Genomic DNA, 57,671 nt, shown 5'->3' on the forward strand with positions numbered 1-57,671 from the left:
AGGTGTACAGCCGAACACAGGACGGGAAAAAATATTTGAAGTAAGAGAGGTTGAGTCAGATATTTCCTTTATTCGTAATTATTTATCAAAAGACTTAGCGAAGCGTGAGGATTTATATTTATTTCAAAAGAAAGGAAATGAATATCGGATTACTGACAAAGATCATGAGATAGTTCGAGACCAGCTTGTTTCAATGCGGGTTAACGGTGGATTCCCATATATTTTAGTAAAAAATGGTGATTATTTACGGAATGGGGAGCTCTATTTAATGCATGGCTATGAAGGCATGGAGCTAGATCCTCACTATTTAGAAAATGTACTACCGTATATATATCAGTTGTGGGGTCGTCCCGTGCATTTAGAGACATATGTGGATAGTAAACCGATGTTGTATTCCTATGATGGTACTAAAAACTATAAACGAAATGTTTAACAAAAAACTTCTATCTGTTGAGTGTGACAATGAACAGATAGAAGTTTTATTTCTATTTTTCCGTTAATAAATCATTGTCCTCTTCATGGCTTTCACTATGATTAGAGGAGGAATGAATATCGCTATCAGTGACTAAGCTGTCTCGTACCTTTATACCTTGCTGTTCACCAGCCTCGTTGTTATCACTCCCAGCTATACCGCTACGGCGATTCCCATCTGCAAACTGAGAATTTACATTACGTGTGTGACTGCCATGACTAGCATTTTGCCCACCTTGATTGGCATTTGTCCCCACATCCTCATTGATTTGTCCTCCGCCTTCAGCATGTTGCTCAAAATGGAAGTCTGTATTTCCTATATTGAATGTAAAATTGAATGTAATATGGTTTCTAGCATGTTTTTCAGTAGAATCGTTTTCAGGTTCCTCAGGTTCATTAAATTTTCTAGAATTGAAATTTTGCATCGTTTGTCCTCCTTTCGACTATTCATACTCATACTAATAAGATATTACAGTTTTTAAAGTCCATTTGTATGTGTAACCATATTCACTAGAGAGAAGCACTCGTTTTTTGCTATCTATCCTATAAATTTGTTAAAATGAATGGGATTTGAATACAAGGGAACTGGAACGGTGAAGGAAAGTTGAAAACATTTAAAAAGGTTTATATAGAAATAACGAGTGTTTGTAATTTAGCATGTAGTTTTTGTCCGCCTACTGAACGTGCAAAGGGACTCATAAAAGTAGAGCAATTTAATAAAATATTGGACGAAATCCGACCACATACAAAATATATTTATTTGCATGTAAAGGGAGAACCTCTTTTACATCCACGGATTGATCAGCTGTTGGATGCGGCTCATGCGAAAGGATTTAAGGTTAATATTACAACGAATGGTACGTTAATTAAGAAAAACCGTGAAAAAATATTAGGGAAACCAGCATTACGTCAAATAAACTTTTCTCTACATAGCTTTGATGGACATGAAGGTTCGGAAAACAGAGAAAAATATTTAGGCGATATTTTAGACTTTGTACGGGAGTCTAGAGAATACAAAACGATTATTTCCTACCGCTTATGGAATTTACAACAAGATCACGTTTCGGATGTTGCAGCACGTCGCAACCGCGAAACATTAGAAATACTAGAAAATGAGTATAATCTTGATTATCGCATCGAGGAAAAAGTAGAGCCTGGTAAGGGTGTGAAAATCGGCTCGAATATTTATTTGAATCAGGATCATGAATTTAGATGGCCAAGCTTGCTGGAGCCAGAAGATGAAGGCAAAGGCTTTTGTCACGCTCTTCGTAGTCAGGCTGCGATTCTTGTAGATGGTACCGTTGTACCTTGCTGCTTAGATGGCGAAGGGATTATTAATTTAGTTAATGTTCATGAAAAATCGTTCTCAGAAATAGTGGATGGGGAACGTGCCAATAATATAATCGATGGCTTTTCAAGAAGAGAGGCTGTTGAAGAGCTTTGTAGAAAATGTGGCTATCGTCAAAAGTTTGGTATGTAATCATTTATATAGGTGAAGAAACAGCTCCAATGTCATTGACCATTGGGGCTGTTTTTCTTTGACTGTGAATCAATCGTATTTAAAAAATCCTTTGTAATACGAACTACATATTTAACCTCGTCTAAATTGCGTTCTCTTAATAATGATCGATGAATGTCTAGCATGAGGTTCTTTTCCTCAATATCAGTAACGCCAGATAATTTTTGAAAATTAAAAAGCTCCTCAGGAGGGATATCTAGTGCCTTCATAAGTATTTCTAATGTACTTAAGGTTATATTAGATTGTCCGTGTTCAATATTGGAGACTCTTCCTTTACTGAAACCCAATTTCCCTGTTCTTTCGGCCACTTCTTCCTGGCTTAGCCCCTTCGATAATCTAATAATACGGAGTTGTTCACCTACTAGCTTTAAAAAATCTGACATATGATTCACCTCTATGTTAAAAGCTAGTGAAAAATAGTGGAAATGACTATACTATTATAGTGGTATAATAGAGAAAAGTTACATTAAAATGGTACAATTTTAGAGTAGCCACTTTCCTTAGTCAAATGGCCTAATTGAAGCTTTTAGAAGTAGATCGAAAGTGAATGTTTATAGAGTAGTTTACAAAGTAGAACATAAGATTGGAGGATGAAAGCAAGGTGAAGTATTTGTTAGAAGAGGTAGCAAAAATTAAAATGGGTAAAATGTTCACGAGTGAAAAACGCTTTACTAGGGAAGGTATTCCTTATATAACCGAAGAAGCGCTAAAGAAATTATCGCTTGAAGATGATACTAGTCGTTTGCCAAAGGTTGATAGTACATTGAAAGAACAATACTCTTTTTCATTGGTACCAGCTCAAAGTATCCTTCTAAATAAAACGAATTTAAAGGACACGAGTATATATCAATGTAAAACAGATGTATGTATTAGCCATGAAATCATTGCAATCATACCGAATGAATCGATACTAAGCAGTGACTATTTATTTCATTTTATTAAATGGTATCAACATAATAATAAAAAATGTGATGACTATCGTTTAATGATTGAGTTACCTTCTATAGTCATTCAGCATCAAGTAGTTCAAGTATTAAATGCTGTTCAACAATTATTAACGAATAAGGATTATTTAGTTACTGCAGTTAAGAATCTACCAAAGCATTTTGATAATACTTCTAGACAAGCGAACCATCATTCTAACAGCTTATATCAAGGATTTGAGCAGTTGCATTATCTTTATATAGCTATGCTAAATCATATTTTTAATGGTGATTATTTGCATGATTTTCCAGAATATCATGCGTGTCAGAGGTTATGTAGCCATTAATATAAAGCAGTCGGTGCGTAGTGGATTTATTAATCCTTGCACCGACTAATTATATTTCAATAATGATGGGTAAAATCATAGGTTTTCGTTTTGTTTGTGTAAATAAATACTGACCCACAGCTTTTTTTATTTCTCGTCTTAAGACATGTATTTGTCTACTTTCTTGCTGCAACTCGTTGATTATTTCTTTGGTCAGCACATTCACTTTATTCAATAGCTCTTCGAAATCCTTTGCAAACACAAAGCCACGAGAAATAGTATCAGGCTCTGAAATAATAGCACCGTCTGCTTTGCTAAGGGTTAAAACAATAACCAACATTCCATCCTCAGAAAGCTGCTTGCGATCACGCAGGACAATACCTTCTACTTCACCTATGCCGATTCCATCCACATACGTATCCCCAGATGGAACTTTGCGTGTTTGTCTCGCTGTCGCATTTTCAATATCCACAACATCTCCGTTTTTCATAATAAACGTATGGCCCTTTTGAACGCCAACAGACTCAGCTAATAAACGGTGCTGATGCAACATACGGAATTCGCCATGAATAGGAATAAAAAATTGTGGTTTCATAAACGTCAGCATAAGTTTTAAATCTTCTTGATAGCCATGTCCTGAAACATGCATTCCCGTATGATTGGAAGAACCATATATGACTTTTGCGCCAAGCTGAAACAAATGATCAACAATCCGAGAAACTCCTTTTTCATTGCCTGGAATAGGAGACGCTGCGAGAATAACCATATCATCAGGTAAAACCTTTACTTCCCGATGGTTACCATTTGCTAAACGTGCGAGTGCTGCTAATGGCTCTCCTTGACTGCCAGTACATAGAACGACTACCTCCTCTGGGGGAAGGTATTTAACTTCACGCGCATCTATTAACAGATCATCTGGAACAAATAAATAACCTCTTTCAATAGCGACATCTACAACATTTACCATACTACGACCTAATAAAGCTAGCTTTCGATTAGCGGCAATGGTTGCATGCACAATTTGTTGAATACGATTAACATTTGAGGCAAAGGTTGAGATGATAATTTTACGCTCGGCATGGAAAAAGGCCTCCTCAATATGATGACCAACAAGTTGCTCAGAGGGCGTTAAGCCTGGTCGTTCGGCATTTGTACTTTCTGATATTAGAACGAGCACTCCTTTTGATCCAATTTCTGCCATTTTATGAATGTCTGCGAATTGGTTATTCACAGGTGTTAAGTCGAATTTGAAATCGCCAGTATGCACTACATTTCCTTCAGGAGTGGCAAGGACGATTCCTAAGCAATCGGGTATGCTATGGTTAGTTCTAAAGAAGCTTACATCAATTTCTCCCAAATGGAGTGCTGAGTCAGCCTGAATTTCAATTAAGTCAGTTTCTCTGAGCAGCTTATGTTCTTTTAATTTTAATTCGATCAGCCCTAAAGTGAAGCGGGTAGCATAAACAGGAACGTTTAATTTTTTTAAGAGATATGGAATACCACCAATGTGATCTTCATGTCCATGCGTCACAATTAAAGCTTTAACTTTTTCTTTATTTTCAAGCAAATAGGTGATATCAGGGATGATCAAATCAATACCGAGCAAGGTTTCATCTGGAAATTTTGCTCCGCAATCAATAAGAATCATATCATCTGCATATTGAACTACATACATATTCTTGCCAATTTCATTAATACCACCTAAGGCAAAAATGGATAATAACTGTTTCTTTGTGGACAAAGTACTCCCTCCTAAAGTTGTAACTCCATCTAATAATTACTTTAGCCATTGGTAGTATAGCTTTTAGTGTTTCATCCTATACGAAATGGATCATGATGATCTGAAGACTACTATTTGTATTTCATGAGGAATAAAATAGAGGGGACTAAAAAAATTGGCACGATAGCGTCAAGCTTCTTTCATAGTGAAGAAAAACAAAGGAGGTTTAACTCTGTCTAATTTTGTGCAACATGCAATTTTCGAGCATAGGTTTTGGCTAGAAATCATGCAAAATCATGCGCAATTTATTCATGGCGCATTATATCCATCTGAACAGGATGACATTCAAAGGGCAAATAGTTTTATCCAACAATTCTCTCAGCTGCTTACCTATTTGTCATCTATTGATGGTACAAATGCAGTCTCTTTCTCCATAACCGTGGATGACAATGTCGAGCAGTTTAAACAATTTAAACTACATCTACTGAGACATCAATTGTCAGGAGATATTGGGATTCATTTAACACCAACATTTGTCAATCATATGGTTAATGAACTAGAAGAATATCAAAATGTGCTCAATTATTTAAAAAAAGGCGAAGTACCACCAATATTTCATGAGCTTCACCATCATTTAATTTGGCTATTAGATGCTTCAGGACATGCAGGTATTATTCAGGATGATTTAGATGGTGTCGAAAAAAGATTGAAGCAAAAGAGTAATGAGTTTGCCAAACACTTTGAACAATTTTATTTAAAGGCAGTAGAATTAACAGGTTATTTACGAACGAATATGCATTCCTTTCCTGCTTTAAGCCGGTTTAATAAGGATGTTGAGTTGAACATTTTTAAAAGAGTTAGAAGAGATGGAATTGAGTGCAGAGGTTTTAGGTACATTTACAGCGCCTATGGCGGATCATATGTGGCGTGAAGAGCAATACTATTTAATGAAGCTTGCACAGTCAAGAGGAGAAAAATAGAAGAAGGCGAGGAGGCTATCACATTGGATAGCCTTATTATTATGGATGAATCACTACTTCAGTCCCAATAGGAACAATACTAGCTAATTCTTCAACATCTTGATTTTGCATTCGGATACAGCCATGAGAAACAGCATGCCCAATGGAGCTAGGATCATTCGTGCCATGAATCCCGTAGTGTTCCTTCGATAAACTCATCCACATAGTTCCAAATGGGCCGCCAGGATTTGGATCTTTGTTAATAATAATAAAACTACCAACAGGTGTTTCGTGTAGCATACGTCCAACTGCTATTGGGTATTGTTTTTGAAGGATATTATTTCTGTAGAGGCGTAGCCAACGATTTTCTGTAGAAATTTCAATACGGTATGGGATTGTCTCAGGATCAGGAAAGCCAGGTATTATAATTTGTTGACCGACGTAAAGAGTGTCTGGTTGAATGCCTGGATTGGCCTCAATAATGGAAGACAATGAGGTACGATAATCGCGGGAAATTTGAGTTAACGTTTCGCCGGGTTTAACGGTATGAATCAACGTCCATCCTCCTTTATACAGGTTATGATTATACTATATGCTACTTATGAATGATGTTATGGATTGTTCAGGACTTTGGATAGAATAAGCAGTAACACCGTATTGTTAAGGAGCATATATCATGAGGGAATTTAAAATTACGTATTTTTTTGATGAAATACATTATGTCAGAAGGTTTATCTTTATCGAGTCACAGCAAGAAGCAGAGAATTTGGTAAAGAGTGAACGGGATCAATATATCTCCTTTACAGATAGCAGAGGTATTTATCATGAATTGCATACCGGGCATGTACGTGTCATTCAAATTTCTGAGTACCATCGCATCGATAAAAGTGCTAAAAGGAAAGACACATAATCTGTTCATCATTACACACATTAAAGAAGAAAGGAGTGTGGCATGATGGACAAAGAACAAATACCACATGAAAAGAAAATATTTATGAATTTAAGTAGTAAAGACAAACCTGACATGGTTGAATCAGATACAATTAGTCTTTTCGATTTGCATGAGGATATGCAAACTGTTGATGCCATCCCTATTGAGGAACTCAATAAGAGAGTGGGAAGAGAAGGCGATGAATTGATTGAATTACAGCCGGATGAATTATAGGGGGTAGCAAACAATGAATAGAGAAAGTGGAGAAGCTCCATTCACAGTTTCGGGCACAGATATTCATGAAGTGAAGCAGAAAAATGCCGAGGCAGGATTATCCTACAATGAGGTAAAAGCATTATTGGCTAAACAGGGTGGACATGGGACGGCTATATATAGTGACACCAATATAGATGAAGTGAAACAAGAAATTCACAAGCATCAATAGTGACTGGGGAGGAGTAAGGTCTTGAGTGCTCTTCCTTTTTTCCTTTACAATGATGGAAAAAGAATGGGGGGCCAAGACTATGTCGGAAAAGAGATGCCCAAGATGTGGGAAAGAAAATCATTGTGGAGTCGCCAAAGGGGAAAAAGAATGTTGGTGTATGACACAGAACTTTCCAGAACAATTGTTAAATATGACCATAACGAATACATGTATTTGTCAAGCATGCCTAGATACATATAAAGAAGAGTCCGTAGAACTTATAACTATCATGACGTTCCTGTAAAAATTGCGCAATTGGTACAATTGTCTATCGCACAACAACCTAGCGGGCATACATTACTCTGAAAGGAGTGTGTCTAATGGCTAGACCTATTGAACTTAGTAATGTCACACAGATATATTTAGAGGAATATCAACGCATCCTTAAAAAGATGATGCAGGGCATGACCTATGTAACCATTACTTGTAGTATTTCAGAAAATTTTATAAAGCAAATCATCCCATATCAAATAGCAGCAATTCAAATGTCAGAAAATGTTTTACGCTTCACGACAAATATTCCTGTACAAAATCTTGCATTAGAAATCATCCGAACACATACAGAAATGCTTGAAAGTCTTGAAGCACTACAAAATAGATGCTGTGTTGTACAAAATTCAGAGTATGAATTATACGAGTATATGTGTGCTTATAAAGAAATTACAGAAGCTATGTTTAATGCAATGTGTGCACCACCAGTTTCCAATAGCATTAACATCAACTACTTAAGGGAAATGATTGTCCATCATCAGGGCGGAATACGATTAGCGCAAAATGTGCTAAGATTTTGTATTTGCCAAGAATTAATCCCAATTCTAAAATGCATGATTCAAACGCTTTGTGAGCAACTAGAGGCTATGGAAAAGTTACTGGATAGTTTACAAAATTGCGATTGCGAGTGCTAGTAGTAACTAAATGTTTATATAGGAAGAAGGCGCTAAGATCAATCATGGTTTTAGCGCTTTTTCTGCGTGGAAATAGTGTTTATCAAAGAAAAATGTCAATAAAGTGGACAAGTAAATAAGATAGTGTAAAGATTTTTTTGAGAATCTATTTTTGACTTTCTGTTGTTGGTAAAATATAAATGTTTTATTAGATGAAGGTAATGAAGGAAATTCAATTATTCGTTTATAAATAGTAGTTTCTACATGCATGTACTTTAGACAAACGGGAGTGGTTATTGTGTTCAAAAGGAAGAAGATTAATCAAAATTATGATTATTTCTCAGCCGCTAAAAATTCTGACATTGAGGCGAATGAGCGCTTTAAAGAAAAATTGGATTTTCTAGCTCTATCAAGAATTAGGAGAGAATCTGTTGGGTTCTTACGTAAAATTTATGAAAACAATCGACAGCATATACTCGACAACTTTTATGATCGTTTGTTGGAAATATCAGAATTTAACCAAGTAATTCATACACATTCAACAGTCGAACGTTTAAAAGGGTTATTCGATTCACACTTTATAAGTCTGTTTGACGATGAATTAGATTTAGATTATGTATTTAAGCGACGTAAAATAGCATATATACATGCACGAATAGGCGTATTACCGAACTGGATGATTTCTGCCTATACATTAATTAATCAGTTAATTATTCCACTAATTGTAAAAGAATTATCACGTGATCAAGAGAAGATGCTGGATGTCCTATTGTCGTATGATAGCCTAGTAACAATCGATCAGCAAATTATTTTAGAAACCTATATAGAAATACAAGCCGGTTCCGTAGTGAATGGATTAGGTGAAATCATTACTTATAACACACAGTTGGATACAGTGAAGGAACTCATTGAATTTCAAGAAATACAGCAACAGGAAATCATTGCAGCAGATCAATCGATGCATGAACTAGATGAAAGCATTGAAGATATTGCTACATCTGTAGGCGATATTTCAGAGCAAACAAAGCTTGCTTTAAAAAAATTAAACCAGGATTTAGATTCGTTACACCAAGTATCAACGATCTTACAAACAACAGATGAAGGACATAAATCCATGCAGGAGGATATTAAACGTCTCGTTGAACGTGTAAATAGTGTAGCGAAGCTGATGGAATTGATTCAAAGAATTGCAGATCAAACGAACTTATTAGCTTTAAATGCATCGATTGAAGCAGCCCGCGCGGGGGAAGCAGGAAAGGGCTTTGCTGTCGTCGCAGAAGAGGTTCGGAAGCTTGCCGATGATACAAGTACATCTGTCAAATCCATACATACAGATATACAGGAGCTACTGCATATTACTAACAATATTAGCTCTTTAACGACTCAATTTTCACAAGACTTACATCAAGGTGTTACAGATACACTACATATCACTCAAACACTTGCAGAGTTAAATAAAAATTTACAGCAGCAAGGGGCTCGCTTTGAGGAAATAGCTACAACAACAAAGGTACAAGCTCAATCCGCTACAACGATATCTGAACGCAACCATACAATTACAGAAAGTATGCAAAAAAGTAAAGTCATCGTTTTTGATATGGGCTCTGCTATTTATAAATTAAGTAAAATGATCGATGGATACCGTTCATCAACGATTTCTAAAAACTTTATTATTAGCCAAGAGGACATCATTGAATTAGCCATTACCGATCATTTATTATGGCGCTGGAAAATTTATAATTTACTGCTAGGCTTTGAAACGATGACAGAGCAAGATGTAGGCTCGCCAAAAGAATCGCGTCTTGGTGAATGGTATTATGGCACTGGCAAAAAGCTATTAGGTGATGAACGTGTGTATGTAGAATTAGAACAGCCATTTATTCATGTCCATGAAATTGCTAAAAAAGCAGTGCGTGAATATAATGTAGGACATAAAAATGAGGCAGAAAAATACTTGAAGGAAATTTCGGAAGAATCCTTTGTAGTCATTGACAAACTCAAAGCGTTAAAGGAAATTCTATTGGACGGAAAAAAACAATACATTCATTAAAAACGGGGAGCAAGCTAAGAGCAGATTAGCTTGCTCTTTTTATGTTTAAGACACTGTTCCTTCATCAACAGAAGGTACACACATAAAGGTTATGGTCCGCTTTTCACTATCATACAGACACCATTCACGGTGATCTACAACGGAGCCAACATTTACACCGTATTGTTTATTTTGTAATACAATAGGTTGTCCGTAGCGAATACGAATCGGTAATTTTTTCTGCTGGTGATAAAGACCTGATTCATGACTATGACCAAAGAAGAACAATGGCTTTTGAAAGGGTGGGAATGTTGGCTGCCAGCTTACACTCCATTTAAATTGATGCCCATGCATAAGTGTGGCGCCATCAATCTCCATTGTTTCAGGTAACGCCCTAAAGCGCTCAATGCCCGTCACCTGTGTAATACGTTCTTCTTGATTGCCTCGTATAGAGGGGAAGGTTAACAGTTCCTCAAATTTATTTTCAACGATCGCTGCTCTTTGTAAAGATAACCCAGACATCGTTTGGGCTTTTTTCTTACTAATCGTGCATTCATATAAATCACCTAATCCAATGATTTTTGCTTCCTTTGCTGTCTGCTGAATATGAGTGAGAACAGCTTTCGTATCTTCTATATTAGAATGTAAATCTCCTAAAAGTGCATATAGCATGCAAACCCGGCCTTTCCTATAAATAATCGTATAATTATCATACACCTAATAGAAATTGCTAGAAAAGTAAAACGTCTAAGAATATTTCGTTAGTTTACCTACATATTTTGAATGTATGGAAAAATTGCCAAGGAATTCAATGCTTGATAAAATAAAATCATAATTTTCTGAAATTTTAGCAGTCTAGTAATTTGCCATTGATGTTGACTCTATCTAGCAATAAAAAAACAAATTTTTGGAGGGCTTATAATGACGATGTACATGACGGATATTCTTGAAAAGTATGCTGTGCAACAGCCTAGTGAAATTGCGACCTTATATGATGGGAAAAAGCTAAGTTATCGTGAATTTTACAAATGTGTCGAAAGATTTGCAGCTTATTTACAGGAGCAAAATTATAAAAAAGACGATGTCATTGCTCTATATACCCTCAATTCAGATTTATTTTTAATTGCTTATTTAGGTGTGCAATTAGCTGGCTACGTAGCTATGCCAATTAATACTAAATTAGCAGCTCCAGAGGTTGAATTTATTTTTAATCATTCACAAGCAAAGGGACTCATTTATGATGAAAGATTAGCTGAAGCGCTAGAGGATGTATCCTATTCATTCCAACATGTTATTGGATTTCAAACGATGAATAATATCTTTAAAAATACTAATTTAGTAAGAGCTGTAGTACAGTTGGAGGCCAATGATACTGCGGTTGTTATGTACACTTCAGGTACAACTGGTAAACCAAAAGGCGTGATGCTAACTCATGAAAATATTGTAGCTACAGCTGATATTTGGTCATCTTCCATGAAAATGTCTAACAAGGACAGGATGTTTATTTGTACACCATTATTTCACTGTGCAGGACTTCATGTCTTTGCTATGCCCATGTTTTATCAAGGCGGGACAGTCGTGATAGAAGAAGCCTTTTCACCAACTAAAACATTAGCGCAGATTGCAATAACAGAGGCAACCATCTTCTTTGGTGTTCCATCTATGTATACGATCATATTAAATACGCCAGGTTTTAAGGAACATAGCTTTAGCCATTTGCGTTTATTATGTTACGGGGCTGCCCCAATGCCCTATGAGCTTGTTAAACAAGTGAAAGAGGCATTTTCAAATGTGAATGTACAAAATTTATATGGTCAAACAGAAAATACACCTGCAGCCACATCTTTATTAGATACAGATGCCTTAACGAAAATAGGCTCCGTTGGGAAGCCATTAGGGCAGACAGAGGTTCGAGTAGTTGATAGTGAAGGTAAGGAGGTTCCCGCTGGTGAAGTAGGCGAGATATGTGTAAGGGGACCACAGGTGATGAAGGGCTATTTACGTAATCCTGAAGAAACAGCTAGAACGATTATAGATGGTTGGCTATATTCAGGAGATTTAGGGCGTTTTGATGAGGAAGGCTATTTATATATTGTTGATCGAAAAAAAGATATGATCATCCGAGGTGGTGAAAATATTTACCCTATTGAAGTGGAGGAAGTATTGTATCAATTGCCTGAAATTTTAGAGGCAGCAGTAGTTGGATTACCGCATGAAGTGTATGGAGAGGTGCCCAAAGCCTTTGTCGTATTTAAGGAAGGTAAGTCACTCGATGAGGAAAATATTCTATCCTATTGTCAATCACAGCTTGCCAAATATAAAATACCGTATGAAATAGAATGTTTAACTGAACTGCCACGCAATGCTTCTGGTAAAGTTCTAAAGCATACATTACGACCTAAAGTAAGTACGATTTGAGAAAAAAAGTTTTGACTGTTAATTTTCCTTAAAGTTTCGTTTTCGATGCAAAAAAAATTCTCTGAAACAAGATAAAATAGGAACCTCTTTCAAAGTATCGTATAATAAAGTCTACGACAAATTAAATTAAAAGAATGGAGAAGGGGTGACCCTTCGATTTAGAATAGGAGCGGAATTTGTCTTGTGGACGGGGTATAAACGCCTTTTACTTATCGGCATGTTGATCATAATGTTACTTTCTAGCTGTCAGCCATTTTCACAGCAAGATGCGGAAAATAAAAATCAATTAACAGTATTAACGGTAGAATTTAATAGTGGTGCACCAATTGCTAATCTTTATATCACGGTCACAGATGTACAGACAGGTAATGTTGTAGAAGAAGCTATTGGTTCTGAAGAGGGAGAAGCTATATTTTCGAAGCTAAAAGAGGGACGAGAATATGCTGTTGCGGCAACGACCCTTGAAAATAGTGCGGCAAATGATGGCTATACAACCATCGAAAATTTTACGTATGATACGACAAAACCATATTTTAGATTGCAGACCCATTTTACAAGAGACGAACAAGAGCTAGATGTTCCTGTGGTGATGCAAAACCCTGAGCTTCCACATGGCTGTGAAATAACTTCACTCACAGCCGTGTTAAATTACTTTGGAATAAATGTGTCAAAGCTTGAAATGGCTGATAACTATTTACCAAAGCAAGAAATACGTATTGTAGGCAATCAACGGTTTGGACCAAATCCAAATGAGGCTTTTGCAGGTAATCCTCGTGATAAAGCTCATGGTATGTATGTATTTGCTGCTCCAATTGTTAAGGCAGCGGAGGCAGCTATTGCAGATAAACAAGCTGATTTACGTGTGACAGATATGAGAAATGCCTCACAGGAAGATATTTTGCAGCTTGTTCGTGAGGGAATTCCTGTCGTGACATGGGTGACGCTGGATTTATCGAAGCCTAAAAAAAGGGCAGATAGAGGTTGGATTTATAAAGGAGCGACTACTTCGCAGGACGCTTTTATGAATTTACACGCTGTTGTGTTAACTGGACATTTAGGTGATAAGGTAGTAGTAATGGACCCGTTAAAGGGCTATGTCACTTATAATGTGGACCAGTTCTTTAAAAGCTATCATGAATTAGGTGAACAGGCAGTAGCTGTACATAAATAAACTAGCTATTAGGAAGTATGTTACACTAATAAAAACGTAAAAAGTGAGTTGAGTAGAATGGCCATTGAGCACGCTTTTTTACCGGTTTTACTAGGCGATGAAATGAATGCTTATGGCATGGCCAGAGCATTTTACGAAGCCTATGGTGTGAAGCCACTTGCATTAAATCATACGAATATGGAAAAAATTCAACAAAGTGATTTACTGACCTTCCGTGAAGTGCCGAGACTTCATATAGAAGAACGATTTGTGACAGCACTAAAGGCAATAGCGCAGGAGTTCCCTGAAAAAAAATTACTGCTATTAGCCTGTGATGAATTTTATGTCAAAAAAATCGTAGAACATAAAGATGAATTGATAGAGGATTTTTTAGTTCCTTATGTGGATACTACTCTTGCACATCAGCTGCTAACTCGTGAAAGTATGTATGAGCTGTGTGCACAATTTGGTTTTCAATACCCAGCTATGCATGTATGCACAGTTAATGATTATGAAGAGTACGAAATGACATTTGACTACCCAATTGTCATTAAACCGATGAATATGACAAAGTATGCCACATGTATTTTTCCTGGAAAGAAAAAAGTATATATTGCACATGATAAAGTAGAAAAGGATAGCATATTCCATGCTATTTATAAGGAATCAGCCTATCGAGATGATCTTATGATTCAGCAATATATTCCTGGAGAAGATGCGAATATGTGTGTTGTGAATGCTTATGTAGGACAAGATGGGAAAGCGAAGCTTCTTGCTGTAGGAAATCCGATTCTAGAAGAGCATTCACCAGAGGGGATTGGTCGTTATGTGGCTATTATGACAGCCTATAATCCGACTTTAATGGAAAATGTGAAGACATTTCTAGAAGCCATTCAATTCCATGGATTTGCTACATTTGATATGAAATATGATGAGCGTGATGGACACTATAAATTGTTAAGTATCGAATTACATAATGAGCTTTCCAATTATTATGTGACAGCTAGTGGCTATAACCTTATGCAATATGTTGCAGACGATTATGTTCGAGGAAGTAAACAGCCACTAACATACGTGCAAAATAAACATCTTTGGACAATCGTACCAAATGGTGTCCTTTTCAAATATGTACAAAATGAACAACTTATTATTGAAGCAAAAAGTCTAATTCGACAAGGAATGGCGACAGATTCTATTTTTAATTATAAGGATATGAATGCCAAACGTTGGTTGAATGTAACTGTTGATAATTTAAATTTTTATCGCAAATATAAGAAATATTTTAATAACAAAGGTCTGTCTAACTCATGAAAAAACAAACTTTAGGTATAATAGGTGGAGTTGGTCCACTAGCAACGATGTTTATTGGTGAAATGATTGTAAGACGAACAAAGGCGCAAAAAGATCAGGAGCATTTACATACCATTATTGATAATGATACAAATATTCCTGACCGTACGGCTTTTATTTTAGATAATACGAAAGAAAACCCAGTGCCTGTTATAATTGAGGATGCAAAAAAGTTGGCTTCTGTTGGAGCTGATATGATTGCCATTCCGTGTAATACGGCTCATACTTTTTATGACGAGATCCAGGAAGGCTCCCCGATTCCTGTTTTGCATATGATTCGTGAAACGGCGAAGCGTGCATCCGAATTGGGAGCAGAGCGTGTGGGTATTTTAGCGACAACTGGTACATTGACTTCACGCATGTACCAAGATGCGTTAGAAGAATATGGAATTACACCGGTTGTACCAGATAATGAGATGAGAGCCCATGTGATGACCATTATTTACGATTATGTTAAAGCGGGTAAGAATGTCACACAGGATGATTGGCAACCAATTGAAGATGCCATGCTAGCTCTAAACTGTGATCGTCTCGTATTGGGTTGTACCGAGCTATCTATTGTCAATCGAGATTTAAAATTAAGTAATATATATATCGATTCATTAATCGTTTTAGCGGAGTGTGCTATTTTAGCATGTGGTTATGAGCTAATCGATTAGGAATGTATAGAAAGAATCTGCTTGCTTTACATGGGTAGGCTGTAAGTCTTCAAAAAATTGTGGACGGGCTTACATTTCCATGTGTGGAGTTAGGCAGATTTTTTATGGATGAGAGTTTCATTTGGTGAAACGATTAGACAAAGGTTTGCGTACATATAAAGTAGGAAGCTACCGAGTGTGTTAAACTAGTGTCAAGCAGATAGAAGGTGGGAAATAACATGTCAGTAATCAATTTATTAAAAGAAGAATTACAAGCAAAATGGAACTTTGAAGCAACTATGAAAATTCAAGAGGAAATGATACCAGCGATGCTTGAAGGAAAAGATATCGTAGCAGAATCACCTACTGGTTCTGGTAAAACGTTGGCGTATGTTTTACCATTGCTGAATAAAGTAAACGGGGCGAAAAAGCAAACACAAGGTCTGATCGTAGCTCCATCACAAGAGCTAGCCATGCAAATTGTAGAAGTTATCCGTGAGTGGACGGCAGGTATGGATATTACGGTTCAGCAGCTTATTGGTGGGGCCAATTCCGCTCGTCAAATTGAAAAATTAAAGAAAAAGCCAACGATTGTTGTTGGAACACCTGGTCGTTTAAATGAATTAGCACGTGCAGGTAAATTAAAGCTTAAGGAAATTGAAACAGTTATTTTAGATGAATGTGATCAATTACTAAGTCGTGAATACCGTGTTGTCATTAAATCCTTTATTGAAGGTTCTGCCTTCGGACGACAAGTTGTAGTTGTTTCAGCTACTATTACAGAGGAAATTGAATTAGTGGCAAGTCGCATGATGTTTGAGCCAGTTCGTTTTAAAATTAAGCCAGAGGATATGCTAAAGGTTGGCAAAGTAATCCACTCGTTTGTGAAGGTGGAAGAACGTGATAAAACAGAGTTCCTTCGCCGTTTATCGCATACAGAAGGTCTGAGAGCATTAGCTTTCGTCAATAATATTGATCAATTATTAATGAAAGAAACGAAGCTACAGTATCGCTCTGCACCAATCGTTACACTTCATTCTGACATGAAAAAGGAAGAACGTAAAAAGGCTTTAGATGCTTTCCGCAAAGGGGACGCACGTATTTTAATCGCGACAGATATTGCTGCACGTGGTTTAGATATTGCCGGTTTAACACATGTTATTCATGTTGACGTTCCACGAACAATTGAGCAGTATTTACACCGTTCGGGTCGTACAGGTCGTGCAGGTGCAGATGGTGAAGTATTAACATTACTATCTTATCAAGACGAAAAAGCCTATAAAAAATGGACAAGAGAAGTTCCTGGTAAGCCAGTGCAGAAAATATGGCATGATGGTAAGCTAATGGAAGGTAATTCTAAAACGATTGGACAAAAGCGAGGGAAATAATATGGCATTTGAAGAAAAATTACAGGCATACGCAGAACTTGCAGTAAAAGTTGGAGTAAACATTCAACCAGGTCAATATTTGTTAGTCAACACATCAGTTGATGCTTTAGATTTTGCTCGTTTGGTCGTTAAAGAGGCGTATAAGGCTGGCGCTGGACGTGTCCATGTTAATTTTTCAGATGATGAAATGGATCGTGCCTATTTTGAACATGCCTCTGATGAAGAATTTAACCGTTTCCCTGAATGGGTCGTACGGATGCGTGATGAACTCATTGAACGTAAAGGGGCATTACTATGGATTGAAGCCGCAGATCCTGATAAATTAACAGGAATTTCGGCTGATCGATTAGCTACTCATCAAAAGGTATCAGGAGCGGCATTGAAAAACTATCGAAATGCGGTTATGAAGGATTTAATTGCGTGGTCAATTATTGCAGTTCCTTCGTCAAAGTGGGCGGCAAAGGTATTCCCTCAATTGACAGCAGATGAGCAAGTGCCTGCTTTATGGGACGCTATCTTTAAAACAGTTCATATCGGAGAAGGAAATGCAGTTAACAATTGGCATCAGCATGTAACGAATTTAGAATCTCGTGCAGAACTATTAAATAATAAAAAGTATGCGAAGCTACACTATACTGCACCAGGAACAGATTTAACAATTGCTTTAGCTCCACAGCATAAATGGCTAACTGGTGGCAGTAAAACGCCTGAAGGCAATGTTTTTATTGCTAATATGCCAACAGAAGAAGTGTATACACTTCCAATGAAGCAAGGTGTAGAAGGTTATGTTAGTAATTCAAAGCCTTTAGTATATCAAGGCAATATCATTGATGGCTTTAAATTAACATTTAAAGAAGGAAAAATTATCAAGGCGGAAGCTGAAGTAGGTCAAGATTTATTACAAGAGCTTATTCAAGTAGATGAAGGTTCTAGTTATTTAGGTGAAGTAGCACTTGTTCCGCATGAATCACCCATTTCAGCATCAGAGATTTTATACTTTAATACATTATTCGATGAAAATGCTTCAAACCATTTAGCAATTGGAGAAGCATACCCGACTTGCTTAGAGGGCGGTAGAGACTTAGAAAACGGTCAACTAGAAGCATTAGGTGCAAATATTTCTGTCACACATGAAGACTTTATGATTGGTAATGGTGAAATGGACATTGATGGTATTTTACCAGATGGAACAGTAGAGCCGATATTCCGTAAAGGTAGCTGGGCTTTCTAACTTTAGTTCCAATCGAGAATGGGGGAGAGCAGATGAAGCATTTAGGTAGTTTAATCGGGATGATTATTTTATTAATGACATGCTGGGGCCCATCTGCTTTTGCTCAAACCGAAAGCTATGTAGCAATTGGGGATTCCCTAGCTGCTGGTCAAACCCCTTTTCAACAAATTGATGTTGGATATAGTGATTTAATTGCTATGAGATTACAGGCAATGGATCAATTAAAATTCTATACAAAGGAACTAGCTTTTCCAGGTTTTACAACAGCTAATGTATTAGAAAGAATTAAAACTGAGGAAGCAAGAGATTTATTAGCCAATGCCACTTTAGTTACTGTTTCGGCAGGTGCCAATGATTTATTAAGCCTTGTCCGGCTAAATCCAACGGCTGGAACATTAACTTTTTCTCAACTTCAAGCAGATTACGCCTTAAATATAGTGAGAAAAAATATGGAAGCTATCTTAAATGAATTGGGAGAGCTTGCGCCAAAGGCTCAGGTATATGTTATAGGTTATTATTTTGCCTATCCAGGTGTTCATCTCACTCAAAAAGAAGGAACAAATGCACAGCTTGTGAAATTAAATACGATTTTACAGCAACAGGCAGAGCTAGCCGGAGCTGTTTATGTAAATGTGTATGACAGCTTTGGATTAAATGCTACTAACTACTTACCAAACTATGCAGATGTTCATCCAAATATGGAAGGTTATCGCGAAATGGCCAATGCATTTTTAAAGGCATATAGTGGTAGTGATGCCTTAAATATTGCTTCATCACAATTACCGCAACCGAATCCTCTGTCATTTGAGGAAATTTTAAAAGAGCGAGCTTCCACACAGCCTAAACAACAAAAGGTGACATCCTCCCAGTCTGTTCAAAACGTACGTTCCATTCAGGGATTTCACGGCTATACAGCTTTTATGGGGAAGTTGGAAAAGAGATAAATAATGTTGAGTAAAGGCATCTTAGAGGATGCTTTTTTTTGCGTGTACTAAATTCCCCAAACAAAGGAAAAAACAATCCATTACAAGCCATGATAAAATAGTAAAAGGACAGGAGGTACAGGAATGAAAATATTTCATACAGCAGATTGGCATTTAGGAAAGCTCGTTCAAGGCGTCTATATGACAGAGGATCAACAATATATCTTACAACAATTTATACAAGCTATCGATGAAGAAAAGCCAGATGTAATTATTATAGCAGGTGATCTATACGATCGTTCCATGCCGCCTATTGAGGCAGTGAATTTACTAAATGATATATTAGCAAAAATAGTTTTAGAGAAGAAGATTCCTGTTTTAGCTGTTGCAGGGAATCATGACAGTGCAGGCAGATTAAACTTTGGTAGTCGTTTGATGCGTGATAGTGGTTTATATATTAAGGGGCAGTTTACGAAAGATCATGCACCCATTATTATCAATGATTCACATGGAGAGGTGCATTTTCATCTTGTACCATTTGCAGAGCCTACCACTATTCGCAGTATTTTTGAAGAGGAGGCCATTCGTTCTCACCATGATGCGATGCAGAAAATTATTGAACATATAACAGCAGGTATGGATACAAATAAACGCAATATATTTGTTGGACATGCCTTTGTGACCAAATACGGTGAGGAAGAAGCTAATACTAGTGACTCAGAGCGTCCGCTTTCTATTGGGGGTTCAGATTGCGTGAATGCTGCTTTATTTAAACCATTTCATTATACAGCACTCGGACATTTACATAAGGCACATTTTGTCTTAAATGAAACAATTCGCTATGCTGGTTCACCATTAAAATACTCATTGTCTGAGCATCTACATGAAAAAGGCTTTTTAATCGTCGATCTAGATGAGCAAGGAAATAGTACTGTAACTAAAAGAAAGTTCATGCCAAGACGAGATTTACGTGTTGTGGAAGGACAGTTGGAGGATTTATTAATGCTTCCACCAAGTGATGATTATGTATTTGTTCGATTGACGGATGCTACGTCCGTGTCTTCGCCAATGGAACGTATTCGTACCGTTTTTCCACATGCCATGCATGTTGAACGTAAGATTTTACGACAAGAGAAACCAAGCGAGCTTCAAGTAGTAGAAGCAGAAAAGCTTGAAGATATCGATCTATTCCGCTCTTTCTTTACAGATATAATTGGGATACAACCAGATGAAGATACCGAGCGTCTGTTTACGGAAATGCTACAGGAATTATTAGATAAGGAGCGAGAAATAGTAAAATGAAGCCATTAAAGTTAACGATTACGGCATTCGGTCCTTATAAAAATACGGAAATAATTGATTTTGAACAGTTAGGGGAACATCGTTTGTTCGCTATCTCTGGCAAAACCGGTGCAGGGAAAACGACGATTTTTGATGCGATTTGTTATGCACTTTATGGGTCAGGCAGTGGTGAGGATCGTCAGGATACGGCTTTACTGCGAAGTGGCTTTGCTGATGATGATGTATATACAGCAGTAGAACTTATTTTTGAAATGCATGGAAGGGTCTATCAGATTTTACGTCAGCCTGGACATATAAAGGAAAAAAATAAAACAGCTACTGGTAAAAAGGTGGAGTTAGCGGAAGTAAAAGAGGGAAAGCTCGATTATAACATTGTTGAAAAGCAGCAAACACTTGAAGTCGATAAAAAGATTCAGGATATTATTGGTCTGACAAAGGATCAATTTAGCCAAATTGTGATGCTACCTCAAGGTGAATTCCGCAAATTATTAACGTCGGATTCTACAAACAAAGAGGTCATATTACGAAAAATCTTCAAAACAGATCGCTTTGGTGTTATGACAAAACTGCTTGATGCGAAACGAAAAGAGGCAGAAAGTGATCTTGAACGTGCCAAGCAATTAAAAGAACATCTACTTGGTCAAATTGTTGGTGCACTTCCACATCGTTCCTCTCCTTTGTTCACACAAATTGCTGATAATACGGAAAATATGTTTCAGCTAAAGCAAGCACTGGAAGAGGAGCTTACCTATTATAGAAAATGTTTTGAAGATGAACAGCGCCAGTATGAGGAAGCCTATAATCATCATCAAAAAGAACAGGAGTTTTACCGTTTAGCTAAAACGCTTAATGAACAATTTGAGGAGCAGTTCAAACGTCAAAAAAGACTAGAACTGCTATTAAATGAGCAAGACAACTTCCTTGCAAAGGAACGGGAGATAGCCTTAGCAGAACAAGCGGAGCGTTTACTACTACTGGAGCAACAATGTTTGGATTTACGAGCCGAACAAAATTTAAAAGAACAAGCCTATCAGCAAGCTAACAGTAGTCAACTACAAACCAAGGAGCTGTTACAAAGAGCTCAAGAAAAATATGAAGCGGAAGAGGCAAAAGAGTCAGAACGTCAACAGCTTTTGCAGCAGGAAATGCAGCTCCAAGCATTGCTTCCTAAGTTCGAGGCTTATGACAGCAATGTACAGCAACTTCAAATTGCTAAGCAATATGTAGAAACGGCTAAACAAGGGGCAGCGGATAACCTAGTGCTAATCGATAAAGAAAGCGCGCAATTAGAGGAGCTTTCACAATCAATTGAGCACTATGAAAAACAATTGGAACCGTATGAAGGTTACTTAGAACAACTACCAAAACTGCGGGAGCAAGTAGCTTTGCTCATGAAGGTGGAGAAATATACAAAAACGGTAGAGATAGCGAAACAAGATGTTATCGCTACTCAAACTCATTATCAGGACAGTAGACTGGAGCTTCAACAATTAGAGCAACGCTGGCTGACAAGCCAAGCAAGCATTTTAGCTCAGCAGCTTAAAGAAGGGCAACCTTGTCCGGTTTGTGGGAGTACGACTCATCAACAAACACATAATGAGCAATTGGAAATTGTTGAGCTTGCTCAGGTGGAAACGTTAAGGAGAAAAGCTTCTTCAGACGAGCGTTTGTATTTGGAAAAAGAGGCATTTTTAACATCCGCACAACAGCTTCAGCAAGAGGCACTGACACAAATAGAAGCATACGCGATGAAGCAACAGGATCAAGCACAAATAATAGCTTCCTTAGAAAAAATGGAACAAGAGATTACTAGCTTAAAGATTATCAATCAACAGTTAGCTCAAACAAGGATTAACCAGAAGGAACAGCGTTTAGCAATAGAGCATTTGCAACATAAACAAGTCAAACTTGAGGAATATTTAACTGAGCAGATGAAGGGCTGGACAAGACTGCAGGCAATTGTAGAAGAACAGCATAAGCAAATGCCAACAACTATGCCAACCTTAAAGCAATTAAAACAAACACTTACCGATGTTAGTAAACAGAAAATGGATTTACAAAAATTATGGCAGGAAAGCCAGCATGATTTACATGCCGCGAAGGAAGCTGCCAGTAATGCTAAACTAGCTGTGGAAATCGCCAAACAGAATTTTGAAGAATTAAAGCTCAAAATGAATGACAAGCGTGAGCAGTTTTCAATAAGCATGCAGGAAGCAGGCTTTGTGTACTATGAAGACTATGCAACTGCGAAAAGAAGTGCCACTCAATTAGAGGAACTTCGAAAGGCATGCAATGACTACAGGTTACATGTTCATACGTTACAAATTCAAATTTCAGAAGGAGAAAAACATCTACAAGGGAAAGAGGAGCAAGATTTAGCCCTGATGGAGGCAACTGTGGAAAATCTCAGAATCGCCTATGAGGATGCCTTTAAACAACTTCAACAAATAGATGGATTTGCGAAATCATGTCTAAGCTTCATCAACAAAGTAGAAGAAACAGAGAGAGAGCTTCGTTTACTTGAGAGTGAGGCAGGTCGAGTGAAGGAGCTGTATGGCTTATTAAATGGGCAAAATTCGAAAAAACTGTCCTTTGAACGATATATTCAAATTAATTATTTAGATCAAATTACAGAGGCAGCCAATATTCGTCTTTATCATTTATCTAACGGTCAATTTGAACTTAGACGTTCAGACAGGCTTGAAAAGCATGCCAAGCAAAGTGGACTTGGGCTTGATGTATATGATGCTTACACAGATCAATTACGAGATGTTAAAACGTTATCTGGTGGTGAAAAGTTCAATGCATCATTAAGCCTTGCTCTAGGAATGGCAGATGTTATTCAAAGCTTCCAAGGCAATATTCATATTGAAACCATGTTTATTGATGAGGGCTTTGGCTCGCTCGATGAAGAATCATTAAATAAAGCAATAGACACATTAATCGATTTACAAGATTCTGGACGAATGATTGGTGTCATCTCTCATGTGCCTGAATTAAAATCAGCGATGCCAGCCGTTTTACATGTCGAAAAAACATTGAATGGACATAGTCAAACACATTTTGAAATAAAATAAAGGAAGGTGTATTTCCGGTTTAAGGAAATACGCCCTCCTTTTATTTTTTTCGAGAACTGACTGTAGAAGTTGTCCCTTTTTTTGCTGCCATCACTTTTTTTACGATTGGTATAACAATAGGCGCTAATTTAACAGCGGTTTTCACTACTTTTGATACTTTCATCAAAAACACAGCTCCTTTTTAATTACTTCTACCTGTTTATTTTAAAAATGAAACATTAGCGGATAACTCGAACGGCTTGAATAATATTCCATATAACAATTCCGAGCGAGACAATTCCGTAAATGGCGAACGAAATGAACCAAATGATTATGACTGTACTATTACTTGAAGTGGGGTCTAAACTAAATGTAGAAAAGACAAAGACAATGAAAAATAAGATCCCAAATACGAAAGGAATTAGATGGGACACTAATGCGCGAATAGAATGTCTTTTGATGTCAGCATCTTTCGTAACGAAGTAAACAATTAATGGTACGATGAAAGGAGCAAAGAAAATACTGAGATAACTAAAGGCAGATAATATTTTTTGGTTCTCCATAGTTGTACCTCCTTTTTTAATATTTACGCATGGAAAACAGTAAAGTTTCAAAAATTAAGTATGGAAGAGGTTGTAATCATTCCGTGCTTTGCGTACAATGAAAGTGTTCAAATTAAATTCAGATGTAACGACCACAAGGGGAGCTAATGATGTCAGCTGAGACTGGGCACGTAATGCCTTGACTCTTTGAACCTGTAAGCTAACACTTGCGTAGGGATGTGGATAGAAACCGACACTTGTACGATGTGAGGCTCTGTCCTGACATCGTTTTTTCATTCTTAAGAATAAAAAGGTGTCAGAGCGAATCAAATCAGCGCATTTCTATTCCTGCTCTTGTATCCTACATCGGAACAAAGGAGAGAATATGTATGGACAAAAAAAGACTATTAATGCTAGTGGAGATTGCAATATTTGCAGCGATTGGCCTCGTGCTCGATCAGGTCTCCTTTAAAGTATGGGCACAAGGTGGCTCTGTTAGTCTTGTTATGGTACCAATTATGTTAATTGCATTTCGCTGGGGTCTAGTAGCTGGCCTAACAACAGGCTTGCTTGTAGGTGTTATGCAAACCATGTTTGGAGCTTATATTGTACACTGGCTTCAAGGTTTATTAGATTACGGTGTTGCTTTCACAGTTGTAGGGTTAGCGGCCATTGTACGCAGACCTTTACTGGAAGCAGCAAATCAACTAAACAAAACAAAAATGGCGCTTTATATTATTGTAGGTACTGTATTTGCAGGCTTCTTGAGATATGCAGCGCACACTACTGCTGGCGCGGTATTTTTTGCAGAGTATGCCGGCGATCAAAATGCGTGGATCTACTCGATTATTTATAATGGTACCTATATGCTGCCCGCAACAGTATTAACAGCTATTGTGGGAGCGTTATTATTCACAGCGGCTCCACAACTAATGCAACGTAAAGCATAATGCCAACCCCTTCATATTGGTGAAGGGGTTTTTTATGTAGTCGTAAGAGAATAGAGCTCTTAGCACTTTGCCAAGAAGGCAGGCATACAATATTTAAAGCGTTTAGCGTTATACGCGTAAAAAGTTATGTTATATTAAAGAGTAGATATTAGATGAAAGGGACGTTATACATGATTGTAAAAACGCAAGAAGAAATTGAAGCTTTTAAAAAAATTGGACGCATTTGTGCAGAGATTCGTGAAGCGATGAAGGCTGCTACAAAACCAGGTGTCACAACACTTGAACTAGATGAAATTGCTGGTCGAATGTTTGCTGAGGCAGGTGCCATTTCAGGACCAAAAGGAGAATATGACTTCCCAGGATATACTTGTATAAGTGTCAACGAGGAAGTAGCGCATGGTATCCCAGGTAAACGTGTTATTCAGGAGGGAGATATCGTCAATATCGATGTTTCAGGCTCTTTAGATGGCTACTTTGCCGACACGGGTATTTCATTTGTAGTTGGTGAAGGCTATGAAGACAAAGAAAAACTATGTCGTGTTGCCAAAGATGCTTTTGATCGTGCTATGACAAAGGTAAAGGCTGGCTCTAAATTAAATCAAATCGGTAAAGCTGTAGAGCGCGAAGCGAATGCTAATGGCTTAACAGTTATTATGAATTTAACAGGCCATGGTTTAGGTCGTTCTTTACATGATGAACCAAATCACATTTTAAATTATTACGATGCATGGGACTCTACGATTATGAAAGAAGGCATGGTTCTTGCAGTTGAGCCATTTATCTCAGCAAAAGCAGAGCATATTGTAGAAGCTGGTGATGGTTGGACATTCATTACACCTGATAAGTCTCTTGTTGCTCAAATTGAACATTCAGTAATTGTTACAAAAGATAAACCAATTATCCTTACTTCATTAGACGAAGAATAGGATTACAAAAAAATCCTGCACACCAAATTATTTTTGGTAGGCAGGATTTTTTTTAATGAATAAAATACCAACTAAGAGTACACCACATAAAAATAATGCAGCTGTTGTTACGAGTAGCTCATCAAAACCATTATGTAAAGCGATTCCTATATAAGCCCATATAAAAACACTTGGATACATGATATCAAAGTGATGAAAGCGGATATGTAGCGCAATGGCTCCACCTAATGTCAGTAAAATAACTGCCCAAAGAGGAGTGCTTAGACCAAAACCGTTCCAACCATAAGCTGTTAACGTAAAGCTAATATTTGTGATAAAAATAAATGTCATCCATGCAAAATAAATGGCGAAAGGAATACGACCCGACAGTGATTTGTCATGAAGTGGATACGTATTGTACAGCATAAATAAATACAAGACTAAGAGTAAGGTAATGCCGAGAGAAACAATAAATAATTCATGATGCCATACATATATCGTTAATGCTTGTAAAATATTTATGCAACTAAAGAGCGCAGACTGTTTCATAGATGTCTTTTTGATGTTCATCACTAACCAATAACCGATTAATAAATAAATGACAATCCAAATTATATGACTTACATCAACAGGTGCAAATACCACCGAAAAACGATTAGAAATTTCTAAAAAAGATTGACCGTTAAGTTTCATGAAAAAGGATGAAAAGGTTAGGATGAGTGAGACAATATAAGAAATTGTCATCAATAAAAACCGAGGCATGCTTTCCTCTCCCTTCGTGTTAGATTGTATAGGGAAAAGACAAATAAGTATAGTACCGTCACTCAATTTATTATAACGGAAATTTCCATCAATGTATCGTGTTGTTTTGCTAATACTATCTACAATTTACCATCTCAATAGGCATCCATTTATTTCTTTAGTACAATAAGAATATATCCAGATTAAAGGAGTGAAGCTTTATGACGCAAAACATAAAAAATTTAGACCTATCTATTGAACTAGATAAAAAGATGTATAAAAAGAAATTACAAGTACTCCAATATGAAATGTTAAATGCCCAACAATTTTTATTAAAGAATAAAATAGGTTTAATTTTAGTGTTTGAAGGTATGGATGCAGCTGGTAAAGGAGGAGCGATAAAACGTTTAATTGAACGTGTTGATCCACGTGGCTATGTCGTCCATCCAATTTCAGCTCCACAGCCACATGAATTACGCTATAACTATTTACAGCGGTTCTGGAGAAAGCTACCTCAGCACGGGCAAATCGCTGTCTTCGATCGTTCATGGTATGGTCGTGTATTAGTAGAACGAATTGAAGGATTCGCGACGAAGGACGAATGGTCTCGTGCCTATGAGGAAATTAATAATTTTGAAAAGATTTTAACTGCGGGAGACTACATAATTATTAAGTTCTGGCTTCATGTTTCAGATGAAGAGCAATTAAAACGTTTTAAGGAACGAGAACAAAATCCATACAAGTCTTGGAAGCTGACAGACGAAGATTGGCGTAATCGAGAAAAGTCACCGCAATATGTGGAGGCTGCCAATGAAATGTTTGAAAAGACCGATAAGAAAAATGCTCCGTGGGTTTTAGTAGCTGGAAACGATAAAAAATATGCGCGTGTGCAGGTGCTACAAGAAACGCTTGCACATATTGAACGAGAGGCATTGAAACGTGGACTTCATTTAACTAATGTATTAGACAAGGCGCATTTAGAGGATGCTGAGTCATCTAGCCTGGACGTGTTAAATGAGAAAAAGAAGTAAAAGATAAAATATGAATGATGGTGCTATGACATGAAGACATGAGCTGTTTTAGTTGTAGCAGCATCTTTTTTTACATACAATAAGGTAAAACTAGGGGTACCCCCCCGTAATTTCCGATGCTTGAGAAGGTAGTATAAATTTTTATCGATATTGATTGGAAGGCTAGTGTGGAGAAATGGTGCTTAAAATTTGGAATTTATTAAGAAAAAAGGGTGGGAATGTGGTAACAATAAAGGGGGAAAAATGCTACATCCGCACATTCCAAGAAAATGATGCACGAAGTTTAACAGGTCTCGTAAGCCGCAATAAATACTTTTGGTCAACATATGAGCCTTTACAAAGACCTGAATACTATACAATCGACGCGCAATATAAAAAAATTCAAGAAAGTTTATATTTAATGGATTCAAAGCGAGAATTTACTTTTGGTATTTATGAGCATGGTACTAATAATCTAATAGGACATATTGCACTATATGCTGTAAAACGATTACCCTATTCAAGTGCATTTGTGGGATATGCTATGGATGAAATTTACGTAGGTAAGGGAATTGTCACTGAGGCAGTGAACATGGTAGTCCGGTTTGCATTCGATCAAATTGGGCTACATCGTGTCGAGGCATATGTATCAACCCAAAATAATCCCTCTATGCGTGTCTTAGAGAAGGCGGGCTTTCAACAAGAAGGTCTTTTAAGAAAGCTTTTATATATAAATGGTCAATGGGTCGATCATTATATGTATGCCCGTTTAGAGGATGAATAAATAAACAAGTGCCTTTCTATTCGATGGAAAGGCACTTGTTTATTGATTTGCTATAAATCAAGTTAGAATAACTATTGATGGTTACCGTTTTCAATTAAATCTAGATGACCTGTATTTGGGTCAATAATTAAACCATGTACAGGAACGTCTTTTACCATTAATGGGTGATTTCGAATCGTGTCGACACTTTTCTTAACACTTGTCGCTACATCACCAAAACCACGTAAAAATTCTTTTAAATCAAAACCAGAATACTCCAGCATTTTGATGGTTTCTGGGTTAATACCTCTTTTAACCATTTCACTTAACATAGCATCAGGATCAACTGCGCTCATACCACAGTCATAATGTCCAACTACGTAAACTTCATCTGCTTGTAGGCCATAAACAGCAACTAATAAACTACGCATTACAGCACCGAAAGGATGGCTTACTAAAGCACCGGCACTTTTCACAATTTTTACATCGCCATTACGGAGATTCATCGCTTTTGGTAAAAGCTCTACAAGACGAGTATCCATACAAGATAAAACAACAATACGTTTATCAGGATATTTTGTAGTGATGAATGGTTCATATTTTTTCTCTTGTACAAACTCTTTGTTAAACTCTAAAATATCATGTAACATTGTCATGAAAATTGCTCCCTTCCTTACAAAAAATATTTTAGAGCAAAACTTTAATTATGCAAACAATAAAGACTTTATTCAGACAATTTTTACAATAAAGAAGCAAACTTCATACACTTTAACAGATGAAAAACGTTGAATCTATAAAAAAACAGCTACCTTTACAGTAGCTGTTTTTTACATTAAAATTTTTCGCTTGGCTTTGGATCTACAGTTACTGAAGACTTGCTATCTAAACCAACTTGTAGGTAGTGGATGAAGAATCCAGTTGAAATTAATAAAACTGCTGAAAATCCAAGAACAGTTGTAATGAACATTTTTAGAGCTCCTCTCTACTTAGATGATCTACTAATTACCCTAAACTAATTATACAATAGGATACTAGGAAAATCTAAGGATAATTTATGACATCCATAACATACTAGCCTAGAATACTATTAGTAAGAATGGATTATTTAGAATGCCCAATTTCCATCACGGAATATTGGGTCTTTATGATTATCATGGGTAATGCCATCAATATTCATTTTATTGGAGCCAATCATAAAGTCTACATGTGTCAAACTTTGGTTAATTCCATGCGCTGCTAACTCATCTGAAGTCATTTCTTTACCACCTTCAATACAAAATGCATAAGCACTACCAATGGCTAAATGATTAGAGGCATTTTCATCAAATAATGTATTGTAAAATAATAAATTCGATTGTGAAATAGGGGATTGATGAGGCACTAATGCTATTTCACCAAGATAATGCGCCCCCTCATCTGTTTCAATAAGAGAAGCTAAAATTTCTTGACCTTCCTCAGCTTTTACTTCAATAATACGGCCATCTTTAAACGTTAATGTGAAATTATCAATAATATTACCGCCATAGCTTAACGGTTTAGTGCTGGATACGAACCCATTCACACCAGTTTTTAACGGTGCAGTAAAAATTTCTTCAGTAGGCATATTCGCCATAAATGTTTGACCTTGTACGTTGGCACTACTACCGCCTGTCCAAATGTGATGTGCAGGTAGCTCGATTGTTAAATCTGTGCCTGGAGCCGTATAGTGAAGGGACTTATACTGTTTGCTGTTTAAATAATCGGCTTTGTCGTGTAACTCCTTATCGTGAGCTAACCAAGCCTCCACTGAATGTTCAAGATCAATACGCGTCGCCGCAAAGATAGCTTCCCATAGGGCATCCATTTGTTGATCCTCTGGTAAATCAGGAAACACCTTTGCTGCCCACGCTTTGGATGGAGCGGCGATAACTGACCAACTAAATTTATCAGATTGTAACATTTGATAATAGTTCGCTAATGCTTGGCCAGAAGCTTTTTGGAACGCCATAATTCTGTCACGTTCAATGCCTTTCAGTAAATCTGGGTTTTGTGAACTAATGCTTAGGAAAGCTGCACCATTTTCAGCCAGCCATTCGCGCTCTTGAACTTTCCACGGTGGAAAGAAATCAAATGAGTCTTTCGGTGCTCCTTCATAGCGAGCACGAACAAGTTCGTCATCAGACAAATCGACAAATACCTGTTTTGCACCATTTTCATAGGCCATTTTAGTAATAATTTGAGCTAATTTTAAGTTATCGGTCGAACAGCTTATATAAAGATATTGATCTTTTTGGATATTTACTCCTACTTTTACCGCTAATTCGGCATATTTTAGTAATTTTGTGTTAAATGATAATAACAAATTCATATCCCCTTTCGAAATAAGACAGTTTAGTGTAATATTCTTAATTCAATATAATCAAAAATGGTCGAAATGTGAATAAAAAGCATTAATTACATCGAAAAATATTTAAAATACATTTATACTAGCATTATATATTTAAAATATGGAAAAATAGACGAAATTAAGAGTAATAGTAGATTTGGAGGTTCTAGAATGGATAAGTCATCGGTCATAGGGTTAATAATTGCGTTTATAGCGCTATTAACAGGGATGGTAATGAAGGGTGTAAGTTTAACAGCTTTTTATAACCCAGCAGCTATCCTAATTATCATCTTTGGTACTATTTCCGCAGTAACAATTGCCTTTCCAATGCAAGAGTTAAAGCGCGTACCAAAGCTATTTAAGATTCTTTTTAAAGAAACTAAATTAGCAAATGATATTGAAATTATTAAGATGTTTTCGCAATGGGCTGACTTAGCTCGTCGTGAAGGGCTATTAGCTCTTGAAAGTAAAGCATCAGAAATTGAAGATCCGTTTTTGAAAAATGGTCTTACATTAGCGATTGATGGACAAAATGCAGACTACATCCGTGATGTATTAACAGAGGAAGTAGAAGCTATGGAAGAACGTCATGCTAGTGGTTCTGCCATTTTTACACAAGCAGGTACATATGCACCAACTCTTGGGGTTCTTGGTGCAGTAGTAGGTTTAATCGCCGCATTGGCTGATATGAATGATATCGAAAAGCTTGGACACGCTATTTCAGCAGCTTTCATGGCTACATTACTCGGTATCTTTACTGGTTATGTTTTATGGCACCCATTTGCGAATAAATTAAAACGTAAATCTGCTTTAGAAGTGAAACAAAAGAGAATGATGATTGAGGGTATCCTTTCAGTATTAGAAGGGGAGGCTCCACGTGTAATTGAACAAAAACTATCATCATACTTAACGATGGAAGAACGTCGTCAAATTTCTGTTGAAAGCGGGGCGGGTGGCCTTGGCAAAGAAAGCTAAGAAAAAAAAGCATGATGAGCATATAGATGAGTCTTGGCTAGTACCATATGCCGATATCTTAACATTGCTCTTAGCTGTGTTTATTATACTATTTGCTTCAAGTTCAGTAGACCAAGAAAAGCTAGAAAGAATGTCAGCCGTTTTTAGTCAGGTTTTTGATGGCGGAACAAGCTTTTTAGAGCAGCCTTCACCAGTGCCTAGTCCAAATGCGGATAGCGATCAAACACCACAACAAAATTCAGCCTACTTAAAGGATCAACAGGAGTTGGCTGAAATTAAAGATAGTGTCGATAATTTTATCGCTGTCAATGAAATGGAAGGTCAATTCGCTACAGAAATGACAGATGAAGGCTTACTTGTGACAATTCGTGATAGTATTTTATTTGATCCTGGTCAAGCAACGATTAAACCAGAGTATATTCCTATTGCGAAGGAGCTTGCGGGTGTATTAGTATCCAATCCTCCACGTAATATTGTTATTACTGGTCATACGGATAATGTTCCAGCGGGCCCTAACTTCTCTTCAAATTTAGAGCTATCATTAATGCGTGCCTCTAATTTTTATATGGTTTTATTAGACAGTAATTCTCAATTAAAATCTGAGAACTTTAGTGCAAAAGGCTACGGTGAAAACCGAGCGATTGCACCTAATGATACAGCAGAAGGCCGTGCGAAGAACCGCCGTGTCGAAGTACTTATTCAGCCGCTAGTGACTGAGGATGGCTCGGAAGCGAAGAATACACAATAAATTAAAAAGCTATTAGCACGGACTGTTTGTCTCATGCTCATAGCTTTTTTGTTTGCTTATTTACGTAAAGAACCCAATTCAGCCACAATCGCTTGCATTTCGCTTGGGCTAAAGGAATCTCTTTTCATAACCATTTCATATAAATACGTTAAGTCTTCATAGTTTGCTTCATTGAAATGTTCCGATTTCATTGCATCGACATTTACCATACGAAGCTTATCCTTCATTTGATCAATCATATAAATAACGTTTTCCTTTGACGGGACTGATAAATCCATTTTTTACCCTACCTTTCGTACTCTTCGCAATAATCATTTCATTGAATAAAAAAAATGTCAACTCCGTATTTGAGCATTGCTTTAAAAATAGACTGTTATTGGGTAGAATAAGGGCAGTACACTAGTTTATTTATGAAATATTAGGGAATATGCAATTACACAAGCAGGGGGTTTTAATATGGGTCAAAGTAAATTATTAGTATCAATCGTAGCAGGAGCAGCAATTGGTGCAGCATTAAGTATGCTCGATCGCAGTACTCGCGAAAAAACAATCGACACAACTAAAAAAATGAAAGAAGCTGTCACGTACTATGCAACAAATCGTGAAGAATTACAGGTTCTAGTGGAGGAGAAAGTACTGGCTGCGAAGGTGCTTTGTGAAAGTGTGTCAGACAATGTCAACACTATTGCAGAGAAGGTAGAGGAATTTAAAGAATTGCCAACTACGATTCAAAGTATGATTGATGACACAAAGTCAGCTTTTACTTTACCTCATAAAGAATAATTGTAGTTTTAGGAGGAGTTGTATGGAAAAGAAAAAGGCAACAATGCAAAATGCCTTTGGATACGTCAAATCATTCGTGTCTCCTGAGGGAGAAGCGATTGATGTCATGACATCCAAGGGCTTTGTCCAAGATTTGATAGGTCGGTTAAAGCGAGTAGAAATTTCAGCGCTTTCCGCACAGCTCGCTTATTTCTTTTTACTATCATTCTTCCCATTACTTATCTTCCTTGTGACATTACTACCATATCTTAATTTGGAAACAACGCAGGTTTATTCATTTTTAGTAAATGTATTGCCAGATGAAGTTTATAAGCTTATTGAAAATACGTTGAAAGAAATTTTAACAAACCGTAATAGTAGTTTATTGTCCATCGGGGTACTAGGTACGATATGGTCGGCATCTAAAGGTATTAACGCGCTAATTCGAGCTTTGAATAAAGCATACGATACAGAAGGAAGAGCGGGTATATTAGATAGAGGGCTATCTCTTGTTTTTACAGTGGCTCTTGTTATTGTCATTGCAGTCGCTCTTCTATTGCCAGTATTTGGCCAGCAAATAGGTCATTTCCTATTTTCAATCGTCGGCATAGAGGAACAATTTGAATCGGTCTGGCATAATTTAAGATGGTCAATACCACCGATACTTATTTTTATTGTTTTAATGGGTATTTACTGGTTCGTGCCTAATACAAGCCCAAGGTTGAAAATATTGGGTGTTTGGCCAGGGGCGATGTTTGCTACACTTGGCTGGTTAGTGGTCACATATGCTTTCTCTTTCTATATTAATAACTTTGCGAATTATTCTGCTACATATGGTAGTATTGGTGGCGTTATTATTTTAATGCTCTGGTTATATTTTACGGGAATTATTTTAATCTTTGGTGGAGTATTAAATGCTACAATGCAGAAAAGGGCGTTACAAAAGCAAATTAATAGATAAGGAAATGACCAGATAAAAAAATAGCCTCGCTTCTCGTAGGAGAGAAGTGAGGTTATTTTTTAAACATTTTTATTCAGCATGCGTAAGCCATTCAAAATAACGAGAATGGTACTACCCTCATGCCCGATTACACCTAAAGGTAAATCGACTACTTGTAAAAAGTTAGAGGCAATTAAGAAAATAATTACCCCAATGGAAAAGATAATATTTTGTTTGACAATTCGTTGCATTTTACGAGACAGACGAACAGCATAAGCGATTTTAGATAGGTCGTTTTTCATTAATACAACATCAGCTGTTTCTAACGCAACGTCTGTACCTTCACCCATCGCAATACCAGTAGTTGCGGTAGCCAATGCAGGGGCGTCATTGATGCCATCACCAACCATTCCTACAAAGTGATGTTGGGACAGCAAACGTTTCATTTCTGTTACCTTCGTTTCAGGTAGACACTCCGCTACATACTCTGTAACACCAGCTTCTTTTGCAATTACTTTCGCTGTTTTTTCGTTATCGCCAGTAAGCATGACTACTTGAATACCAAGCTCTTTTAATAATGACACAGCTTTTTTCGCTTCGTTACGGACGGTATCCTTTAAAGCTGTTAATGCGACAATGCCATTCTGGTCACGGATGAAAATAACCGTTTTACCTTGTGCAGCAAGTTTTCCCGCAGCGCCATTTGCAAAATCATTGGCATGTTGAGCATTCACAAATTCCGGTTTACCAACTTGATATTCCTTGTTGTGAACGATCCCTTTCATACCCCATCCTGGGATATCCTCAATTGTTGCTTGTGGTAAGGCAGTAACTCCTTCCGCTTTTGCATAGGAAGTAATGGCTTGAGCAAGAGGGTGGTTGGACTGTGTTTCAATCCCTGCAAGAATAGCTAAAGCCATCTGAGGTTCGAATCCATCGCGGACAATAAAATCTGTCACGACTGGTTTACCTTGTGTTAATGTTCCTGTCTTATCGACTGCTAATGCCCCTAAAACACTGAGATGCTCTAAATGTAAGCCACCCTTAAATAGCACACCATTTTTGGCGCCATTTGAAATAGCTGCAAGTGTCGCAGGCATGATGGCTGCGACGAGTGCGCAAGGAGATGCAACAACCAATAAAACCATGGCACGATAAAAAGTTGTTGTCCAATCCCAACCTAGTACGAAATGGGGAAGGAACATCATGATAGCTACACCAAGTAAAACGAATTTCACATAAGTTCCCTCAAATTTTTCGATGAATTGTTGAGACGGAGATTTTTCACTTTGAGCACTTTGGACAAGCTGGATAATTTTTTGAAAAAGTGTTTCTGAATTGGCCTTCGTCATTTCCATCGTAATCGCACCATTTAAGTTTACTGTTCCTGCAAAGATTTCATCACCCTCGCTTTTTAAAACGGGTAATGGTTCACCGCTTATAGCTGACTCATCAATGGAAGACTGTCCTTTAAAAATAATACCGTCGGCTGGAATACGTTCCCCAGGTTTGATCAATAAATGGTCACCAATTTGTAAGGTAGAAACGGATACTTTCATTGGCTCAAAGTTGCCTCGAACTAACCAGGCTTCTTCTGGCTGAAGATTCATTAATGCAGATATTTCACGATGACTTTTATTCATAGCATAAGTTTCAAGTGCACCACTTACTGCAAAGATGAAAATAAGAATAGCACCTTCTGTCCAATAACCGATGGCTGCGGAACCAATAGCTGCTAATACCATTAGTAGTTCAACATTCAATTTCTTATCTTCTATTGTTTCTTCAATACCTTCTTTTGCTTTGGCAAATCCACCTACACAAAAGGCAATGACATAAAGAAGAACAGAAGCGGTTGTTTGTCCGCTTGTATCTAAACGCCATGCAAGTAAGATGAATATACCAGCGATTAACGCAGCGATTAATTCTGCATGCTCCTTTATTTTCTCAATTAAACTTATATTTTCTCGATTAGAGTATTCCATTCTTATCCCTCCTGATAATGAAAATCAATATCAAAACCTTTAATTATAAACACTTAAATGTGATGTGTAATTGAAAATGGATTTCAATTACCATATCTTTTATTTAGAATTATTATAACAAAGGAACTTATAAAAATAAAGAGGAGAGTTGAAAAAGTGGGATTTTTTATTAATAGAAAAAAGGCACAGTCTATTCACTAGGAATATTCTGTGCCTTATAAAAGTGTGCAGTCAGAAGGGCTACTGCTTACTTATATTGAATTAGAAAACTCTTTCTGCGTGCAATGCAAGTTTTTCTAAAGATGATTTATCGACATCTGCGTGTAAGGAGTTGCCGTGTGAATCCATTGTGACAACTGCTGTGAATTTTTCAACATTTAAGTGCCACATAGCTTCTGGAATACCGAATTCCATTAAATCAACACCATCTACACCTTTAATGCAGTCTGCGTAATATTGGGCTGCTCCACCGATAGCATTTAGGTAAACACCACCGTGTTCATTAAGAGCTTTTAATGTTTTTGGTCCCATACCACCTTTACCGATGACAGCACGAATACCGAATTTCTTCATGATATCACCTTGATATGGCTCCTCACGAATAGAAGTAGTTGGACCAGCTGCTTTTACTGTCCAATTGCCTTCCTCATCTTTTGCCATAACTGGACCACAGTGATAAATAACTTGTCCATTTAGATCCACTGGTGCATCATGGCTCATTAAATGATGGTGGATAGCGTCACGACCAGTATACATACGTCCTGTAATAGAAACTACATCTCCAACTTTTAGTGAACGAATTTGTTCTTCTGTAATTGGTGCAGTAAGCTCTACTACATTTGTTGTGTTGTCTTCTGTTGTAGCAGCCACTTCATCCTTGAACGTAATTTTTTCACCTTCTTGGTAGTGCCATTTAATGATTTCACCAGTTTGAGGATCGATGTCAACAGCCATACGACGGTAAGCCCAGCAGTTATATGCTACAGATACATAGAAGGAAGCTGGAATACGGTGCATAACCCCAATTTTACAGCCTAGTAATGTTGCTTCACCACCGAAGCCCATTGTACCGATACCAAATGTATTAGAAGTTTTCACCACATACTCTTCTAATTTGGCAAGATCAGGATTCGGATTTGTATCTTCGACATGACGGAATAATTGTTCCTTTGCTAAATCGTAGCCAGAAGAACGATCTCCACCAATACCAACACCGATGAAACCAGCTGAACAGCCCTGACCTTGTGCTTGGTATACAGAGTGTAAAATACACTTACGGATACCATCTAAGTCACGACCTGCACGACCAAGACCATCTATTTCACATGGAAGACTGTATTGAATGTTTTTGTTCTCACAGCCGCCACCTTTTAGAATTAATTTAATCGTAATGTAATCATTTTCCCATTGTTCAAACTTCATAACTGGTAAACCATCGCCAAGGTTATTACCGCTATTGGCACCAGTTAATGAATCCACTGCATTTGGACGTAGTTTTGCATCAGCTGTCGTATCAATGATTGCTTTTTTAATCGCAGCTTTAATTTCTAGTTGGTTTACGCCCACAGGTGTATAAATTTTGAAAGTTGGAAGACCAGTATCTTGACAAATAGGTGATACATTATCTTCTGCCATAATAATATTATTTGAGATTGTGTCTAAGCTCATTGCCGCACGTGTTCCAGCATTCTCCGCTTCTTTTGCTTTTTTAATCGCACGACGTACATCCTTAGGTAAATTCGTGGATGTTTCAGTAATTAAATCATAAAGACTTTTCTCCAAAGTTTGTTGATTCATTCGTGTATTGCCCCCCATAGAAAATTTGATTATTTCCACGTAACATTATACTCTTTTCAACTAATGAAAAAAAGAGTCCTTACCTATGAGGGATAAATTTACGCATAGTTTAATAGTATTTTAATAGAGAGTTGATTTTATAGAACGTTTGTTCTAAACTAATAATAACCCACAATTAGGAGGAATTTGTATGTCTGCTAAAACTTTACTTGAATTACCGGAAGAATTTGAACAATATAGACCGCTAATAGAGGAAACAATGAAGCCTGTTGTCCTTATTGATGCGGATGCTGGAAAAACAACCTTGTTTCAGAGTAAGTTTGCGGGGGACCCTTATTTCCCACTAGCAATGGAATATCCTAAAAATGCAAGTGGACAACCACTAAAGCTTTTAGCCCAAGTTAATTTTGCAGAATTGCCTAAGCATTTGCCGAATTTCCCAGAAGAGGGGATAGTGCAGTTTTATATTGATGGCTATGACGATGTATTAGGAATGGACTTTGATAATGGCAAAAATCAAGAAGGTTTTCGTGTCATTTTTCATGATACCGTTATACATGATGAAGCGCAGCTTATTCAAGATTTTTCATTCGTAGAAAAGGAAGATGAGGAAATGTATTTTCCAGTAGAGCGTGAAATGACATTATCTTTTAAAACAGGTTTTGAACCCTTATCAATTGATGATTACAGAGCTAATGACATTTACAGTCATATCTTAACGACAATTGAAGATAACGAAACATTAGAAGATGCCTTTTATGATGCTTTAACTGGGGATGGACTTAAAATCGGTGGTTATCCTTTCTTTACACAAGAAGATCCACGTGCATACGGTGATTATACAGACTCTACAATTTTGCTATTGCAAATAGATAGTGTGGGGGATGATATACTATGGGGCGATTGTGGAGTTGGCAATTTCTTCATTACTGAGGAAGAATTAAAAAATAAAGACTTTAGCAATGTTCTTTACAATTGGGACTGTCATTAAAAAAACAAGCGAGCATACACAGTGCTCGCTTGTTTTGTAATTTTTATTGTTCACGAGCATTAAATTGCTCCATTTTGTCTTCTAGGTCATCCATCATTTGAATTAAACGATCAATATCATCTAATTCAGCTGTTTCAGGATCTAGGGCATCTAATACTTCTAAAAACATTTCAAGACGCTCTCTTAAATAGGTTACTTGCTGTTTTTTATCAGTGATTGGCTTGGACATTCGTACACCTCATTTCATCCCTTTCATCGTAGCTGATTTAGGCTGAAATTTCAATGTTTAGGTAGACACCTAGGACTAAGCGATTAATTTTAAAAATAAGTAGACGGAATATTTACAATATTGAATTTGTATGTTAAAGTTGTTTTAAGATAAAGTAAAGGAGCTGATCGAAAACATCTTTACAACTCTAACTCGAAAAGGAGGGAGTTTAAACAAGTACTCGGTAATAATCAAAAGCCGAATTTCGTGTTTATACAATTAAATGACTATAAGTATTCGTTAAGCCTTAGCGTAAAATCACATGTGGTGAGCGCTAAGGCTTTTTGGTATGCTGTTCTTTGGGAGATTGATTGGAGGAAAAGATGACATACTTCTCAGATTACAGCAAAAAAAGATTTACCATATTAGTAATAATTGTATCCATATCAGGCTTTTCGCAAGGGATGTTATTACCGCTCATTTCTATAATTTTTGAACGTGATGGCGTTTCCTCAGCATTAAATGGCTTGAATGCAACGGGCTTATACATAGGGACATTATTAATTTCACCATTTATAGAGCAACCATTACGAAAATGGGGCTATAAACCGATCATTTTGATTGGGGGCGCACTTGTTTTTATCTCCTTATTGGCATTTCCTTTATGGAAAAGCGTCACATTTTGGTTTGTGCTTCGTTTACTGATTGGTGTGGGGGACCATGCCTTGCACTATGCCACTCAAACATGGATTACTAGTACTGCTGATCATAAAAGCTTGGGAAAAGGGATGGCTATCTATGGCTTGTCTTTTAGTATAGGTTTTGCCGTTGGGCCACTGATGGTAAAGTTGATTGAAATAGGTGAAGCTTTACCGTTTATTGTTTCGTCAATCATGTGTTTAATGGCGTGGTCTTTTGTATTCTTCTTACAAAATGAAAAACCTGAGCGTTTAACAGGGGACTTACATGCAAGAGGGTGGAAGCGTTACAAAATGGCTATTTTATTTGGTTGGATTGCTTTTTTAGGGCCTTTTGTATATGGATTCCTCGAATCTTCATTAAATGCATTATTCCCCGTATATGCACTACGTAAAGGATTTGAGGTTGGCATGATTCCAATTATTTTATCGGTCTTTACATTTGGCGGTATTTTAACTCAAGTACCATTAGGTGCACTGGGCGATAAAGTAGGAAGAAGGAATATTTTGATGGTAGGGTCATTTGGTGGCGCTATTATTTTCGCAATTGCCAGTTTTTTAGAACATTCACAAATGGCTGTCGCTATAGCGTTTTTCTTAACGGGTACACTAGTTGGCTCGATGTTCTCTTTAGGGATTACATTTATGGCAGATTTAACGCCAAAGGAGCTACTGCCTACTGGGAATTTACTCTGTGGAATTGCCCTAAGTATAGGTAGTTTAACCGGACCGTTCTTAGGTGGAGTTTATTTAGAATATGTAAAAAACTATAGCTTCCTTTTACTTGTAGCAATGCTATTGCTAGTTGTGGCTTTCATATTACTCCTATTTGGACGTCTTAAGAACAAACAGGCATCGATGGCAAAATAAAAAGAGCGGGGCTCATCTCCCGCTCAAAAACAAAAAAACGCCCAGCAAATCCGTGCTGTTATGGCGTTTTTTGCGTAACAAGGATGTTCCGTCCAAGTTACATAGGTTTGGCACCTAAAAAAGAATTATACAGACAAATTCTTATGAAATCAATAAAAATAAAAAGGGATATTTTGGACATTGTTGCTATTTTTAAATATAATGGAAGAACACTTGCTTAAGAAGGAGGTTTTATCATGACCGAAATGAAAAAACTATCTATTCATCGCGCTTTAACAGAATTAAAAATGCTACAGCAACGGATTGAAGGGGCAACAAATGAGGTTAGCTCTGTAGTAGCCAATCGTAAAAGTAATCAGAAAATAAATGGAATAGAAATAGTTGAGTATGAGAAACAAATGCAAGCATCCTACGATAAAGTAATGGGCTTAATTAGCTATAGACATAAAATAAAAGCTTTAGTTGTACAATCGAATGCCCGTACAATGGTAATCGTTGGAAAGGAAGAAATGACTGTCGCGGAGGCCATTGAGCGGAAACAATCTATTCAATATGAAAAGAATTTGCTAGAAGTCATGCAACATCAATATCGTTCTGCTATTCAAACAGTCGCCAAAGAAAATGATGCCTTACCAGCTAAACTGGAAACCTATTTAATTAATATATTAGGCAATAAAGATAAACAATCTCCGGAAGAAGTAAAATTACATACGGACACATTTATGAAAAGAAATGAATTTGAAATCATTGATCCACTAAATGTCAAACAACAAATAGAGACATTAAGTAGTCGGATCGAGGAGTTCGAATCAGAGGTCGATGCAGTCTTATCTGAATCGAATGCCACAACATTTATTGAAGTCCAAGCTTAAAGGGATATGCATGGCCTTGCGAAAACGGAAAACGAAGAGTCGCTCGCGCTTTAAGGCATGTGTGTGAGTTTAAACATCAAACATGCCTTACACAAATAAAACTTACAATGAAAATAACCTAAAAGCTTAAAGGTTAAAGGTAAAAGTATAAAATTTACGCTTCAAAAATCTTTCTATAAAAGTTGAAAATTGAACCTTTAAAAATCTTTTAAATCCTGGGGTAATGGTTGAGGTATCGACTTTTCAGGACCGTCCGTCATCCACCAGGCAGCTCGTGCTGTGCATCATAAAGAAAGGACGTCTCCATTTATTTTGAGACGTCCTTTTTATGATTATTTATTTTTCAATACCAGCTTTGCAACACATTCTACCAGTTATGATTAAATGTCCGATAAATAGCAAAGTAACCATTAGTAACGATTATTATATTGTTTAAATTGGCGGCTATCAATCGACTCTGTTCCAACTCCTCATTAACCTAAACGAATGTGGTAACTGAGAGACTGTTTTTTTATTTCATCATATTTTTATAATTCTAGGATGCTAATAAAGTGACTGAAGAAAATGCATCACCTTACTAGGTTCCATACGTTTTTTATAGTCTGCCTCCACGCTAGCTAAACGGATAATTCCTGCTTTATCGATTACATAAGTAGCTGGTACTGGAAGTTCCCAAGAATGGTCACCATTAAATGTTTCGAGTGATATATCAAGCGATCTGTAGATAGGATACACATACTCAGGCAATTTAAATTTCAGATTATATTTTTCAGCAGTTTTATTTTGTAAGTCGCTTAAAACATGGAAATTTAATTCATTTTTATCTTGTACAGATGCAGAATAGTTTGGAGTTTGCGGGCTAACTGCAATTAATTGGCCACCAATTGCGTTAATGTCATCATTCATTCGCTGGTATGCTTTCAACTCAAGGTTACAGAATGGACACCATGTACCTCGGTAAAATATAAGAACAACGGGACCTTTCAAAATTTCCTCAGACAAAGTTATCTTTTGTCCTGTAGAATTCACTAAAGTGAAGTCAGGCGCTTTGACTCCAGCTATTAAACCCCTACCCGAATCAGATGTACGTAAATCATGAATGGATTTTTCGAATATATCCAGCACTTCCTTTGGGAGCACCTTTTCCATATGTGTAGCTGCTATATCTAATTCATTTTGCAATTTTTGAAATGGTGTGTTTTTCATTATGTCATCTCCGTATCGTATTATATTTTGTATGTAGTTATACGATACATCTTTATCTAGAAGAAAGATGTAATGTTGTTTACAACTCAATTTGAAAATCTCTATGCTACTTGATACTATCCAGCATTTTTTAGCCTATGAAATGTTCCTCTCCAAAAGCTTTTCTCGATGAATATAGATTGTTTTAAATCCTGTCTTAATGACTTCTTCTTTAACAAGTTCTTGTAAAACCACAGTTACAGCTTCTCTGGTTGCACCAACTAAATTGGCGATTTCTTGATGTGAAAGAGGAAAATCTATTTTGTAATACTCATTATCACCCGTAAGTCCAAACTGATCAGATAGCTTAATAAGCGCATATAAAACTTTGTCATGTAGTTTCCCAAGAGCTAGATTTTGCGTTAATTGACTCATACCGATAATTCGATTACTTAGTACTTTTAATAATGTCATCATAAATTGAGGCCGCTGAATTAAAAAATTTTCAAATCTTTCCTTATTCATCAAACAAATGTGGCTTTCCTCTATCGTTTCAATATAATTCTCTCGAGTACCAAATGAAATAATATCCATTTCCCCAAATACATTACCTTCGTTAAGTATATCCGAAGTAAACTGCTTACCTTGTGCATTTACTTTATACAGGCGCAACTTCCCCCTTTTAACAAAGTATAGCCCCTCCGAAAAAGTTTCTGGTGTTTGAATAAAAGTGTTTTTCGGAAAGGTCGTTATTAAAGTTAATTGTTCCATCTCTATTAAATCTTCCATCGAGAGCGAATTAAGCAGATTAAATTGTGATAAGTATTGAATGTTATCCATTTTTCCTCCTTATAATTGCATGAGCCCCCCAAGACTATAACACAATGTAAACATATTGAAATCAATCAATAATTGGTGACAGTCACTCAACGTTTTTCATTTTGTTTTTCAAATGTTGAGCTATTCTTATTAGAGAAGAAAACTGTAGCAATAGGTATCAAAAAAGAAAAAAGCGCAGTCTACAAAATGCAGACTACGCCTAATCAAGTCGCCAAAATTTACAAAAGAAATATCATTTTCGATGTTCTGCTTTAAGAACCATGGAGCAAACACATTCTACCTGTGCCGTTTGTGAGAACATATCAACAGGTTGAATGTACTCGACATGATAAAGCTTCGATAGTTGCTGTAAATCCTTCGCTAATGTAGATGGATTACAAGAAGTATAAACAAAACGCTTTGGTTTAAGCTTAAGCACGGTTTGGATAAACTCGGGTGCTAGACCTGTACGTGGTGGATCTACTGTAATAACATCTGGTGTAAAGCCTTCTTTGCGCCATTTTGCTAAGACACTTTCAGCAGTACCAACAGCATATTTGGTATGCTTGAAGCCATGGTTGCGCGCATTTTTACGGGCATCTTGAATGCTTTCGGGAATGACATCCATCCCTCGAACTTCTTGCGCTTGATCTGCTAGCCAAAGTCCCACAGTCCCAACTCCACAATATGCATCCACTATTGATTCTTTACCAGTTAATGCAGCTGCTTTTTTAATTTCATTATAGAGATGAACTGTTTGTGTAGGGTTAAGCTGGAAAAAAGCACGAGCCGATAAGTCAAAGGCCAATTCGCCAAGCTCTTCATGTATCGTTTCTTTACCGTCAAGAACTATTGTCTCATCACCAAAAATTAAAGAGGTTTTCTCACGATTAATATTTTGTGCAATGGAGACAATGCTCGGATCGATTTTTTTAATCCGTGTAATCAGTTCAGCTAAATGAGGAATTTCTTTACGTGTAGTTACAAGTACAACTTGTGTTTCGCCTGTACGAATCCCTGTACGTACTACGATTGTACGCACTAAGCCATCAAGTGTTCGTCCATCATAAATAGTGATATTTAATTTTTGTAAAATCTTACGTGTTGCAACGGTAACTTTAGAAGTGACAGGGTGCTGCACAAGGCAATCGTTAATATTTAGAAGCTTATTACTGCCCTCAACAAATAAGCCTGCATATACTCGCTTGCCTTCCTTACGTACTTGGAATTGACTTTTATTACGATAATGCCAAGGATTATCCATTCCAAGTGTTTTTCGTACTTCCACCGTTTCAGCTAGAGGTTTCGCATAACGCTCTAAAGCTTGGATGACAATATCACGTTTTTCCGATAGCTGTTTTTCGTATGTCATATGTTGAAGCTGACAGCCACCACATTCATTGTAGACTGGACAAGGTGCTTCCTGACGGTGCTTAGAGACTTTACGAATGGATAAAATCTCAGCTTCAGCAAAATTATGTTGTGTCTTCGTAACCTGAGCTGTAATTTCTTCGCCAGGAATAGCTCCTTTGACAAATACTACATTTCTTTTATAAAAACCTACACCTTCTCCATTGATGCCAAGCCTTTTTATTATTAGTGGGAATTGTTGTCCCACGGTCATTGTTGTTTGCTGCGTCAAACGTTCCACGTCCCTGCTTTATAATGTCATCTCCCCATTATAACGAAGGAGCAGACGATTGCAAAGCAACAGGAAAATCTTCATATTCTAATACTAAATCATCAAGTGATAAGAAGGTATAGCCTTGCTTTTTGGCCTCTGCAATAAACATTGGCAAAGCTTCGGCATTATCTTGTGCAACAGTATGCATTAAAATAACGGCACCTGGATGCAATTGCTCCATGAGCGCATTATAGGCATAATCTGCACCACGTCGTTCATCTTTCATCCAATCCTTAAAGGCAACAGACCAAAAAATATGACGATATCCTTCCGCATTTCCTACTTCTAGCAGTTTGGCATTAAAGGTTCCTTCTGGTGGGCGAGCATAGGTTGTGCGGTCTATGCCAGTCAATTCACGTAATTTCCCATCAAACTTTCGCCATTCTGCACGCATGCCCTCTGGTGAAAGTCGAGCCATATTAGGATGACCATACGAGTGGTTGCCAATAGTATGACCATCCTTCACCATCCGTTTTACTAGGTCACTGGCACTGTCTAAATAATGCCCAGTTAAAAAGAAAGTGGCAGGTACATCTTCTTTTTCCAATGTATCCAAAATACTTTCGGTAAAGCCGTTTTCATAGCCATTATCAAATGTTAGGTAAGCAATTTTTTTATCTGCCTTGCCTTTATAAATAGCCCCGTATTTATCAAGTAATTGATCAAGCTGTGCACCAGCTTCTGCCTGTTCACCATTTTTTGCACGTTTAAAGCCCCAATGATGTTCATCAGAACCTGCAGCAAAATATGGATTAATGCTAATACCTGCGGCAATAATAAATGTAGCGATTACCGCACCTACAATATGTTGTTTCCACATAAAAAACGCATCCTTTCTTTTTCATTAGGATGCGTAAAATAGCTATAAATTATCCACTAATTCTGAGCAATTAATAAGTCTTCAAGTGCTTCTGTTAAATGCGGATATTTAAATATGAAATGATGCTCTTCTAACACTGCTGGTCGTACATGTTGACCCTCTAAAACAAGAGTGCTTTGTTCTCCAAGCGCCAAACGTATTGCAAAACTAGGAACAGGCAGCCAATGTCGTCTGTTCATGATCATTGCGATTGATTGCCCGAATTCTTTCATGCGCGTCGCATGAGGTGTGGTTACATTGAATGGTCCATGAATATTTTCATGAAGGATTGCGAAATATAAAGCACGTGCCACATCTTCAATATGTACCCACGAAAGCCATTGCTTACCAGATCCGATTGTTCCGCCAACATGCATTTGATATGGTAATAACATTGGTGGTAATGCCCCGCTCTCTCTACCTAAAATGACCCCAAAGCGTGCAAGGGCGACACGAATTCCTAATGGTTCTGCTCGTTTTGCATGGCGTTCCCAATCATGAACGGTCGTGCCTAAAAAATCGTTCGCCACATCAGTAAATGTTTCATCATAAATAATCTCTGAAGAATGGGGGTAAAAACCTACGGCACTTGCATTAACAAGGACTTTAGGTTTTTTCGTGAGCTTTTCCATTATGCGCACGATTTCAAGTGTCGCATGCATCCGACTCCAATAAATATCCTTCTTTTGTTTGTTTGTCCATCGACCATTGTTTAAAGAAACTCCCGCTAAATTTACAAAGGCATCTGCTCCTTCTAATGCCTCTATTGGTAGGGCTTCATCCTGCAACCATTGTACATAATGAATGCCATTTTTTTCGGAAGGTGCACTCCGAGTTAAGACAAAAATATTATGACCGTTTTCCTCTGCTAGCTTGATAAAAGCTTTTCCCACAAAACCAGTTCCACCCGCAATCACAATTTTCATAAGAATCACCCCATTTTTCAAAAATTACACTTACTAATAATTGTATCATTTAACACGTATGTGAACATCTAAAGTACCCCTAGAAGATGGGGGATGAATAGCATCGAATAACGGATACCATAAAAAGAAATGTTATAATGGACAGGTGAGGTGTTGGCTATGCGTATGATTACAAAAATTGCACGTCAAAAAAACAATCCTGAACGTTATAATATCTACTTAAATGAAGAATATGCATTTCCTGTTGACGAGGCTATTCTGCTTCAATTTGGTTTAACAAAGGGGAAGGTTCTCGATGAATTTGAAATTCAGGAAATTGCCTACGAGGATGAAATACGGAAGGCGTTTAATAAAGGATTAAACTTTCTTTCTTATCAAATGCGAAGTGAGCACGAGGTGAAGAAAAAACTTCTTACTTTAGAATTTGGTGAAGCGGTAGCTTTAGAAGCGATTCAGAAATTAAAATCGTATGGCTTTATAAATGATGAAAACTATACCAAAGCTTTACTGGATACAAAAAAGGCGACAATGAAAAAGGGACCGAGAGCTATTAGACAAGACCTCATTAAAAAAGGAATTGATAAAAACCTTCAAGATGAGGTACTTGCCACATATAGTTTGGAAGAACAAATCAAATTGGCCTTACAGTTGGCGGAAAAAATTGTACGTTCAGAAAAAAGAAAGACCCCAGCACAAGTAAAGGCTAAAATTCAGGATTATCTGTTAAGAAAAGGCTATGCATTTCCGATTGTAGAAGAGGTGCTTAATCAAATAGAGCTTGAGCAAGATGAAGAAAACTGGCAACCATTACTCGAAGCACAAGGCGAAAAAGTTTGGAAAAAGTACGTATCGAAGTATACTGGTTATGAGCTAAAAATGAAGGTGAAGCAGACGCTCTATCAAAAGGGTTTTCCTATAGAAGTAATAAACCGTTTTATAGAAGAGAAGGAGAATGAAGAATGAACGAAAAGAATTATGCTGCTATGTCTGAGCATGAACTGCGTGAGGAAATTGCGTTTTTAAAAGAAAAGGCACGAAAGGCAGAGCAGCTTGGGATCATTAATGAATTTGCTGTATATGAGCGTAAAGCATTAATGGCAGCGGCTTATTTAGTAGATTTAGACACAATTGTGCCTGGTGAAATGTATCGTATTGATCGTTCAGATAATGAATTTTTCCAAGTTGATTATTTAAAGGGACGCTTTGCATGGGGACATCGTTTAGGCGGTGACAAATATCAAGAGGCATTACCTGTATCTATGCTGTCTCCTGTAAAGGTGGGCAAATAAGTGGAGGGGAAAATTGAAAAATTGACAGCAGAACTGCTGGCAAAAAATCCACAAATGTCAGTTGGACGTGCCCGTGTCTGGGTTGAATTATTATGGAGCGACTTTGAATCAACTTCAGCCAAAGCAGGATATGATTATCGTGGGGCAGATTATACAGAAAATCTTGTCCGCCAATTAATTACAAGCTATGGTGATAAACTACATGCCTTTGCAGGGCGCAATCCAAAATATGCCCATCTCCTAGATGCTAGCGATGATATGATACAATAATAAAACCCTGACCAATGTTGGTCAGGGTTTACTGCTTAATTACTTGCACCAATTTGTAATTTTTTCTGAAGCTTATCTTCTGTAAAAATCCAACCCGTGTAAGATGTAACGATTTCATTATCGTCATTTAAATGTGCTACTGCCACAAAGGGGTAGCGATTGTCACTCCGATAACGCAAGTCGATTAAACGTACCTCCAATAAGCCGTTTTCTAGCTCAGAAATCTCCCATCGGTACATCGGGGAGAACGACACGAAGGCAGCTAAGTTAGGGTCTTTCATGGCTGCATGAATAAGGGCAGTTTGAGGTAAAGGTTTAATTTCGAATTTATCATAAATATTAACAGTCCTGCCATAAGCCCGCCCAACATAATAATGTGTTTTAGACTTGGCGGCAATTCGCCAATGGAAGAAGCGCATAGTTGGTGCTACGATAACATATTCTTCATCTTGTATCGTGCTGTGGACTGCATTTTTTACTGCTTTTTGAACAGCGAATCGTAACAGATAATAAATCACGATAATGATATACATGATGCTAAATGTCCAAACAGGATTGGCTCCAAAAGCCCATAATACAATACCCATACAATGCAAGGAAAAAATAATTGGATCAAATGTATTGATGACACCTAATGCAACCCATTTTCTGGAGAAAGGCCGTATTGCTTGTGTGCCGTACGCATTAAAAATATCGACAAAGACGTGAAGAGCGACAGCTAAAAATGTCCAAAGCCATAAATGAAACACATTTACGTCTTGCAAAATAAGGGAAATAACAGCTGTAATTAAGATTGGCCATATAGCTACTGCTGGTAGTGAATGTGTAATTCCGCGATGATGTCGAATATAGATAGCATTATTGCGTAGTTTTAGCACAGTATCAACATCCGGAGCTTGTGAGCCAATTATCGTACCTGCCATGACGGCAGTAAAGGTCATTGAGTGATTTGCTACTATAGGGTCGGCTAATGCAAGACCGCCAAGGGCAATACCCATAACGAAATGTGTACCTGAATCCAAAAATATCCACTCCTAGTATGCAGTAAAATCGAGTACAATTTGCATACATCTTTATTTCATTTATAAATAACTTTATTCAATTTTTAGTATGGTGACATTCGATAATGACGAATATTGTAAGTTATGGACGAATGTTCATTCTTTATTAATTGTATACCCTTTTCAACATAAATTAAATCGTAAAAACTTTGGAGGTCACTGTGAATTACCCATATGTAACAGAATTTCGACATTCTTTAGTCGAATGGTTTAACGCTGAGAAACGCGACTTACCGTGGAGACATACTACAGACCCCTATAAAATTTGGGTTTCTGAAGTGATGCTACAGCAGACACGTGTCGACACAGTTATTCCTTATTACAATCGTTTTATGGAAAGTTTTCCAACATTAGATTTGCTTGCAGAAGCTCCGCAAGATTATTTATTAAAGCATTGGGAAGGACTTGGCTATTATTCACGAGCGCGTAATTTACAGGCAGGTGCACGTGAGGTTTTAGAAAATTACGGAGGCGTGGTCCCCGATAATCGCCATGAAATATCAAAATTAAAAGGTGTTGGACCGTATACCGCTGGTGCTATTTTAAGTATTGCCTATAACAAGCCCGAACATGCAGTAGATGGCAATGTTATGCGCGTATTAAGCAGAGTGCTGAATATAAGTGAGGACATAGCCATACCAAAAACCAAAAAAATTTTTGAAGCTGCAGTGGAGGAGCTTATTGATCCTACTAATGCATCTTCCTTTAACCAAGGCTTAATGGAACTAGGGGCACTTATTTGTACACCTACGTCACCAAAATGTTTATTATGCCCTGTGCGAGAGTATTGTACAGCGTTTAATGAAGGTGAACCGGAAAAACTGCCAGTTAAATCGAAAAAAATAAAGATGAAGCATTTGAGTTATGATATTCTGGTCTGTCAAGATGAACAAGGACGTTTTTTAATGGAGCAACGTCCTGAAGAAGGGTTATTAGCTAATCTTTGGCAATTTCCAATGTTTGATACTAGTCAGGTTTCAGTAGAAAGCTTCTTAAAGGAATATTCCATCAGTGTACAAGCTAAGCATGAACTGCTTACGTTTAAGCACGTGTTTTCACATTTAACATGGCATGTAAATAGTTATTATATGAAGTGTGAATCTACATCGATGGGCGATTGGTTCACTCAAGAACAAATAGAACAATTGCCGATGCCTGTTCCCATGTTAAAAATTTGGGAAGAGGTAAAAAAATAAACAGGAAAATAAATCCTACTTTAAACGATAAATTAGTGAGCATAAAATTCATCACCTCGGTACACAATAATTAGCGTGGAGGTGAATGAATAATGAAAAAGCAAAACAACCAAAATTTCCAACCGAATAAAAACATGCAACGTCAAAGTGAAGAATTTGGTTATGAAACGGACGTAAATGAAGTGCAAAAGCAAAATGCTAAAGCAGAGCAAAAGAAAGCTCCAGCTTCAGGCCGTTTCTCTAAAACTAACCAAGATTTAGGTGAGTAACACTTTGTAATTGCATAATTGCATTTACCTCTAAGGGGCTGTCTAAAAATCCGAAAAGATGAAAAAGACAGCTCCTTTCTATATTCACTTAAAAAACCAAAAAATACCAAAATGGCGGAACTTCTAATAAATTTTGCTTAAAGTTAACGAAATTTTATACAAATTCAAAATAGCGTAGTGAAATTTGTGGTTTTCTAACTACACCTTTCGCGTACACATTGCTATAATATACTAGAGACTGCTAGATTTAGGTAGCATAGACGAAAAGGTGGGCTTCAAAATGGCATTACCAGTAGAAGGAGAAACGATACAAATACATAGTTATAAACACAATGGCCGCATCCACCGTGTTTGGCAAGAAACGATGGTTTTAAAAGGAACAAAAAATATTGTGATCGGTGCGAATGAACGGACACTTGTGACAGAATCCGATGGTCGTACATGGCTAACGAGAGAGCCTTCTATTTGCTATTTCCATGCGGAACACTGGTTTAACATCATCTGTATGCTACGAGAAGACGGCGTGTATTATTATTGCAATCTAAGCTCACCATTTGTGTTCGATAATAATGCCATTAAATATATCGACTATGATCTAGATATTAAAGTTTTTCCTGACATGTCTTATACGCTCTTAGATGAGGATGAATATGAGCTTCATCGTAAGGAAATGTCTTATCCTGATGTGATTGATAAAATTTTAAAGCGCAATGTCGATAAGTTAATAAGCTGGATTCAACAAAAAAAAGGACCATTTGCACCCGATTTCATCAATGTTTGGACAAATCGTTACAAGTTCCAGCTTGATATGCAGTCAGATGATTGTTAGTGACACCTATTAGTTAACTAATAGGTGTTTTATATTGCCTCTTTTAGCCACTCTTAATGAGCATCTTCCACACTGTTAGGGAAGGTACATACAAAATAGTTAGCGGTAAAGTCATCATAACTGTATTTTAATCAAAATATTGCTATAATACATAGGGCATTCATCAATGGATGCCTGTTTCTTTTTGTAAGGATGTGATGAAAACTTGGGAAGCATAAAGCGATATATGCGCTTTGTAAAACCATATTCTTGGGAAATCGTTCTAACGATTGTTATTGGTATAGTTAAATTTGCTATTCCATTATTTATTCCATTACTCATTAAAATTGTGTTGGATGATATTATTGCTGCGGACGACTTAACAAATGGAGAAAAAACAAAAGAGCTGTTATATTGGCTGGGCGGAACGATTATTGTGTTCTTTATTATACGTCCACCAATCGAGTACTATCGTCAATATTTTGCACAACATGTTAGTAATAAGGTGCTGTTTGATATTCGGAAGGAAATCTACGCACATTTACAACGATTAAGCTTAAAATATTATGCCAATACACGTGCTGGTGATGTTATTTCTAGGGTCATCAATGATGTTGAGCAAACGAAGAACTTTGTGATGACGGGTTTAATGAATGTGTGGCTAGACCTTGCAACCATTGTGATTGCAGTAATTATTATGCTAACCATGGATATTAAGCTCACATTAGTGGCCTTATTAGCGTTCCCGTTTTATGCATTGAGTGTGAAGTACTTTTTTGGAAAACTGCGGGACTTAACACGTAAACGTTCTCAAGCACTTGCAGGTGTACAAAGCTATTTACATGAACGAGTAGCTGGTATGAGTATTATAAAAAGCTTTACGCTAGAAAAGCATGAACAAACATTATTTGATGAAGCAAATGGGGAGTTTTTAGAGAAGGCCCTTGATCAAACAAAATGGAATGCTAAATCCTTTGCTGTTGTAAATACTATTACAGATGTAGCGCCTTTACTAGTTATTGCTTATGCAGGTTATGAAGTCATAAATGGTAATTTATCTGTTGGAACAATGGTTGCCTTTATCGCGTATATCGAACGATTGTATGGCCCACTTCGCCGTCTTGTTAGTTCTTCAACAACGTTGACACAATCCATTGCATCCATGGATCGAATGTTTGATTTAATGGATGAACCATATGAAGTGAAAAATAAAGTTGATGCGCGAGATTTACCATCCGCTACGGGAGAAGTTCGTTTTGACAATGTATCTTTCCAATATGAAAAAGAAGGAGTATCTATTTTAAATAACATAAATTTCACTATAAAACCTGGTGAGACTGTCGCCTTCGTTGGAATGAGTGGAGGCGGTAAATCCACCATTATTAGCTTAATTCCTCGTTTCTATGATGCAACCGATGGTGTCGTAACGATTGATGGACAGGATGTACGTGATGTTACATTGCATTCACTACGTTCTCAAATAGGAATTGTCCTCCAAGATAATATACTTTTCAGTGACTCCGTTAAAGAAAATATTTTAATGGGAAAACCAGATGCTACAGATGAGCAAGTGATAGAGGCTGCCAAAGCAGCGAATGCCCATGATTTTATTATGACTCTGCCAAATGGTTATGACACTAAAGTAGGTGAACGAGGAGTAAAACTATCAGGCGGGCAAAAACAACGAGTTGCCATCGCTCGAGTATTTTTAAAAAATCCTCCGATTTTAATTCTTGACGAAGCAACTTCAGCGCTCGATTTAGAGAGTGAAGCATTGATTCAGGAATCATTAGAGGAGCTAGCTCATGAGCGAACAACTATAATTATTGCTCATCGTCTTTCGACCATCACTCATGCTGACAAAATTTTTGTTATAGACCATGGTCAATTAATCGAAAACGGTAATCATGAGCAATTAATGACAAAGCAAGGGACATATTATGATTTATTCCAAGTGCAACATTTGGAGTAATAGTAGTGAATTTACACAGAAATCATCAATTGTGAAATTTTTTTCAAAAAAAGTCTTTCATTTTTTAAAAATGGAAGGCTATTTTTTTTTGAAAATCTATATAAAAATATTACTTTATAAGATGTAATTAATACTGAAGGCGAATGATGCAGAAAAACTACGTAAATTGCAGAATATTAATGATTGAAAGAGTGATGATTTTTAGTTAGAATTATCTGAAAATAGGGAATTTAACAAAAGTTATAGCATTCTGTTAATATAATTTATACAATTAAGTAAAATATAGGTAGGGTGGACGTTGCGCATGAGGAAAAAGCTACTAGAAATAAAAGGTTTAAGAACAACCTTTTTCACAGATAATGGACAAATTCCTGCTGTAGATGATATCGATTTTTCTGTCCAAGAAGGAGAAATATTAGGGATTGTCGGCGAATCGGGAAGTGGTAAAAGTGTTACGTCACTGTCCATCATGGGATTAATTCCATCACCACCAGGCAAAATAACAGGTGGTGAAATATTGCTAGATAATAAAAATCTAGTGAATTGTACAGAAAAACAAATGCAGAAAATACGTGGAAAAGACATAGCTATGATTTTTCAGGAGCCTATGACTTCACTAAATCCGTTGTTTACAATAGGTGATCAGTTAAAGGAGGCCATTTTAATCCATAATCCAAAATGGTCGAAAAAGAAAGCGTTTGCCAGAGCTGTTGAAATTATGAAACTTGTAGGGTTACCACGTGCTGAGGACTTACTAAAGGATTATCCGCATCAGCTATCGGGTGGTATGCGACAACGGGTCATGATTGCTATGGCACTTGTCTGTGATCCACAGGTTTTAATTGCGGACGAACCGACAACTGCTTTGGACGTTACGATTCAAGCTCAAATTTTACAGCTAATGAAGGACTTAAATAAACGATTGAATACAGCAGTCCTGTTAATTACACATGATCTAGGTGTTGTAGCAGAAACATGTGAGCGTGTGATTGTCATGTATGCTGGACAAATTGTAGAAGAAGCACCGATTCAAGAAATATTCTCTAATCCGAAGCATCCCTATACACAAGGTCTTATTCAATCAGTGCCTGATATGCGTTTTAAAAAGGATAATTTATATTCGATCCCTGGAAGTGTACCAAAACCAGGAAGTATTCAAGTAGGGTGTCGTTTTGCGGCACGCTGTGAATACGCAATGGAACGTTGTTTACAGGAAACACCACCTTTATTTGAAGCAGCAGAGCAGCATAAATCGAGATGTTTTTTACTAGAGAAGCAGGAGGTGGAGCAACGTGTCGAAAGTGTTATTAAAGGTTGATGGCTTAAAGAAATATTTCCCGATCCGCAAAGGAGTCCTAAATACACAAACAGGGGATGTAAAGGCAGTAGATGATGTTTCCTTTGAAGTTTTTGAAGGAGAAACATTAGGGATTGTTGGTGAGTCAGGCTGTGGTAAATCGACAACAGGTCGTTTACTAATGCGGTTACTAGAGCCTACTGAAGGAAACATTGAATTCGCAGGTAAAATGATTTCAGAATTATCCAATAATGAAATGAGGAAGGCGCGTAGAGATATTCAAATGATTTTTCAGGATCCCTATGCTTCATTAAATCCTCGCCATAACATTGGCAAAATATTGGAGGAGCCTCTTATTGTTCATGGGATAGGTAATGCCAAGGAGCGAAAACAGAAAGTGTTGGAGCTACTTGAAATTGTTGGATTGGATGAATATCATATCAAACGCTATCCCCACCAGTTTAGTGGTGGTCAGAGGCAACGAATTGGCATCGCGCGTGCGTTAATGACCAATCCTCGTTTGCTCATTGCGGACGAGCCGGTATCGGCATTGGATGTGTCCATACAGGCACAAGTATTAAATCTATTGCAAAAGCTGCAAAAGGATTTAAAGCTAACCTATATTTTTATTTCTCATGATTTAGGGGTTGTGCGCCATATTAGCAATCGTGTGGGCGTCATGTATTTAGGTAAATTAGTAGAGTTGACAGCGAGTGAGGACTTATATGCTGAACCGCTTCATCCATATACACAAGCACTCTTATCTTCGGTCCCAGTGCCAGATCCAACGTTTGAACGTGAACAAATTATTATTACTGGAGATATTCCAAGTGCATCCAATCCGCCGAGTGGCTGTACATTCCATACGCGATGTCCTTTTAAAATGGAACAATGCTCACAGGTAGTACCTAAAATGCAAGAAGTGAAACCAGGTCATTATGTTGCTTGCCATCTATATGAGGCACTCCAACATTAAATGATATAAAAACCACATAGGGGGAAATTGAATGAAGAAAAAGAAGCTCTGGACTTTAGGTGTAATGCTGCTCCTTATTCTCTCGACGATCTTAGCAGCTTGTGGCGGCTCTGATACAAAGGATACGGGTAGTAAAGATACTTCAACTGGTGGCGATACAGCTAGCAGTGGCGATCCAAAAATTTTAGTGTATGGTCGTGGAGGAGATTCTGTAGCACTTGACCCTGCTGTTGTCACAGATGGTGAATCCTTTACGGTGACAGCTAATATTTATGAAACATTAGTAAACTTTGGTGAAAAAGATGTAACGATTCAGCCAGGTTTAGCAAAATCATGGGAGGCATCAGAGGATGGTTTAACATATACTTTCCAGCTAGAGGAAGGTGTGAAATTCCATGATGGGACAGCTTTCAATGCTGAGGCTGTTGTTAAGAATATTGAGCGTTGGAAATCAGGCGCAGATAAACACCCTTACTTTAGTTCGCAATTTCTAATTGGTGACAAGCAAATCATTGAATCAGTAACTGCAGAGGGTGACTATACAGTTGTCTTTAAATTAAGCCAACCACAAGCACCATTCCTGAAAAACTTAGCAATGTCTCCATTTGCGATTGCTTCTCCAACAGCATTTGAAGCAGATGAAGAGGGATTGTCAGCAAATCCTGTAGGAACTGGCCCATTCAAATTTGTTAGCTGGGTACGTAATGATTCAATAACAATTGAGAAAAACCCTGATTACTATATTGATGGCTATCCTAAATTAGATAAAGTGATTTATCGTTCTATTCCAGAAAACTCTGCACGTTTAAATGATTTATTAGCAGGCAATATCGATGTAGCTGATGGCATTAGTCCATCTGATAAAGCAACTATCGAGGGAGATGCTAATTTACAATTAATTGAGCGTCCATCTATGAATGTTGGTTATTTAGGTTTAACAGTAACACGCCCTCCATTTGATAATGTAAAAGTGCGTCAAGCGGTTAACTATGCAATTAATAAACAAGCATTAGTGGATGCATTTTATGAAGGGCTAGCAGAGCCAGCAAAAAACCCAATGCCACCAGTAATTTCTGGTTATAACGATGAAGTTACAGGCTATACGTATGATCCTGAAAAGGCGAAAGCATTACTTGCTGAAGCAGGCTATGATGGTAAGGAAATTGAGCTTTGGGCAATGCCAGTACCACGTCCATACATGCCGGATGGACAAAAAGTGGCAGAAGCGATTCAAAA

60 protein-coding genes, 1 pseudogene and 1 riboswitch (2 of these 62 cut by a window edge) are annotated in these 57,671 nt (G+C 37.3%); of the genes and pseudogenes, 40 read left to right on the top strand and 21 right to left on the bottom strand.

The window, feature by feature from the left end; all coding sequences use genetic code 11:
* Nucleotides 1-433: the end of a SpoVR family protein gene (locus C9J29_RS17990; RefSeq protein ID WP_089986808.1), read on the top strand. It extends 971 nt beyond the left edge of the window; only the last 433 of its 1,404 coding nucleotides appear in the window; its start codon lies off the left edge, out of view; its stop codon occupies nucleotides 431-433.
* 52 nt (nucleotides 434-485) lie between these two features.
* Here the strand turns inward: C9J29_RS17990 and C9J29_RS17995 are convergent, their stop codons facing one another.
* Nucleotides 486-896 carry a hypothetical protein gene (locus C9J29_RS17995; RefSeq protein WP_107922556.1) on the bottom strand — a complete coding sequence of 137 codons (411 nt, stop codon included), beginning with the start codon at nucleotides 894-896 and terminating at the stop codon, nucleotides 486-488.
* A 179-nt stretch (nucleotides 897-1,075) separates the two neighbouring features.
* Between C9J29_RS17995 and C9J29_RS18000 the strand changes: the two genes are divergently transcribed.
* The gene (locus tag C9J29_RS18000) at nucleotides 1,076-1,951 is read left to right on the top strand and encodes a radical SAM/SPASM domain-containing protein (protein ID WP_107922557.1); all 876 of its coding nucleotides are present in this window, start codon (nucleotides 1,076-1,078) and stop codon (nucleotides 1,949-1,951) included.
* A gap of 32 nt (nucleotides 1,952-1,983) precedes the next feature.
* Here C9J29_RS18000 and C9J29_RS18005 read toward each other — a convergent pair whose 3' ends face one another.
* Nucleotides 1,984-2,373, bottom strand: a complete 390-nt coding sequence (locus tag C9J29_RS18005) for a helix-turn-helix domain-containing protein (RefSeq protein ID WP_008173600.1) — start codon at nucleotides 2,371-2,373, stop codon at nucleotides 1,984-1,986.
* 218 nt (nucleotides 2,374-2,591) lie between these two features.
* Here C9J29_RS18005 and C9J29_RS18010 point away from each other — a divergent pair, with 218 nt between their 5' ends.
* The gene (locus C9J29_RS18010; protein WP_237068872.1) at nucleotides 2,592-3,260 is read left to right on the top strand and encodes a restriction endonuclease subunit S; all 669 of its coding nucleotides are present in this window, start codon (nucleotides 2,592-2,594) and stop codon (nucleotides 3,258-3,260) included.
* A gap of 49 nt (nucleotides 3,261-3,309) precedes the next feature.
* On the opposite strand, the gene C9J29_RS18015 is transcribed toward C9J29_RS18010, so the two are convergent.
* Nucleotides 3,310-4,980, bottom strand: a complete 1,671-nt coding sequence (locus C9J29_RS18015) for a ribonuclease J (protein ID WP_089986810.1) — start codon at nucleotides 4,978-4,980, stop codon at nucleotides 3,310-3,312.
* Between the two features lie 211 nt (nucleotides 4,981-5,191).
* Between C9J29_RS18015 and C9J29_RS18020 the strand changes: the two are divergent.
* Nucleotides 5,192-5,939 (top strand): annotated as a pseudogene (locus tag C9J29_RS18020) (DUF2935 domain-containing protein).
* A 39-nt stretch (nucleotides 5,940-5,978) separates the two neighbouring features.
* Here C9J29_RS18020 and C9J29_RS18025 read toward each other — a convergent pair.
* Nucleotides 5,979-6,473 carry a L,D-transpeptidase family protein gene (locus C9J29_RS18025; protein WP_043989608.1) on the bottom strand — a complete coding sequence of 165 codons (495 nt, stop codon included), beginning with the start codon at nucleotides 6,471-6,473 and terminating at the stop codon, nucleotides 5,979-5,981.
* Between the two features lie 121 nt (nucleotides 6,474-6,594).
* Between C9J29_RS18025 and C9J29_RS18030 the strand changes: the two genes are divergently transcribed.
* The 6 genes from C9J29_RS18030 (at nucleotide 6,595) to C9J29_RS18055 (ending at nucleotide 10,267) form a co-directional block, all read left to right on the top strand.
* On the top strand, nucleotides 6,595-6,828 hold the full coding sequence (locus C9J29_RS18030; protein ID WP_107922559.1) for a hypothetical protein: 234 nt from the start codon (nucleotides 6,595-6,597) through the stop codon (nucleotides 6,826-6,828).
* Between the two features lie 42 nt (nucleotides 6,829-6,870).
* Nucleotides 6,871-7,083: a hypothetical protein gene (locus C9J29_RS18035; protein WP_008173594.1), complete on the top strand. Its 213-nt coding sequence runs from the start codon at nucleotides 6,871-6,873 to the stop codon at nucleotides 7,081-7,083.
* 13 nt (nucleotides 7,084-7,096) lie between these two features.
* A complete protein-coding gene (locus C9J29_RS18040) occupies nucleotides 7,097-7,294 on the top strand; it encodes a hypothetical protein (RefSeq protein ID WP_008173593.1) in 198 nt (65 codons plus the stop codon).
* Nucleotides 7,295-7,373: 79 nt separating this feature from the next.
* Nucleotides 7,374-7,577, top strand: coding sequence for a cysteine-rich CWC family protein (locus C9J29_RS18045; RefSeq protein ID WP_237068873.1), 204 nt, complete (start codon nucleotides 7,374-7,376; stop codon nucleotides 7,575-7,577).
* Nucleotides 7,578-7,653: 76 nt separating this feature from the next.
* Entirely contained in the window at nucleotides 7,654-8,238 is a 585-nt protein-coding gene (locus tag C9J29_RS18050) for a DUF305 domain-containing protein (protein WP_008173590.1), read from the top strand.
* Nucleotides 8,239-8,515: 277 nt separating this feature from the next.
* Nucleotides 8,516-10,267: a methyl-accepting chemotaxis protein gene (locus C9J29_RS18055; protein ID WP_090002977.1), complete on the top strand. Its 1,752-nt coding sequence runs from the start codon at nucleotides 8,516-8,518 to the stop codon at nucleotides 10,265-10,267.
* Between the two features lie 45 nt (nucleotides 10,268-10,312).
* Here C9J29_RS18055 and C9J29_RS18060 read toward each other — a convergent pair whose 3' ends face one another.
* On the bottom strand, nucleotides 10,313-10,918 hold the full coding sequence (locus C9J29_RS18060; protein ID WP_008173587.1) for a metallophosphoesterase family protein: 606 nt from the start codon (nucleotides 10,916-10,918) through the stop codon (nucleotides 10,313-10,315).
* 249 nt (nucleotides 10,919-11,167) lie between these two features.
* Between C9J29_RS18060 and C9J29_RS18065 the strand changes: the two genes are divergently transcribed.
* The 9 genes from C9J29_RS18065 to C9J29_RS18105 all read left to right on the top strand — a co-directional run bounded on the left by C9J29_RS18065 (nucleotide 11,168) and on the right by C9J29_RS18105 (nucleotide 23,723).
* Nucleotides 11,168-12,664: a class I adenylate-forming enzyme family protein gene (locus tag C9J29_RS18065; protein ID WP_090002976.1), complete on the top strand. Its 1,497-nt coding sequence runs from the start codon at nucleotides 11,168-11,170 to the stop codon at nucleotides 12,662-12,664.
* A 181-nt stretch (nucleotides 12,665-12,845) separates the two neighbouring features.
* Nucleotides 12,846-13,835, top strand: coding sequence for a C39 family peptidase (locus C9J29_RS18070; RefSeq protein ID WP_237068874.1), 990 nt, complete (start codon nucleotides 12,846-12,848; stop codon nucleotides 13,833-13,835).
* A gap of 57 nt (nucleotides 13,836-13,892) precedes the next feature.
* Nucleotides 13,893-15,125: a carboxylate--amine ligase gene (locus C9J29_RS18075; protein WP_089986814.1), complete on the top strand. Its 1,233-nt coding sequence runs from the start codon at nucleotides 13,893-13,895 to the stop codon at nucleotides 15,123-15,125.
* Nucleotides 15,122-15,823 carry a cysteate racemase gene (cuyB, locus tag C9J29_RS18080; protein ID WP_008173579.1) on the top strand — a complete coding sequence of 234 codons (702 nt, stop codon included), beginning with the start codon at nucleotides 15,122-15,124 and terminating at the stop codon, nucleotides 15,821-15,823. The genes C9J29_RS18075 and cuyB overlap by 4 nt, the downstream gene beginning before the upstream one ends.
* A gap of 218 nt (nucleotides 15,824-16,041) precedes the next feature.
* A complete protein-coding gene (locus C9J29_RS18085; protein WP_107922560.1) occupies nucleotides 16,042-17,190 on the top strand; it encodes a DEAD/DEAH box helicase in 1,149 nt (382 codons plus the stop codon).
* A gap of 1 nt (nucleotide 17,191) precedes the next feature.
* The gene (locus C9J29_RS18090) at nucleotides 17,192-18,421 is read left to right on the top strand and encodes an aminopeptidase (RefSeq protein ID WP_107922561.1); all 1,230 of its coding nucleotides are present in this window, start codon (nucleotides 17,192-17,194) and stop codon (nucleotides 18,419-18,421) included.
* A 32-nt stretch (nucleotides 18,422-18,453) separates the two neighbouring features.
* Complete coding sequence (locus C9J29_RS18095) at nucleotides 18,454-19,365, top strand: SGNH/GDSL hydrolase family protein (protein ID WP_008173573.1); 912 nt, start codon at nucleotides 18,454-18,456, stop codon at nucleotides 19,363-19,365.
* A 123-nt stretch (nucleotides 19,366-19,488) separates the two neighbouring features.
* Entirely contained in the window at nucleotides 19,489-20,646 is a 1,158-nt protein-coding gene (locus C9J29_RS18100) for an exonuclease SbcCD subunit D (protein WP_090002975.1), read from the top strand.
* Nucleotides 20,643-23,723, top strand: a complete 3,081-nt coding sequence (locus tag C9J29_RS18105) for an SbcC/MukB-like Walker B domain-containing protein (RefSeq protein ID WP_089986817.1) — start codon at nucleotides 20,643-20,645, stop codon at nucleotides 23,721-23,723. Before C9J29_RS18100 ends, C9J29_RS18105 begins: the two co-directional genes overlap by 4 nt.
* A gap of 40 nt (nucleotides 23,724-23,763) precedes the next feature.
* Here the strand turns inward: C9J29_RS18105 and C9J29_RS24985 are convergent, their stop codons facing one another.
* Nucleotides 23,764-23,889: a hypothetical protein gene (locus C9J29_RS24985; protein WP_255250400.1), complete on the bottom strand. Its 126-nt coding sequence runs from the start codon at nucleotides 23,887-23,889 to the stop codon at nucleotides 23,764-23,766.
* A gap of 52 nt (nucleotides 23,890-23,941) precedes the next feature.
* A complete protein-coding gene (locus tag C9J29_RS18110) occupies nucleotides 23,942-24,265 on the bottom strand; it encodes a magnetosome magnetite crystal formation protein family (protein ID WP_107922562.1) in 324 nt (107 codons plus the stop codon).
* Nucleotides 24,266-24,391: 126 nt separating this feature from the next.
* Nucleotides 24,392-24,499: riboswitch (TPP riboswitch) on the top strand.
* A 134-nt stretch (nucleotides 24,500-24,633) separates the two neighbouring features.
* On the opposite strand from C9J29_RS18110, the gene thiT reads away from it, so the two are divergent.
* Nucleotides 24,634-25,194 carry an energy-coupled thiamine transporter ThiT gene (gene thiT / locus C9J29_RS18115; protein WP_008173562.1) on the top strand — a complete coding sequence of 187 codons (561 nt, stop codon included), beginning with the start codon at nucleotides 24,634-24,636 and terminating at the stop codon, nucleotides 25,192-25,194.
* A 170-nt stretch (nucleotides 25,195-25,364) separates the two neighbouring features.
* Complete coding sequence (gene map / locus C9J29_RS18120) at nucleotides 25,365-26,120, top strand: type I methionyl aminopeptidase (RefSeq protein ID WP_008173560.1); 756 nt, start codon at nucleotides 25,365-25,367, stop codon at nucleotides 26,118-26,120.
* A 27-nt stretch (nucleotides 26,121-26,147) separates the two neighbouring features.
* Here map and C9J29_RS18125 read toward each other — a convergent pair whose 3' ends face one another.
* The gene (locus C9J29_RS18125; protein WP_107922563.1) at nucleotides 26,148-26,861 is read right to left on the bottom strand and encodes a tryptophan-rich sensory protein; all 714 of its coding nucleotides are present in this window, start codon (nucleotides 26,859-26,861) and stop codon (nucleotides 26,148-26,150) included.
* A 200-nt stretch (nucleotides 26,862-27,061) separates the two neighbouring features.
* Here C9J29_RS18125 and C9J29_RS18130 point away from each other — a divergent pair, with 200 nt between their 5' ends.
* The gene (locus C9J29_RS18130; RefSeq protein WP_008173556.1) at nucleotides 27,062-27,871 is read left to right on the top strand and encodes a polyphosphate kinase 2 family protein; all 810 of its coding nucleotides are present in this window, start codon (nucleotides 27,062-27,064) and stop codon (nucleotides 27,869-27,871) included.
* A gap of 175 nt (nucleotides 27,872-28,046) precedes the next feature.
* On the top strand, nucleotides 28,047-28,634 hold the full coding sequence (locus C9J29_RS18135) for a GNAT family N-acetyltransferase (protein ID WP_107922564.1): 588 nt from the start codon (nucleotides 28,047-28,049) through the stop codon (nucleotides 28,632-28,634).
* Between the two features lie 71 nt (nucleotides 28,635-28,705).
* Here C9J29_RS18135 and C9J29_RS18140 read toward each other — a convergent pair whose 3' ends face one another.
* From C9J29_RS18140 to C9J29_RS18145, 3 genes are all read right to left on the bottom strand, one after another.
* On the bottom strand, nucleotides 28,706-29,269 hold the full coding sequence (locus C9J29_RS18140; protein ID WP_008173550.1) for a beta-class carbonic anhydrase: 564 nt from the start codon (nucleotides 29,267-29,269) through the stop codon (nucleotides 28,706-28,708).
* Nucleotides 29,270-29,445: 176 nt separating this feature from the next.
* Nucleotides 29,446-29,580, bottom strand: coding sequence for a hypothetical protein (locus C9J29_RS24990; RefSeq protein WP_255250397.1), 135 nt, complete (start codon nucleotides 29,578-29,580; stop codon nucleotides 29,446-29,448).
* Nucleotides 29,581-29,718: 138 nt separating this feature from the next.
* A complete protein-coding gene (locus tag C9J29_RS18145; protein WP_115648589.1) occupies nucleotides 29,719-30,960 on the bottom strand; it encodes an aminopeptidase in 1,242 nt (413 codons plus the stop codon).
* Between the two features lie 189 nt (nucleotides 30,961-31,149).
* Here C9J29_RS18145 and motA point away from each other — a divergent pair, with 189 nt between their 5' ends.
* Together motA and motB are read left to right on the top strand one after the other, a co-directional pair.
* Nucleotides 31,150-31,953: a flagellar motor stator protein MotA gene (gene motA / locus C9J29_RS18150; protein WP_008173543.1), complete on the top strand. Its 804-nt coding sequence runs from the start codon at nucleotides 31,150-31,152 to the stop codon at nucleotides 31,951-31,953.
* On the top strand, nucleotides 31,937-32,701 hold the full coding sequence (gene motB / locus C9J29_RS18155; protein ID WP_008173542.1) for a flagellar motor protein MotB: 765 nt from the start codon (nucleotides 31,937-31,939) through the stop codon (nucleotides 32,699-32,701). The genes motA and motB overlap by 17 nt, the downstream gene beginning before the upstream one ends.
* Nucleotides 32,702-32,757: 56 nt before the next feature.
* Here the strand turns inward: motB and C9J29_RS18160 are convergent, their stop codons facing one another.
* Nucleotides 32,758-32,979, bottom strand: a complete 222-nt coding sequence (locus tag C9J29_RS18160; RefSeq protein ID WP_008173540.1) for a DUF1128 domain-containing protein — start codon at nucleotides 32,977-32,979, stop codon at nucleotides 32,758-32,760.
* A gap of 178 nt (nucleotides 32,980-33,157) precedes the next feature.
* On the opposite strand from C9J29_RS18160, the gene C9J29_RS18165 reads away from it, so the two are divergent.
* Both C9J29_RS18165 and C9J29_RS18170 read left to right on the top strand, forming a co-directional pair.
* Nucleotides 33,158-33,484, top strand: a complete 327-nt coding sequence (locus C9J29_RS18165; RefSeq protein WP_089986819.1) for a hypothetical protein — start codon at nucleotides 33,158-33,160, stop codon at nucleotides 33,482-33,484.
* 22 nt (nucleotides 33,485-33,506) lie between these two features.
* A complete protein-coding gene (locus tag C9J29_RS18170; protein ID WP_090002971.1) occupies nucleotides 33,507-34,424 on the top strand; it encodes a YihY/virulence factor BrkB family protein in 918 nt (305 codons plus the stop codon).
* Nucleotides 34,425-34,483: 59 nt separating this feature from the next.
* Here the strand turns inward: C9J29_RS18170 and C9J29_RS18175 are convergent, their stop codons facing one another.
* Nucleotides 34,484-36,388, bottom strand: a complete 1,905-nt coding sequence (locus C9J29_RS18175; RefSeq protein WP_096365861.1) for a heavy metal translocating P-type ATPase — start codon at nucleotides 36,386-36,388, stop codon at nucleotides 34,484-34,486.
* Nucleotides 36,389-36,649: 261 nt separating this feature from the next.
* Entirely contained in the window at nucleotides 36,650-38,185 is a 1,536-nt protein-coding gene (locus tag C9J29_RS18180) for a fumarate hydratase (RefSeq protein ID WP_043989602.1), read from the bottom strand.
* A 190-nt stretch (nucleotides 38,186-38,375) separates the two neighbouring features.
* On the opposite strand from C9J29_RS18180, the gene C9J29_RS18185 reads away from it, so the two are divergent.
* Complete coding sequence (locus C9J29_RS18185) at nucleotides 38,376-39,176, top strand: YwqG family protein (protein ID WP_008173530.1); 801 nt, start codon at nucleotides 38,376-38,378, stop codon at nucleotides 39,174-39,176.
* Between the two features lie 43 nt (nucleotides 39,177-39,219).
* Here the strand turns inward: C9J29_RS18185 and C9J29_RS18190 are convergent, their stop codons facing one another.
* The gene (locus C9J29_RS18190; RefSeq protein WP_008173529.1) at nucleotides 39,220-39,405 is read right to left on the bottom strand and encodes an SE1561 family protein; all 186 of its coding nucleotides are present in this window, start codon (nucleotides 39,403-39,405) and stop codon (nucleotides 39,220-39,222) included.
* Between the two features lie 362 nt (nucleotides 39,406-39,767).
* Here C9J29_RS18190 and C9J29_RS18195 point away from each other — a divergent pair, with 362 nt between their 5' ends.
* Nucleotides 39,768-40,952 (top strand): MFS transporter, encoded by a 1,185-nt coding sequence (locus C9J29_RS18195; protein ID WP_107922565.1) that lies wholly within the window; start codon nucleotides 39,768-39,770, stop codon nucleotides 40,950-40,952.
* Between the two features lie 236 nt (nucleotides 40,953-41,188).
* Nucleotides 41,189-41,824: a hypothetical protein gene (locus C9J29_RS18200; protein ID WP_089986822.1), complete on the top strand. Its 636-nt coding sequence runs from the start codon at nucleotides 41,189-41,191 to the stop codon at nucleotides 41,822-41,824.
* A 543-nt stretch (nucleotides 41,825-42,367) separates the two neighbouring features.
* Here C9J29_RS18200 and C9J29_RS18205 read toward each other — a convergent pair.
* The 5 genes from C9J29_RS18205 to C9J29_RS18225 form a co-directional block, all read right to left on the bottom strand.
* On the bottom strand, nucleotides 42,368-43,030 hold the full coding sequence (locus C9J29_RS18205; RefSeq protein WP_089986823.1) for a peroxiredoxin-like family protein: 663 nt from the start codon (nucleotides 43,028-43,030) through the stop codon (nucleotides 42,368-42,370).
* A gap of 135 nt (nucleotides 43,031-43,165) precedes the next feature.
* Nucleotides 43,166-43,849: a Crp/Fnr family transcriptional regulator gene (locus tag C9J29_RS18210; protein WP_089986824.1), complete on the bottom strand. Its 684-nt coding sequence runs from the start codon at nucleotides 43,847-43,849 to the stop codon at nucleotides 43,166-43,168.
* A gap of 232 nt (nucleotides 43,850-44,081) precedes the next feature.
* Entirely contained in the window at nucleotides 44,082-45,470 is a 1,389-nt protein-coding gene (rlmD, locus tag C9J29_RS18215; protein WP_096365899.1) for a 23S rRNA (uracil(1939)-C(5))-methyltransferase RlmD, read from the bottom strand.
* 37 nt (nucleotides 45,471-45,507) lie between these two features.
* Nucleotides 45,508-46,332, bottom strand: a complete 825-nt coding sequence (locus C9J29_RS18220) for a polysaccharide deacetylase family protein (protein WP_008173518.1) — start codon at nucleotides 46,330-46,332, stop codon at nucleotides 45,508-45,510.
* Between the two features lie 56 nt (nucleotides 46,333-46,388).
* Entirely contained in the window at nucleotides 46,389-47,297 is a 909-nt protein-coding gene (locus C9J29_RS18225) for a TIGR01777 family oxidoreductase (protein WP_107922566.1), read from the bottom strand.
* 159 nt (nucleotides 47,298-47,456) lie between these two features.
* Between C9J29_RS18225 and recX the strand changes: the two genes are divergently transcribed.
* From recX to C9J29_RS18240, 3 genes are read left to right on the top strand one after another with little or no spacing between them, the layout of a single operon-like run.
* Nucleotides 47,457-48,260, top strand: coding sequence for a recombination regulator RecX (gene recX, locus C9J29_RS18230; protein ID WP_107922567.1), 804 nt, complete (start codon nucleotides 47,457-47,459; stop codon nucleotides 48,258-48,260).
* Nucleotides 48,257-48,586, top strand: coding sequence for a YfhH family protein (locus C9J29_RS18235; protein ID WP_008173513.1), 330 nt, complete (start codon nucleotides 48,257-48,259; stop codon nucleotides 48,584-48,586). The genes recX and C9J29_RS18235 overlap by 4 nt, the downstream gene beginning before the upstream one ends.
* Complete coding sequence (locus tag C9J29_RS18240; RefSeq protein ID WP_107922568.1) at nucleotides 48,587-48,856, top strand: YfhJ family protein; 270 nt, start codon at nucleotides 48,587-48,589, stop codon at nucleotides 48,854-48,856.
* A 35-nt stretch (nucleotides 48,857-48,891) separates the two neighbouring features.
* Here the strand turns inward: C9J29_RS18240 and C9J29_RS18245 are convergent, their stop codons facing one another.
* A complete protein-coding gene (locus tag C9J29_RS18245; protein WP_107922569.1) occupies nucleotides 48,892-49,878 on the bottom strand; it encodes a metal-dependent hydrolase in 987 nt (328 codons plus the stop codon).
* Between the two features lie 200 nt (nucleotides 49,879-50,078).
* Here C9J29_RS18245 and mutY point away from each other — a divergent pair, with 200 nt between their 5' ends.
* From mutY to C9J29_RS18280, 7 genes are all read left to right on the top strand, one after another.
* Nucleotides 50,079-51,113, top strand: a complete 1,035-nt coding sequence (gene mutY / locus C9J29_RS18250; RefSeq protein ID WP_107922570.1) for an A/G-specific adenine glycosylase — start codon at nucleotides 50,079-50,081, stop codon at nucleotides 51,111-51,113.
* 92 nt (nucleotides 51,114-51,205) lie between these two features.
* Nucleotides 51,206-51,382 carry a gamma-type small acid-soluble spore protein gene (locus C9J29_RS18255; RefSeq protein WP_008173504.1) on the top strand — a complete coding sequence of 59 codons (177 nt, stop codon included), beginning with the start codon at nucleotides 51,206-51,208 and terminating at the stop codon, nucleotides 51,380-51,382.
* 280 nt (nucleotides 51,383-51,662) lie between these two features.
* Entirely contained in the window at nucleotides 51,663-52,211 is a 549-nt protein-coding gene (gene ntdP / locus C9J29_RS18260; RefSeq protein WP_036120520.1) for a nucleoside tri-diphosphate phosphatase, read from the top strand.
* A gap of 226 nt (nucleotides 52,212-52,437) precedes the next feature.
* Complete coding sequence (locus tag C9J29_RS18265; protein WP_174804739.1) at nucleotides 52,438-54,162, top strand: ABC transporter ATP-binding protein; 1,725 nt, start codon at nucleotides 52,438-52,440, stop codon at nucleotides 54,160-54,162.
* A 304-nt stretch (nucleotides 54,163-54,466) separates the two neighbouring features.
* The gene (locus C9J29_RS18270) at nucleotides 54,467-55,480 is read left to right on the top strand and encodes an ABC transporter ATP-binding protein (protein ID WP_008173496.1); all 1,014 of its coding nucleotides are present in this window, start codon (nucleotides 54,467-54,469) and stop codon (nucleotides 55,478-55,480) included.
* Complete coding sequence (locus tag C9J29_RS18275; protein ID WP_089986829.1) at nucleotides 55,455-56,435, top strand: ABC transporter ATP-binding protein; 981 nt, start codon at nucleotides 55,455-55,457, stop codon at nucleotides 56,433-56,435. Before C9J29_RS18270 ends, C9J29_RS18275 begins: the two co-directional genes overlap by 26 nt.
* 31 nt (nucleotides 56,436-56,466) lie before the next feature.
* Nucleotides 56,467-57,671, top strand: partial view of an ABC transporter substrate-binding protein gene (locus C9J29_RS18280; RefSeq protein WP_089986830.1) — the 5' portion only. 415 nt of this gene lie beyond the right edge of the window; 1,205 of the gene's 1,620 nt are visible here — the first part of the coding sequence; the start codon lies at nucleotides 56,467-56,469; its stop codon lies off the right edge, out of view.

Origin of the sequence: Lysinibacillus fusiformis (assembly GCF_003049525.1) — a bacterium.
Lineage (GTDB): Bacteria > Bacillota > Bacilli > Bacillales_A > Planococcaceae > Lysinibacillus > Lysinibacillus fusiformis.

Coding starts and splice junctions, on each gene's coding strand:
- C9J29_RS18100 (WP_090002975.1), top strand. CDS start 19,489: ATGAAAATATTTCATACAGCAGATTGGCATTTAGGAAAGCTCGTTCAA.
- C9J29_RS18060 (WP_008173587.1), bottom strand. CDS start 10,918: ATGCTATATGCACTTTTAGGAGATTTACATTCTAATATAGAAGATACG.
- cuyB (WP_008173579.1), top strand. CDS start 15,122: ATGAAAAAACAAACTTTAGGTATAATAGGTGGAGTTGGTCCACTAGCA.
- C9J29_RS18190 (WP_008173529.1), bottom strand. CDS start 39,405: ATGTCCAAGCCAATCACTGATAAAAAACAGCAAGTAACCTATTTAAGA.
- C9J29_RS18095 (WP_008173573.1), top strand. CDS start 18,454: ATGAAGCATTTAGGTAGTTTAATCGGGATGATTATTTTATTAATGACA.
- C9J29_RS18185 (WP_008173530.1), top strand. CDS start 38,376: ATGTCTGCTAAAACTTTACTTGAATTACCGGAAGAATTTGAACAATAT.
- C9J29_RS18145 (WP_115648589.1), bottom strand. CDS start 30,960: ATGAATTTGTTATTATCATTTAACACAAAATTACTAAAATATGCCGAA.
- C9J29_RS18140 (WP_008173550.1), bottom strand. CDS start 29,269: ATGACAATGTTACATGATATTTTAGAGTTTAACAAAGAGTTTGTACAA.
- C9J29_RS18165 (WP_089986819.1), top strand. CDS start 33,158: ATGGGTCAAAGTAAATTATTAGTATCAATCGTAGCAGGAGCAGCAATT.
- C9J29_RS18265 (WP_174804739.1), top strand. CDS start 52,438: ATGCGCTTTGTAAAACCATATTCTTGGGAAATCGTTCTAACGATTGTT.
- C9J29_RS18125 (WP_107922563.1), bottom strand. CDS start 26,861: ATGCCTCGGTTTTTATTGATGACAATTTCTTATATTGTCTCACTCATC.
- C9J29_RS18180 (WP_043989602.1), bottom strand. CDS start 38,185: ATGAATCAACAAACTTTGGAGAAAAGTCTTTATGATTTAATTACTGAA.
- C9J29_RS17995 (WP_107922556.1), bottom strand. CDS start 896: ATGCAAAATTTCAATTCTAGAAAATTTAATGAACCTGAGGAACCTGAA.
- C9J29_RS18075 (WP_089986814.1), top strand. CDS start 13,893: ATGGCCATTGAGCACGCTTTTTTACCGGTTTTACTAGGCGATGAAATG.
- C9J29_RS18035 (WP_008173594.1), top strand. CDS start 6,871: ATGATGGACAAAGAACAAATACCACATGAAAAGAAAATATTTATGAAT.
- C9J29_RS18085 (WP_107922560.1), top strand. CDS start 16,042: ATGTCAGTAATCAATTTATTAAAAGAAGAATTACAAGCAAAATGGAAC.
- C9J29_RS18195 (WP_107922565.1), top strand. CDS start 39,768: ATGACATACTTCTCAGATTACAGCAAAAAAAGATTTACCATATTAGTA.
- C9J29_RS18065 (WP_090002976.1), top strand. CDS start 11,168: ATGACGATGTACATGACGGATATTCTTGAAAAGTATGCTGTGCAACAG.
- C9J29_RS24990 (WP_255250397.1), bottom strand. CDS start 29,580: ATGTTCATTACAACTGTTCTTGGATTTTCAGCAGTTTTATTAATTTCA.
- thiT (WP_008173562.1), top strand. CDS start 24,634: ATGGACAAAAAAAGACTATTAATGCTAGTGGAGATTGCAATATTTGCA.
- C9J29_RS18200 (WP_089986822.1), top strand. CDS start 41,189: ATGACCGAAATGAAAAAACTATCTATTCATCGCGCTTTAACAGAATTA.
- C9J29_RS18175 (WP_096365861.1), bottom strand. CDS start 36,388: ATGGAATACTCTAATCGAGAAAATATAAGTTTAATTGAGAAAATAAAG.
- C9J29_RS18160 (WP_008173540.1), bottom strand. CDS start 32,979: ATGGATTTATCAGTCCCGTCAAAGGAAAACGTTATTTATATGATTGAT.
- C9J29_RS18045 (WP_237068873.1), top strand. CDS start 7,374: ATGTCGGAAAAGAGATGCCCAAGATGTGGGAAAGAAAATCATTGTGGA.
- C9J29_RS18110 (WP_107922562.1), bottom strand. CDS start 24,265: ATGGAGAACCAAAAAATATTATCTGCCTTTAGTTATCTCAGTATTTTC.
- C9J29_RS18270 (WP_008173496.1), top strand. CDS start 54,467: ATGAGGAAAAAGCTACTAGAAATAAAAGGTTTAAGAACAACCTTTTTC.
- C9J29_RS18130 (WP_008173556.1), top strand. CDS start 27,062: ATGACGCAAAACATAAAAAATTTAGACCTATCTATTGAACTAGATAAA.
- C9J29_RS18205 (WP_089986823.1), bottom strand. CDS start 43,030: ATGAAAAACACACCATTTCAAAAATTGCAAAATGAATTAGATATAGCA.
- recX (WP_107922567.1), top strand. CDS start 47,457: ATGCGTATGATTACAAAAATTGCACGTCAAAAAAACAATCCTGAACGT.
- C9J29_RS18220 (WP_008173518.1), bottom strand. CDS start 46,332: ATGTGGAAACAACATATTGTAGGTGCGGTAATCGCTACATTTATTATT.
- C9J29_RS18105 (WP_089986817.1), top strand. CDS start 20,643: ATGAAGCCATTAAAGTTAACGATTACGGCATTCGGTCCTTATAAAAAT.
- C9J29_RS18005 (WP_008173600.1), bottom strand. CDS start 2,373: ATGTCAGATTTTTTAAAGCTAGTAGGTGAACAACTCCGTATTATTAGA.
- motA (WP_008173543.1), top strand. CDS start 31,150: ATGGATAAGTCATCGGTCATAGGGTTAATAATTGCGTTTATAGCGCTA.
- C9J29_RS18255 (WP_008173504.1), top strand. CDS start 51,206: ATGAAAAAGCAAAACAACCAAAATTTCCAACCGAATAAAAACATGCAA.
- ntdP (WP_036120520.1), top strand. CDS start 51,663: ATGGCATTACCAGTAGAAGGAGAAACGATACAAATACATAGTTATAAA.
- C9J29_RS18040 (WP_008173593.1), top strand. CDS start 7,097: ATGAATAGAGAAAGTGGAGAAGCTCCATTCACAGTTTCGGGCACAGAT.
- C9J29_RS18135 (WP_107922564.1), top strand. CDS start 28,047: ATGGTGCTTAAAATTTGGAATTTATTAAGAAAAAAGGGTGGGAATGTG.
- C9J29_RS18050 (WP_008173590.1), top strand. CDS start 7,654: ATGGCTAGACCTATTGAACTTAGTAATGTCACACAGATATATTTAGAG.
- C9J29_RS18090 (WP_107922561.1), top strand. CDS start 17,192: ATGGCATTTGAAGAAAAATTACAGGCATACGCAGAACTTGCAGTAAAA.
- map (WP_008173560.1), top strand. CDS start 25,365: ATGATTGTAAAAACGCAAGAAGAAATTGAAGCTTTTAAAAAAATTGGA.
- C9J29_RS18170 (WP_090002971.1), top strand. CDS start 33,507: ATGGAAAAGAAAAAGGCAACAATGCAAAATGCCTTTGGATACGTCAAA.
- C9J29_RS18225 (WP_107922566.1), bottom strand. CDS start 47,297: ATGAAAATTGTGATTGCGGGTGGAACTGGTTTTGTGGGAAAAGCTTTT.
- C9J29_RS18235 (WP_008173513.1), top strand. CDS start 48,257: ATGAACGAAAAGAATTATGCTGCTATGTCTGAGCATGAACTGCGTGAG.
- C9J29_RS18210 (WP_089986824.1), bottom strand. CDS start 43,849: ATGGATAACATTCAATACTTATCACAATTTAATCTGCTTAATTCGCTC.
- C9J29_RS18030 (WP_107922559.1), top strand. CDS start 6,595: ATGAGGGAATTTAAAATTACGTATTTTTTTGATGAAATACATTATGTC.